Source organism: Blautia sp. LMAG:89, assembly GCF_008679485.1.
GTDB lineage: Bacteria > Bacillota > Clostridia > Lachnospirales > Lachnospiraceae > Blautia_A > Blautia_A fusiformis.
The window spans coordinates 57,672-115,342 of record NZ_NANC01000009.1; the positions used below are offsets into that span (position 1 = coordinate 57,672).

General features: G+C 44.9%; 56 protein-coding genes and 1 other RNA gene (2 of these 57 cut by a window edge). 9 read left to right on the forward strand and 48 right to left on the reverse strand.

What is annotated here, in order from left to right:
• Together CCC70_RS11900 and CCC70_RS11905 are read right to left on the reverse strand one after the other, a co-directional pair.
• Positions 1-718 carry the start of an adenine deaminase C-terminal domain-containing protein gene (locus CCC70_RS11900; RefSeq protein ID WP_092070388.1) on the reverse strand. 1,019 nt of this gene lie to the left of the window's left edge, so 718 of the gene's 1,737 nt are visible here — the first part of the coding sequence; it begins with the start codon at positions 716-718; the stop codon falls past the left edge of the window.
• A 15-nt stretch (positions 719-733) separates the two neighbouring features.
• Entirely contained in the window at positions 734-2,038 is a 1,305-nt protein-coding gene (locus tag CCC70_RS11905) for an NCS2 family permease (protein WP_287084928.1), read from the reverse strand.
• Between the two features lie 114 nt (positions 2,039-2,152).
• On the opposite strand from CCC70_RS11905, the gene CCC70_RS11910 reads away from it, so the two are divergent.
• A complete protein-coding gene (locus CCC70_RS11910; RefSeq protein WP_186582186.1) occupies positions 2,153-3,061 on the forward strand; it encodes a LysR family transcriptional regulator in 909 nt (302 codons plus the stop codon).
• Positions 3,062-3,276: 215 nt separating this feature from the next.
• Entirely contained in the window at positions 3,277-4,659 is a 1,383-nt protein-coding gene (locus tag CCC70_RS11915; RefSeq protein WP_021650672.1) for an alanine/glycine:cation symporter family protein, read from the forward strand.
• A 107-nt stretch (positions 4,660-4,766) separates the two neighbouring features.
• On the opposite strand, the gene CCC70_RS11920 is transcribed toward CCC70_RS11915, so the two are convergent.
• The 3 genes from CCC70_RS11920 to CCC70_RS11930 all read right to left on the reverse strand — a co-directional run bounded on the left by CCC70_RS11920 (position 4,767) and on the right by CCC70_RS11930 (position 8,118).
• Positions 4,767-5,270, reverse strand: coding sequence for a gamma carbonic anhydrase family protein (locus CCC70_RS11920; RefSeq protein ID WP_138277317.1), 504 nt, complete (start codon positions 5,268-5,270; stop codon positions 4,767-4,769).
• A 100-nt stretch (positions 5,271-5,370) separates the two neighbouring features.
• On the reverse strand, positions 5,371-6,402 hold the full coding sequence (locus CCC70_RS11925; protein ID WP_287084929.1) for a LacI family DNA-binding transcriptional regulator: 1,032 nt from the start codon (positions 6,400-6,402) through the stop codon (positions 5,371-5,373).
• Positions 6,403-6,627: 225 nt separating this feature from the next.
• Positions 6,628-8,118 (reverse strand): AAA family ATPase, encoded by a 1,491-nt coding sequence (locus CCC70_RS11930; RefSeq protein ID WP_287084930.1) that lies wholly within the window; start codon positions 8,116-8,118, stop codon positions 6,628-6,630.
• Between the two features lie 278 nt (positions 8,119-8,396).
• On the opposite strand from CCC70_RS11930, the gene CCC70_RS11935 reads away from it, so the two are divergent.
• Positions 8,397-9,770: an MATE family efflux transporter gene (locus CCC70_RS11935; protein WP_287084931.1), complete on the forward strand. Its 1,374-nt coding sequence runs from the start codon at positions 8,397-8,399 to the stop codon at positions 9,768-9,770.
• A 122-nt stretch (positions 9,771-9,892) separates the two neighbouring features.
• Here the strand turns inward: CCC70_RS11935 and CCC70_RS11940 are convergent, their stop codons facing one another.
• From CCC70_RS11940 to CCC70_RS11950, 3 genes are read right to left on the reverse strand one after another with little or no spacing between them, the layout of a single operon-like run.
• A complete protein-coding gene (locus CCC70_RS11940) occupies positions 9,893-10,273 on the reverse strand; it encodes a hypothetical protein (protein ID WP_287084932.1) in 381 nt (126 codons plus the stop codon).
• On the reverse strand, positions 10,258-10,827 hold the full coding sequence (locus tag CCC70_RS11945; RefSeq protein WP_044960990.1) for a UbiX family flavin prenyltransferase: 570 nt from the start codon (positions 10,825-10,827) through the stop codon (positions 10,258-10,260). The genes CCC70_RS11940 and CCC70_RS11945 overlap by 16 nt, the downstream gene beginning before the upstream one ends.
• Positions 10,824-12,290 (reverse strand): UbiD family decarboxylase, encoded by a 1,467-nt coding sequence (locus CCC70_RS11950; protein ID WP_287084933.1) that lies wholly within the window; start codon positions 12,288-12,290, stop codon positions 10,824-10,826. The genes CCC70_RS11945 and CCC70_RS11950 overlap by 4 nt, the downstream gene beginning before the upstream one ends.
• 171 nt (positions 12,291-12,461) lie before the next feature.
• Between CCC70_RS11950 and CCC70_RS11955 the strand changes: the two genes are divergently transcribed.
• Entirely contained in the window at positions 12,462-13,337 is an 876-nt protein-coding gene (locus tag CCC70_RS11955) for a LysR family transcriptional regulator (protein WP_287084934.1), read from the forward strand.
• 10 nt (positions 13,338-13,347) lie between these two features.
• Here CCC70_RS11955 and feoB read toward each other — a convergent pair whose 3' ends face one another.
• From feoB to CCC70_RS12130, 35 genes are all read right to left on the reverse strand, one after another.
• Entirely contained in the window at positions 13,348-15,726 is a 2,379-nt protein-coding gene (gene feoB, locus CCC70_RS11960) for a ferrous iron transport protein B (protein ID WP_173733885.1), read from the reverse strand.
• Between the two features lie 409 nt (positions 15,727-16,135).
• The gene (gene glgA / locus CCC70_RS11965; protein WP_015524465.1) at positions 16,136-17,581 is read right to left on the reverse strand and encodes a glycogen synthase GlgA; all 1,446 of its coding nucleotides are present in this window, start codon (positions 17,579-17,581) and stop codon (positions 16,136-16,138) included.
• Positions 17,582-17,639: 58 nt separating this feature from the next.
• Positions 17,640-18,446: a sporulation transcription factor Spo0A gene (gene spo0A, locus CCC70_RS11970; protein ID WP_015524464.1), complete on the reverse strand. Its 807-nt coding sequence runs from the start codon at positions 18,444-18,446 to the stop codon at positions 17,640-17,642.
• Positions 18,447-18,770: 324 nt separating this feature from the next.
• Positions 18,771-19,976 carry a SpoIVB peptidase gene (gene spoIVB / locus CCC70_RS11975; protein ID WP_110102998.1) on the reverse strand — a complete coding sequence of 402 codons (1,206 nt, stop codon included), beginning with the start codon at positions 19,974-19,976 and terminating at the stop codon, positions 18,771-18,773.
• 150 nt (positions 19,977-20,126) lie between these two features.
• Positions 20,127-21,812 carry a DNA repair protein RecN gene (gene recN / locus CCC70_RS11980; protein ID WP_092070415.1) on the reverse strand — a complete coding sequence of 562 codons (1,686 nt, stop codon included), beginning with the start codon at positions 21,810-21,812 and terminating at the stop codon, positions 20,127-20,129.
• Positions 21,813-21,854: 42 nt separating this feature from the next.
• Positions 21,855-22,316, reverse strand: coding sequence for an arginine repressor (gene argR / locus CCC70_RS11985; RefSeq protein WP_021650687.1), 462 nt, complete (start codon positions 22,314-22,316; stop codon positions 21,855-21,857).
• 16 nt (positions 22,317-22,332) lie between these two features.
• Entirely contained in the window at positions 22,333-23,193 is an 861-nt protein-coding gene (locus tag CCC70_RS11990; protein WP_015524460.1) for an NAD(+)/NADH kinase, read from the reverse strand.
• A gap of 23 nt (positions 23,194-23,216) precedes the next feature.
• Complete coding sequence (locus CCC70_RS11995; protein WP_021650688.1) at positions 23,217-24,026, reverse strand: TlyA family RNA methyltransferase; 810 nt, start codon at positions 24,024-24,026, stop codon at positions 23,217-23,219.
• A gap of 84 nt (positions 24,027-24,110) precedes the next feature.
• Positions 24,111-25,997 (reverse strand): 1-deoxy-D-xylulose-5-phosphate synthase, encoded by a 1,887-nt coding sequence (dxs, locus tag CCC70_RS12000; protein WP_173741010.1) that lies wholly within the window; start codon positions 25,995-25,997, stop codon positions 24,111-24,113.
• Between the two features lie 22 nt (positions 25,998-26,019).
• The gene (locus tag CCC70_RS12005) at positions 26,020-26,907 is read right to left on the reverse strand and encodes a polyprenyl synthetase family protein (protein ID WP_287084935.1); all 888 of its coding nucleotides are present in this window, start codon (positions 26,905-26,907) and stop codon (positions 26,020-26,022) included.
• Complete coding sequence (xseB, locus tag CCC70_RS12010; RefSeq protein WP_021650691.1) at positions 26,897-27,115, reverse strand: exodeoxyribonuclease VII small subunit; 219 nt, start codon at positions 27,113-27,115, stop codon at positions 26,897-26,899. Before xseB ends, CCC70_RS12005 begins: the two co-directional genes overlap by 11 nt.
• Positions 27,115-28,320 carry an exodeoxyribonuclease VII large subunit gene (gene xseA / locus CCC70_RS12015; protein ID WP_022426367.1) on the reverse strand — a complete coding sequence of 402 codons (1,206 nt, stop codon included), beginning with the start codon at positions 28,318-28,320 and terminating at the stop codon, positions 27,115-27,117. Before xseA ends, xseB begins: the two co-directional genes overlap by 1 nt.
• A complete protein-coding gene (gene nusB / locus CCC70_RS12020) occupies positions 28,317-28,793 on the reverse strand; it encodes a transcription antitermination factor NusB (protein ID WP_015524454.1) in 477 nt (158 codons plus the stop codon). The genes xseA and nusB overlap by 4 nt, the downstream gene beginning before the upstream one ends.
• 32 nt (positions 28,794-28,825) lie before the next feature.
• Positions 28,826-29,212, reverse strand: coding sequence for an Asp23/Gls24 family envelope stress response protein (locus CCC70_RS12025; protein WP_015524453.1), 387 nt, complete (start codon positions 29,210-29,212; stop codon positions 28,826-28,828).
• A gap of 80 nt (positions 29,213-29,292) precedes the next feature.
• Complete coding sequence (locus CCC70_RS12030) at positions 29,293-30,882, reverse strand: peptide chain release factor 3 (RefSeq protein WP_022426368.1); 1,590 nt, start codon at positions 30,880-30,882, stop codon at positions 29,293-29,295.
• Positions 30,883-30,969: 87 nt separating this feature from the next.
• Positions 30,970-31,794 (reverse strand): SpoIIIAH-like family protein, encoded by an 825-nt coding sequence (locus CCC70_RS12035; protein WP_129974434.1) that lies wholly within the window; start codon positions 31,792-31,794, stop codon positions 30,970-30,972.
• Positions 31,795-31,805: 11 nt separating this feature from the next.
• The gene (locus CCC70_RS12040; RefSeq protein ID WP_287084936.1) at positions 31,806-32,120 is read right to left on the reverse strand and encodes a hypothetical protein; all 315 of its coding nucleotides are present in this window, start codon (positions 32,118-32,120) and stop codon (positions 31,806-31,808) included.
• Positions 32,089-32,658, reverse strand: coding sequence for a stage III sporulation protein AF (locus CCC70_RS12045; RefSeq protein WP_173741007.1), 570 nt, complete (start codon positions 32,656-32,658; stop codon positions 32,089-32,091). Before CCC70_RS12045 ends, CCC70_RS12040 begins: the two co-directional genes overlap by 32 nt.
• On the reverse strand, positions 32,655-33,797 hold the full coding sequence (locus CCC70_RS12050; protein WP_092070435.1) for a stage III sporulation protein AE: 1,143 nt from the start codon (positions 33,795-33,797) through the stop codon (positions 32,655-32,657). Before CCC70_RS12050 ends, CCC70_RS12045 begins: the two co-directional genes overlap by 4 nt.
• On the reverse strand, positions 33,794-34,180 hold the full coding sequence (locus CCC70_RS12055; protein WP_021650699.1) for a SpoIIIAC/SpoIIIAD family protein: 387 nt from the start codon (positions 34,178-34,180) through the stop codon (positions 33,794-33,796). The genes CCC70_RS12050 and CCC70_RS12055 overlap by 4 nt, the downstream gene beginning before the upstream one ends.
• A 15-nt stretch (positions 34,181-34,195) precedes the next feature.
• Positions 34,196-34,390 (reverse strand): stage III sporulation protein AC, encoded by a 195-nt coding sequence (gene spoIIIAC, locus CCC70_RS12060; RefSeq protein WP_021650700.1) that lies wholly within the window; start codon positions 34,388-34,390, stop codon positions 34,196-34,198.
• A 58-nt stretch (positions 34,391-34,448) separates the two neighbouring features.
• Positions 34,449-34,967 (reverse strand): stage III sporulation protein AB, encoded by a 519-nt coding sequence (locus CCC70_RS12065; RefSeq protein WP_287084938.1) that lies wholly within the window; start codon positions 34,965-34,967, stop codon positions 34,449-34,451.
• Positions 34,952-35,884 carry a stage III sporulation protein AA gene (gene spoIIIAA / locus CCC70_RS12070; RefSeq protein WP_015524435.1) on the reverse strand — a complete coding sequence of 311 codons (933 nt, stop codon included), beginning with the start codon at positions 35,882-35,884 and terminating at the stop codon, positions 34,952-34,954. Before spoIIIAA ends, CCC70_RS12065 begins: the two co-directional genes overlap by 16 nt.
• Positions 35,885-35,968: 84 nt before the next feature.
• Complete coding sequence (locus tag CCC70_RS12075) at positions 35,969-37,117, reverse strand: YncE family protein (protein ID WP_092070438.1); 1,149 nt, start codon at positions 37,115-37,117, stop codon at positions 35,969-35,971.
• A gap of 17 nt (positions 37,118-37,134) precedes the next feature.
• Positions 37,135-37,683, reverse strand: coding sequence for a 4'-phosphopantetheinyl transferase family protein (locus CCC70_RS12080; RefSeq protein ID WP_092070440.1), 549 nt, complete (start codon positions 37,681-37,683; stop codon positions 37,135-37,137).
• Entirely contained in the window at positions 37,680-39,506 is a 1,827-nt protein-coding gene (locus tag CCC70_RS12085; protein WP_059086858.1) for an ATP-dependent helicase, read from the reverse strand. Before CCC70_RS12085 ends, CCC70_RS12080 begins: the two co-directional genes overlap by 4 nt.
• 22 nt (positions 39,507-39,528) lie before the next feature.
• A complete protein-coding gene (gene gltX / locus CCC70_RS12090; RefSeq protein WP_015524432.1) occupies positions 39,529-40,983 on the reverse strand; it encodes a glutamate--tRNA ligase in 1,455 nt (484 codons plus the stop codon).
• A gap of 174 nt (positions 40,984-41,157) precedes the next feature.
• Positions 41,158-41,391 (reverse strand): acyl carrier protein, encoded by a 234-nt coding sequence (gene acpP / locus CCC70_RS12095; RefSeq protein ID WP_015524431.1) that lies wholly within the window; start codon positions 41,389-41,391, stop codon positions 41,158-41,160.
• Between the two features lie 141 nt (positions 41,392-41,532).
• Positions 41,533-42,693 (reverse strand): FtsW/RodA/SpoVE family cell cycle protein, encoded by a 1,161-nt coding sequence (locus CCC70_RS12100; protein ID WP_092070471.1) that lies wholly within the window; start codon positions 42,691-42,693, stop codon positions 41,533-41,535.
• Between the two features lie 116 nt (positions 42,694-42,809).
• Positions 42,810-43,155, reverse strand: a transfer-messenger RNA (tmRNA) gene (ssrA, locus tag CCC70_RS12105).
• Between the two features lie 261 nt (positions 43,156-43,416).
• Complete coding sequence (gene efp / locus CCC70_RS12110) at positions 43,417-43,974, reverse strand: elongation factor P (RefSeq protein ID WP_015524430.1); 558 nt, start codon at positions 43,972-43,974, stop codon at positions 43,417-43,419.
• A gap of 86 nt (positions 43,975-44,060) precedes the next feature.
• A complete protein-coding gene (locus CCC70_RS12115; RefSeq protein WP_015524429.1) occupies positions 44,061-44,570 on the reverse strand; it encodes a shikimate kinase in 510 nt (169 codons plus the stop codon).
• On the reverse strand, positions 44,567-45,073 hold the full coding sequence (locus CCC70_RS12120) for a YqeG family HAD IIIA-type phosphatase (protein WP_173739531.1): 507 nt from the start codon (positions 45,071-45,073) through the stop codon (positions 44,567-44,569). Before CCC70_RS12120 ends, CCC70_RS12115 begins: the two co-directional genes overlap by 4 nt.
• Positions 45,074-45,094: 21 nt before the next feature.
• Positions 45,095-46,456 (reverse strand): citrate/2-methylcitrate synthase, encoded by a 1,362-nt coding sequence (locus tag CCC70_RS12125; RefSeq protein WP_114001757.1) that lies wholly within the window; start codon positions 46,454-46,456, stop codon positions 45,095-45,097.
• Between the two features lie 247 nt (positions 46,457-46,703).
• On the reverse strand, positions 46,704-47,921 hold the full coding sequence (locus tag CCC70_RS12130) for an aminotransferase class I/II-fold pyridoxal phosphate-dependent enzyme (protein ID WP_015524426.1): 1,218 nt from the start codon (positions 47,919-47,921) through the stop codon (positions 46,704-46,706).
• A 220-nt stretch (positions 47,922-48,141) separates the two neighbouring features.
• Here CCC70_RS12130 and gdhA point away from each other — a divergent pair, with 220 nt between their 5' ends.
• Positions 48,142-49,476 carry an NADP-specific glutamate dehydrogenase gene (gene gdhA / locus CCC70_RS12135; RefSeq protein ID WP_015524425.1) on the forward strand — a complete coding sequence of 445 codons (1,335 nt, stop codon included), beginning with the start codon at positions 48,142-48,144 and terminating at the stop codon, positions 49,474-49,476.
• A gap of 190 nt (positions 49,477-49,666) precedes the next feature.
• Here gdhA and nrdR read toward each other — a convergent pair whose 3' ends face one another.
• Positions 49,667-50,116: a transcriptional regulator NrdR gene (gene nrdR / locus CCC70_RS12140; protein ID WP_021976805.1), complete on the reverse strand. Its 450-nt coding sequence runs from the start codon at positions 50,114-50,116 to the stop codon at positions 49,667-49,669.
• A 138-nt stretch (positions 50,117-50,254) separates the two neighbouring features.
• Here nrdR and CCC70_RS12145 point away from each other — a divergent pair, with 138 nt between their 5' ends.
• The gene (locus CCC70_RS12145; RefSeq protein WP_287084939.1) at positions 50,255-50,509 is read left to right on the forward strand and encodes a YlmC/YmxH family sporulation protein; all 255 of its coding nucleotides are present in this window, start codon (positions 50,255-50,257) and stop codon (positions 50,507-50,509) included.
• 113 nt (positions 50,510-50,622) lie between these two features.
• Positions 50,623-51,402: an RNA polymerase sporulation sigma factor SigG gene (gene sigG / locus CCC70_RS12150; RefSeq protein ID WP_287084940.1), complete on the forward strand. Its 780-nt coding sequence runs from the start codon at positions 50,623-50,625 to the stop codon at positions 51,400-51,402.
• Between the two features lie 64 nt (positions 51,403-51,466).
• Here the strand turns inward: sigG and pap are convergent, their stop codons facing one another.
• On the reverse strand, positions 51,467-52,939 hold the full coding sequence (pap, locus tag CCC70_RS12155) for a polyphosphate:AMP phosphotransferase (protein WP_287085009.1): 1,473 nt from the start codon (positions 52,937-52,939) through the stop codon (positions 51,467-51,469).
• A gap of 269 nt (positions 52,940-53,208) precedes the next feature.
• Here pap and CCC70_RS12160 point away from each other — a divergent pair, with 269 nt between their 5' ends.
• Positions 53,209-53,577 carry a hypothetical protein gene (locus CCC70_RS12160; protein ID WP_015524421.1) on the forward strand — a complete coding sequence of 123 codons (369 nt, stop codon included), beginning with the start codon at positions 53,209-53,211 and terminating at the stop codon, positions 53,575-53,577.
• A 20-nt stretch (positions 53,578-53,597) separates the two neighbouring features.
• Here the strand turns inward: CCC70_RS12160 and CCC70_RS12165 are convergent, their stop codons facing one another.
• From CCC70_RS12165 to CCC70_RS12175, 3 genes are all read right to left on the reverse strand, one after another.
• Complete coding sequence (locus CCC70_RS12165) at positions 53,598-54,779, reverse strand: ATP-binding protein (protein ID WP_278603330.1); 1,182 nt, start codon at positions 54,777-54,779, stop codon at positions 53,598-53,600.
• 19 nt (positions 54,780-54,798) lie between these two features.
• A complete protein-coding gene (locus CCC70_RS12170) occupies positions 54,799-55,542 on the reverse strand; it encodes an ATP-binding protein (RefSeq protein WP_287084941.1) in 744 nt (247 codons plus the stop codon).
• Positions 55,543-55,640: 98 nt separating this feature from the next.
• Positions 55,641-56,330, reverse strand: coding sequence for a Crp/Fnr family transcriptional regulator (locus CCC70_RS12175; RefSeq protein WP_287084942.1), 690 nt, complete (start codon positions 56,328-56,330; stop codon positions 55,641-55,643).
• A 153-nt stretch (positions 56,331-56,483) separates the two neighbouring features.
• Here CCC70_RS12175 and CCC70_RS12180 point away from each other — a divergent pair, with 153 nt between their 5' ends.
• Positions 56,484-57,671: the 5' portion of a glycogen debranching protein gene (locus CCC70_RS12180; protein WP_287084943.1), read on the forward strand. It continues 945 nt past the right edge of the window; 1,188 of the gene's 2,133 nt are visible here — the first part of the coding sequence; the start codon lies at positions 56,484-56,486; the stop codon falls past the right edge of the window.

Consider the following 57,671-nt stretch of genomic DNA (forward strand, 5'->3'; position numbering starts at 1 on the left):
TTTTATCCTGGATCTCAAAAAACATTCCGTTTTCGATCCGCTGCTTTACTTCCTCAAGAGTATGTTCTGTATGATCACCATTAATACCCAGATAAAGAAACTTTGCAAGATCCAGATCCAGTAATGACGGACAGTGTCCCTCGATCACATATCCCGGATGGTCTTTTTTCAGATATTCCAGAAACCGGCTGATCTCCAGATCATTTTCCCGGATGATCTGCCGGTAATTCATGATTTCGCCTACACATACCACATCTTTTTCTTCCAGCAGATGCTTCATTGCACTGCAGTCAATGATCCCGCCTGTTGTTTCCAGCTTTTCACTGGTTGACGGAACGCTGCTTGGAATCCCGTAAAAAATATCGATAGGTGCATTCTTTGCCGCAGAGATCATTTCCAGAATCCCTCGGATCCCTTTGACATTGGCCATTTCGTGAGGCTCTGAAACCACCGTCGTCACACCATTTTCTCCTGCACATTTTCCAAAAAAAGCCGGTGTGGCCATAGAACTCTCAATATGCATGTGAATATCTGTCAGTCCTGGAATCATGTATGATCCCTTTGCATCGATCACATTGTCAGTCTGAAGATCCGTATCCTGTTTTCTGTCTATGTAATAAAATTTTCCATCTTTCACCGCAACATTGGCAGATATGAATTTCTTAAGATAGGAATTAAATACCTTTGCGTTTTTGATCAGCAGATGAACCTGCTCCATACCATTTCACCATCCTTAGATAATTGAATAAAAATACAACAGACAGACTGCTACCAGTACATACATAACCGGTTCAACCTTTTTGATCTTTCCTGCTGCGATCTTCATAACGAGATAAGCCGGAAGCGCCACGCAGATACCATTTGCGATATTATTTGCAAAAATCGTAAAGGTTACACATAAAAATGCCGGAATATACTCTGTAATATCCGAATAATCAATATTTCTCATAGCACCAAGCATATTGATGCCGATATAGATCAGCACCGGACCGGTTGCCGCAGATGGGATCACAAGAGCCAGTGGTGCCAGAAACAGCGAAAGTCCGAAGAAAATGCTTGTAAAAATAACCGTAAGTCCCGTTTTTCCTCCTGCTTCTACGCCTGCAGATGACTCCAGATAAGTAGTAAGACTCGGCATTCCAAACAATGCTCCAAAGCTTGTTGCAATCGCATCTACCTTAAAGCATTTATCAATACCCGGAAGATTTCCATCCTTATCCAGATAGCCTGCCTTTGCTCCCACTCCCAGAACTGTTCCGAATGTAGAAAAGAAATCCGGTACAAACAGAGCGATCAGAAATGGAATATAAGCAAAATTCAGCGCTCCCATAAAATCAACTTTCAGGAACTGATGGCCGATACCTGCCGGAAATGCAAAAATGGATTCCGGAGCATGTGTAACACCGAAAGGAATTCCTGCCAGAGTGGTTAGCAGGATCGCAAGAATCATACCACCCGGAATATTTCGTACCTTGATCACCAGAAGAATCAGAAATCCGATCACTGCTACGATCACAGATGGAGATGAAAGATCTCCAAAGGAAAGACAGTTTTTTGCATCATTTGCCACGATCAGTCCACAGTTTTTTGCACCAAGAAGTGCGATAAACAGACCAATACCGGCACTAACCGCTTGTTTCAGGCTTACCGGGATCACACGTACCACGGCTTCTCTCAGACCAAAGAATGAAATTATGATAAAAAGAACACCACTCCAGAATATCACACCTGCTGCGATCGGCATACTTACGCCTTCATTGGTAATCATAGACGCAATAATTCCAACGCTTCCAAGTCCCGGAGCCAGAGCAAACGGTCGATTGGTAACCAATGCCATTGCACAGCTGGTCACAATGATCAGAATGATCATAGCTGTCAGAGTCGTGTGTTTATCATAACCGGCGCCTGCCAGAATATTTGGGATCGTGGCAAGCACATACGCCATAGTTACAAAAGTTGTCAGTCCTGCCAGAAGTTCTGTTTTTATATTTGTATTGAACTCAGACAGTCTGAACTGTTTTTCCAGCCAGTTTTTCATTTATTTTTTCCCCCTTGATATGATGATAGGATGTATTGTAAAATATGCATATCAGGAAGTCAAATTCATATTATACATAAAAATTATGCCAAAACGGAATAGTTGGAGGAAAACATGAACTATCATGAACTGGAGTACATTCTCTGCATTGCCAAATATCAGAATCTTACAAAAGCCGCACAGGAGCTTTATATTTCCCAGCCAACCCTGACCAAGCATCTCCAGAAACTGGAACGAGAAATGGGGACCAAGCTGTTCAGCCGCAGCGGAAACAGCTATACTCCTACCTTTGCGGGCCGCAAATATATGGGGTATGCCCGAAAGATCCTGCAGATACGACAGGACTGGGAAAAAGAGCTGAAAGATCTTACAGAAAATAATGAAGGAGAACTGAACGTTGCTTTCCCACTGATGAGGAGTACCTGTATGGTTCCTCAGATCATGACCTCTTTTTTTCAAAAATATCCTAAAGTAAAAGTCAATATCCTGGAAGAGGCATATTCTATCCAGGAAAAACTTCTGCTCAATGATCAGCTTGATTTTGGCATTTTCAATGAAGTACATAAACACCCCAAGCTGGAATACGAACTGCTGAAAAAAGAAGAAATCCTTCTGATCATGCCTCCGGAGCACCCATTGGCTGCTGCCGGCAGTGTATCCACTCACGGCATATACCCGAAGCTTGATCTCTCACTTCTGGCAGAAGAACCTTTTATCCTGCATTTTCCGGAACAGACTACCGGACAGCTTTCGCTGGAAGCATTGAAAGCTGCCCATATCAAGCCTTATGTGCCAATTCAGAGCCGCAACACAGAAACCTGTGTCAAACTCTGCATGCAAGGACTTGGTATGTGTTTCACCCCGGAAACCTATGTCCAAAATATGGACCTCCCTGTAAAACCAGCCTGTTTTTCCATTGGTGAAGATGGCGTCTTCAGCACACTGACAATTGCATACCGAAGAGGTACCTATCTCCCACAGTACGCCCGGGATTTTATATGTACTGCGAGGAAGGTGCTGTAGAGTTTTGATCAACATATATTGAAGCAAAAAATCTTCTGTTCAGAGGGAATATTTTTGTTGCATTATTCTGAATATTCCTGTATAATTAGCACAATAATCAAAACTTAAGAGCGTAACGTACAAGGGCGTACAGCACATATTTCCTGTGTCTGTACGCCCTTGTGCTATTTCTGCAGTCCTGCGATATTTCGCTTTGAGAAAGGGAGGAGATTTCTATGATGAATGCAATCGGAAGTGTGATAAACCAGATCGACAGTCTGGTGTGGGGCTGGTGGATGATCATTTTACTTCTGGGCACCCATATTTTCATGACCATCCGTACTGGTGTGATCCAGCGTAAGATCGGTACCGCCATTCGCCTGTCTGTCACCAAAGATACCAATGCGGAAGGTGAAGTCAGCCAGTTTGGCGCCCTGACAACAGCCCTTGCTTCCACTATTGGAACTGGAAATATCATCGGAGTCGGTACTGCCATTGCTCTTGGCGGTCCCGGTGCAGTCCTCTGGTGCTGGCTTACCGGTGTCTTCGGAATTGCCACCAAATACAGTGAGTCTCTCATCGCTGTAAAATACCGCGTCAAAACCAAAGACGGCCGTATGCAGGGTGGTGCTATGTATGCCCTGGAGCGCGGATTAAATATGCGCTGGCTTGGTCTGATCTTTGCCTTTTTCGGTGGCTTTGCTTCCTTTGGAATCGGATGTGCTACCCAGGTCAATGCCATTGCAACGGTATGTAATGAGAACCTTCATATTTCGCCGGCAGCGATCGGCATTGCTGTGGCAGTTCTTACTGCCCTTGTTATTTTCGGCGGGATCAAATCCATCGCCAATGTATGTGAACGTCTTGTTCCGTTTATGGCATTTTTCTATGTGATCGGATGTATCATCATCCTGGGGATCAATTTCGATTTTATCATTCCCGCAGTAAAAACCATCTGCAAATTTGCTTTTACCCCTGGTGCTGCTGCAGGAGGTCTTGTAGGACGTGGTATCATGATGGCCATGCAGTATGGAATCGCAAGAGGACTTTTTTCCAATGAATCCGGTATGGGTTCTGCCCCCATCGCCGCTGCTGCCGCACAGACAAGAAATCCGGTTCGTCAGGCTCTCGTTTCCAGCACCGGTACATTCTGGGATACCGTTGTGGTATGTCTGATGACCGGTCTTGTTCTGGTAACCAGTATTATGAAAAATCCTTCGATCGACATGGGAAATATCACTGATGGCGGTGTTCTTACTACACTGGCTTTTCAGCAGATCCCGGTTCTTGGTCCTGTGATCCTTGTAGTGGGTATCATTTCCTTCGCATATTCTACAGTCCTTGGATGGGCATATTATGGCGAGCGGTGCGTAGAGTATTTTTCCGGTAAAAAGGGTCTCATCCCCTATCGTGTGCTGTACATTGCGGTAGCTGCCATCTCCCCTGTTATTTCTCTGAACCTGGTATGGACCGTAGCGGATATCCTGAATGCACTGATGGCTATTCCAAACCTAATCGCAGTACTACTGCTTTCCAATGTGATCGTAAAAGAGACCAAAAAATATATCAACGATCTGGATGCACGGGATGACACACCGGTGGAAGTGATCGATAAATAAAAAAACGATAAATATAAGCATTTTATATAACAAAGTTACAGCTCCGACTGCTTCTCATATTACAAAGCAGTCGGAGCTGTCCGTTTACAAATGTCTTCTTCACTTTTTTATAATACATCCTGCGCTTTCATCTCTTCGGACACAGTAAGATATTCTTTGCTGTTTTCCACGATACCAAGCTTCTCTTCCCAGGTAAGGTTTCGTTTGATCCTGGCCGGACTTCCCATTACCAGGGAGCCATCCGGGATCACCGTATTTTTAGTCACAAGGCTTCCGGCTCCTATGATACAGTCGTTTCCGATCTTTGCACCATCCAGGATCACGGCTCCCATTCCGATCAGTGTCCGGTCTCCGATGGTACATCCATGGATCACCGCATTATGTCCCACAGTAACGTTGTTTCCGATATGGACCGGCATGTTGTGGCTCACATGAATGGTACAGTTTTCCTGGATATTGGTTTCTTCTCCGATCACTACCGGCGCATCATCTCCGCGGATCACCGCATAATATAATACACAGCTGTCACGGCCGATCGTTACATTTCCAAGGATCACAGATTGCTTTGCGATCCTGGCACCTTCTGCGATCTTTACATTTTTATAATTCATTTTTCCTCCTGAATCTGCTTTTTTTCTGTACAGAACCCTGGTATATAATCTGACTATAGACTCCGTGCACAACAGCAATTTTAATATTTATACTGACTTTTTAACCCATATTATATTTCGTCCGGATCACAATATCTGTATACTGGTATTCCTTTTCCGGTGCCTTGCTGTCAAAGAGAAGCTGGAACAAAATAATCACCGGAGAATGTCCCTGTACAGCCGCATCCTGACCGATAAGGAAATTGATCGTCCCCTCTTTCAGCCATTTCAGATTTTCTTCCAGGAAATCATTGGCGATCACATGCATGGTTTTATCCTTTCCAAGCTTCTGCAAGGTCTGGCAGACACCCTTTACACCATGACCCGTAATATAGATCCCGGTCAGCTCCGGATAAAGCTCCAGAAGTTCTTCCACGATCTTGGATGCCACCCATTCGTCATCATAAGAATACCTTATATCCACGATCTCGATTCCCGGAAAGCTTTCTTTAATCTCTGTCGTAAATCCTTTCTGCCTGCTGATCAGACCAGGATTGGCAACCTGTCCGGAAATTATGGCAACCTGCCCGTTTCCGCCTGTCATCTCCCACATCAGGCCTGCTGCCGTACGACCGGCCTGAAAGGTATCCTGTCCCACAAAGCATAACCTTTTTGTATCTTCCAGATCCGCATTAAAGGTAACTATCGGAATTCCATACTCTTCCTGATACTGATCGATCCTCGCTCTCAAAAGCTGATCCTCTGATGGAGTCAGCGCGATTCCATTAAACCCCTTTTCCCGGAGTTCTTCCATTGCAGCCATTACTTTTTCCGGTTCCACGCCTTCAATCTCATAGATCTTTACTGTTCCGCCAAAGCTCTCCACTTCTTCTTTTGCTTCCAGGACTCCCTTTAAAACCTGCTGCATAAAAGGAGTCTCCATATACTGAAGGATCACACCGATACGGATTTTCCTCTTTGCCATGGCAAGGGCACGACCGGCACGGCTGGGCTGATATCCCATCTCCCGGGCGATCCTTTTGATCCTTTCCTCTACTTCCGAGCGGATACGGCCTCTGTTGTTCAGTGCCCTGTCCACAGTGCCTCTTGAAACTCCTGCTGCTTCCGCAATCTGTTGTAATGTTACTGCCATATTTTACCCTCCAAAACCTCTCCTGTGTGCTTTGTGTTCACGCGCACGCTCTTTTATCTCATTATACACATTTACACTTTCTCAGGCAATCCCTGATTTCATTATTTTTATAATTTTCCTTTACGATCAGACAGGCCCGGCATAAACAGGTGCATTCCCTCAGCCAAAAATGCTTCCGAAAAAATCTCCGGAAGCATTTTTATCATTGCAAAACAGATCCCTTTGTCAGTCCAAAAGCTCCTGTACCATCTCGGGGGTAAAGGTTACAGCCTTCACATGATCCACCTCAATCTGATACAGGGCATTGGCCGCAATATGCTCCGCAGCCTGCTCCAGATCACGGATTCCTGTAGTATCTTCAAATTTCTTAATTACTGCGTCCAGCGCCTCATCCGTTACGATACATTCTTCCTGTTTCAGGCTCATACGTTTCAGAACCTTGGGAAGCGCAAATCTGGAAAAGATGATCTTCTTTTCCTCCGGTGTGTAATCAGGAATATCGATCACTGCAAAACGTGACATCAGAGGTGCACTGATCTGTGCCTTATCATTGGCTGTGGCAATAGGATAGACACCAACTGTCGGAACCATACATTCCATATAGTTATCTGTAAAACCAAGGTTATCCAGCAGTGTCAGAAGCACGTCTGCCGGATTTCCGTTTCCTTTACCTGATGCAGCCTTGTCAAGCTCATTGATGATAAATACCAGATTGGATTCTCCTGCCATGGAAAAAGCCTCCATGATGATTCCAGGCTTGGCATTTGCATAAACACGAGAGCTTCCTGTAAGCTGTTCCGGATCATTGATCGAACTCATATCCAAGGTTGTCCACGGCATTTTCAGGATTCTTGCAACTGCATAAGCGATCTGAGATTTACCGGTACCTGCCGGTCCTACAAGAAGCAGTCCGTAAGCAGGAAGTGTATGAGTACGGTTGATCTGAATGATCGTCTCAATGATCCTCTGTTTTACACGCTCCATTCCATAAAGCTCCTCATCCAGGATACGGCGTGCTTCCTTCGGATCAATAGACTCAAAATAATTATGCTTCCACTGAATATTCATCATGATGGAAAGTGCTCTCTGGGCATGGCGTCTTTCCTCCTGAGAAACCTCATGAGAACGGGCAACTGCCAGATTTCTTCTTGCCCAGAGACGGATATTATCCGGCATAGTCTTTCCGGCACAGTTCATAAAGTCGGTGATACTCTGAATACTGGTAAGCTTCATATCGTCACCGTCTTCTTCCTCCTCATCGTTCTCATTTTCTTCTGCCGGCGCACTGCTTGCAAACAGACGCTCGATCATAAACTGAAGAAATCCGTCCTCAGCAGAAAGCTTGGTGCCTCCGCCAAAAGCGATCTCACGGATTTTGTAAACAGCATATCCTTCTTCTGTATTCTGTCCGGAAAGACGGATGTTGATATGATTTTCTCCGAGCCATTTGATCAGGCTTGTAAAACGGGAATCGATCTTCAGGATGTCTGCCGGAAAAACACCGTCCTCTTCCTTAAACTCAAATGCAATCTGCTTCGCAGGATTGGAAAAATATCCGCAGGAATGATGTTTCCACTCTCTTTTGCTGTTATCCAGGATCAGCACCGGTTTCTCCGGTGTGGCTTTTGTTTCATTAGAACGAAATGTTGTATATGTGCACTGGCTTTTTGTCTCTTTTTTATCTGCCGGCGCTGCGCTGAAATCAAAAACTGGCATATTTTTTACTCCTCTTTCTCTGAAAAATATCTCCATTCAGTTTATCATGGATTGGAAATCTCAACAACTGCTGATATAATTTTTTATGCATTTTTTGTATTCGTCATTTTTCCGTAAGTTGTTTAAACAATTTTGCAGTTTGCCGATTGACACTGCCTGCAAACTATGTTATCGTGCAATCATGTCTGCTTTCATTTTTTACAAAAGCTGACACAGTTACCATGTATGTGATTTACTGTTTTTCACGTCATTGTAATTGTATTTTTTTGGAGGAGGAAATGAGAAATCAACTTTCACAGCGGGATGATTTTTATCCACAGATCGTTAAGCTTGTCATCCCCATCATCATTCAGAACCTGCTAAGTGCAGCGGTCAATTCTGCCGATGTTATCATGCTGAACTTTGTAGGTCAGTCATCCATCTCCGCAGTATCCCTGGCAGCGAATTATTCCAATGTCCTGTTTATGGTTTATTACGGTCTTGGTACGGGAGCCACCCTGCTTTGTGCCCAGTATTATGGAAAGGGAGATTACAAAGCCATTCAGATCATCGAGGGAATCGCTCTTCGTTTTTCCATGATCATCTCTATTCTCGTGGCGCTCGTTGCATTTACCATGCCGCAGATGATGATGAAACTGTTCACCAATGATCCGAAGCTTCTGGCCATTGGTTCTTCCTATATCCGCATTATGGGTATCACCTATATCTGCTGGGGTATGACGGAGGTTTATCTGGCTGTTCTTCGAAGCATTGGCCGGGTAACTACCAGCATGGCGATGAATATGCTGGCATTTGGACTGAATATCCTTTTGAATGCGACTTTTATCTTCGGATTGTTCGGAGCACCCAAGCTTGGTGCTACCGGTGTGGCTATTGCTACTGCACTTTCCAGAATGATCGAGCTGATCGCCTGTTTTATTGTTTCTGCTTTCAGCAAAAATGTCCGACTGGATCTTCGATGTATGTTCACAAAAAACAAACTTCTGTTCAATGATTTCGTGCGGCTTTCCCTGCCGGCTCTTGGTAATGATATTTCCTGGAGCATTGGTTTTTCCATGTACTCTGTGATCCTGGGGCACCTTGGTACGGATGCGGTTGCTGCCAATTCTCTGGTTGTAGTAGTCCGTAATATCGGCTCTGTTTTCTGTTTCGGTATTGCCAGTGCAGGAGGTATCCTTCTAGGCAATGTTATGGGGCAGGGTGATCTGGAACGTTCCAGGCGTTATGCTTCCAAAACACTGAAGCTTACTGTTATTGCAGGTTTTTTTGGCGGACTTATCGTTCTTGCCATCACACCGTTCGTAATGAGATTTGCGTCCCTGACACCCACTGCCATGCATTACCTGAAATATATGCTTCTGATCAACAGCTACTATATTATGGGGTCTGCCGTAAATACAACCCTGATCGCCGGTGTGTTCCGGGCAGGTGGTGATACAAAGTTTGGTCTGATCTGTGATACCATTGATATGTGGGTATATGCAGTACCCCTTGGATTTTTCGCTGCTTTTGTACTGAAGTTGCCGGTTATGTGGGTGTATTTTCTGCTCTGTACGGATGAATTTGTGAAGTGGCCATGGGTGATCAAAAGGTATCTTAGTGGGAAGTGGGCTAAGAATATTACCCGCGAGAATATATTTGAAAATAAATAGAATACAGAAACATTTTAGACGGCTGGAATCTGCGTTATTTTTCAAAAATTCGCTGTTTGAGCGAAGCAAGTCTCAGACTTTTGGAAAATAACTTTAGCAGATTCCAGCCGTTCGTTACTCAACTACCGCTGCAATCCTTCTATCACCTTCTCTGTCAGACGCACAACACTTTCCTGTACCTCCCGGATCTCCTTCTCCGAAATACCATCCTTATGAAATCCCCCGGTGCAAACCACTCTCTTTCCCAGCTCTTTCGAAACCTTCTCCGCCATCCACCGGCAGATCACCTCGTCCTTATGTCCCGGAAAATTCAAAACTGAAGAAGTCGCACTCACAGAATCATCCCCTGTCAGAGACACTCTCGGTTCCGTCTGCACCACACATCCCAGATGAGGTCTCTCTCCGCCTTTCAGACAGATAAGCACATCCTCTCCGATAAATGCAGCACTGACCTCCAGCTCACAGCCTGCAGTCTCCACACACTCTTTTACAATCCATTCCATCTGCGATACTCCTTTGCTTCGATCCCAAACGGTTCCAAAAGCTTTGCCGCAATATGATACACCATATCATCAATGCTCTCCGGTTTATGATAAAACGTCAGCATCGGCGGAATGATCCGTACTCCCGGAAGCATGGATAGCTCATAAAGATTTCGGAGATGAATCCCGCTTAACGGTGTTTCTCTGGCTGCCAGCACCAGTGTTCTCTGTTCCTTGACCGTCACATCTGCCGCACGCAGAATAAGATTATCCGCATAGCCACTGTGGATCCCCGCGATCGTCTTCATGCTGCAGGGCACGATCAGCATCCCTTCTGTTTTGAAAGAACCACTGGCCGGTTTTGCCCCAATTTCTCCCGGTGCACATACATGATCTGCCAATCGTTTCACATCCTCCGGTTCCAGCTCCGTCTCCTGGCGAAGAGTCAGCTCTGCACTGGAACTCATGATCAGATAAGACTCAAAATCCGGATTCTCCCGGATGATCTCCAGACATTTTACAAGGAGCGGCAGGCCGCTTGCACCTGTCGCACCAACTATAATTCTCTTTTTCATTTTTTCAGCCATTTCTCCGGATCCAGTTCCATAAAACGGGCTCTGTGAAAATCTTCCTTCAGATCATAAGGCACCGTACAGTCAAAAATAGTCTTGCATGCAATTCCATGATCACGAATACTTGGAGAAAATGCAGGATCATTGGATGGATCAAGAGGATGACAACGGACACCCGGAATGGTGATCATATCCACATCCCCCTGGAATCTCGTATTCATCGCCCAAAGTACGTCATTCATATCAAAGCAGTCCACATCTTCATCTACCAGAAATACATTTTTCAGCTCACTGAAGGCGGAAAATGCAAGAAGTGCAGCCTGACGCTGTCTTCCCTCATCACTTTGAGAAAGCTTTTTAAACTGAAGGACAGCCATATACTTTCCACCTCCGGCACTGCTGCAGTATACGTTCTGAAGTCTTCCAGGCATTGCTTTTTCCACCATGCCATAGATGCTGGCTTCTGTAGGGATTCCCGCCATGGATACGTGCTCCTCACTTGGCCCGATACAGGTCTGCATGATCGGATTTTCACGATGTGTCACTGCTGTAACCTTGATCAGCCAACACTGATCACTTGCAGGCCCTGTATATCCCGGAAACTCCGGCATGGCGTATCCGGTATTGCTGTTCTGATCTTCCTTTACACGCACACCCGGGATCACTTCTCCCTCGATCACGTATTCCGCATTGGCGATGGCACGCTCGTTAACGGTTAAACATTTACAGAGTTCCACCGGCTCTTTGCGCAGTGCACCGGCTACAGACAGCTCATCATACCCCAGTGGTGTTGTAGGCGGCTCAAAACAGGAACCGATCTCAATAGCAGGATCAACTCCGATACTGATAGAAATCGGCAGCCTTTGTCCCAGCTCCTCAGCACGCTCTGCCATTGCTCCGATATGTCTGGCACCAGGTGTAAAGAAAATGGAAAGCTCATCTTTTCCCTGAATGCAAAGACGATGAATGGTCACATCGTGAACTCCAGTATCCGGGTGTGTGGCGTAGCACATGCCAAGTGTGATATACGGGCCCGCATCATCCGGTGTGTTCGTTGGCGCAGGAACCAGCTTATAGAGGTCAAAATCCGGATCTGCTGCCTTATGCACCACCTGCTGACACGGTGCATCACTTTCAAGATCGACCGGTGGAATTGGATTCTCCACGCTTTTGCAGAGCATCTTTCCAAGATTTTCCGGCTGAGTGTCAAGTAAAGCAGCAACTCTTTTTCTGCTTGCCAGAAGACCGATAGCTACTCTTGCATCCGGGTGTCCTTTTATACGATTAAAGATCATGGCAGGTCCTTCCTTTGTGGGACGCTTCACCGTTCCACCGGCTCCTACATAACGATATACCCCTGCAAGCTCTGCCATCGGATCAACTTCCACCTCTGTTTCGATCAGCTGATCTGGCATCTGCTCCAGAAGTGCCAGAGCACTTCTCAGATCTCTTACTTTTTCTGCCATAAAAAACCTCCTGCGTTATCTTTATATTACTGTTCACTCCGTTCTCAGTAACATCTTTATTTTCTTATGTTATTTTATCTCTTTTTTACATGGTGAATCAATTCTTTCTATGATATAATTGTTTCCAATATGGAATGATTTGTCACTATTTTCTAAAAGGCAGGTGTTACCATGACTCTTGAACAGATCGACTATTTTATCTGTGCAGCTCAATCCCGGACTTTTTTTGATGCTGCAGAAGCTATGCATATCTCCCAGTCCTCCCTTTCCAAGCAGATCATGAAACTGGAAAAAGAACTGGAGCTTACCTTATGGGACCGCAGCAAGCGTACTGCTGTGCTTACTCCTGAAGGAGAGTTTTTTTACAAAGAAGCACTTAAGATTTCCAGACAGTATCATCGTTCTCTGGAAGCAGTGTACCATTTTAAGGACAGTAAGCTCCAGGCACTTCATATTGGAACACTTCCTTTTCTTTCTCAGTACCATCTTACTTCTGTGATACACAGTTTTTGTGATACACACCCGGAGCTTTCTTTTTCTCTGAAGGAGGTAGAAGACGAAGAACTTCTTTCCGGTCTTGAAAAAGACTTTTTTAATCTGATCTTTGTACGAAAACACATGATAGACCCGGAGCTCTATACTTTTCATGCTCTCACAGCAGACCGTCTGGTTGCTGTTTTTCCTGAAGCTCATCCCTCTGCGTCCAAAAAATCGGTCTCTCTTTCCGAACTGAAAAAAGAATCTTTTATCCTGATGCCTCCGCACACTTCCATTTACTGTTTCTGTATGCAAAGTTTTCATAATGCAGGGATCCACCCTCAGCTTCTGCGTACTGCCCGTGCAGAATCTATTGTCAGCGCAGTGGAAATTGGCGAAGGGATCAGTCTTCTTACAGAAAGCAGCTTTCAGTTCTTTCGTCAGCCTTCGCTTGTTGCTGTCCCGGTTAATGGACTGGAAAAGCTATCTGTTGGAATTGCCCATAAAAAAAATATGGCTCTCACAACCTCTGCAGAATGTTTTCTGCAGTTTGTGAAAAGCCATATGTAAGGTATTTTTTCTATAATCCAAGCATCATTCCCACACCATGTACCGCAAACGCAACGATCCATGCAGTGGCACACTGTACTGCTACAATACCAGCGGCAGCTCTTACAGTTCCCATCTCCCGACGCACAGTTGCAATAGCTGCAACACAGGGTGTATAGAGCAAAGTAAAGATCAAAAATACGTAAGCAGTAAACGGTGTAAATAAAGTCTGAAGCAACGCCGTATTTCCACCCAGAAGGACTGTCAGCGTAGACACAACACTCTCTTTTGCCATAAAGCCCGTGATCAATGCGGTGGATACTCTCCAGTCACCAAAGCCCAGCGGAGCAAAAAGTGGTGCCACGATGCTTCCGATCCTTGCCAGAAGGCTCTGATCTGTGCTGGTAACAAGGTTAAGACCTGCATCAAAGTTCTGCAGGAACCACACGATCAGCGTTGCCGCAAAAATAATTGTAAACGCTTTCTGGATAAAGTCCTTCGCCTTTTCCCAGATCAGCTGTCCTACACTTTTTGCAGAAGGAAGCCGGTAATTGGGAAGCTCCATAACAAACGGAACCGGCTCTCCCTTATATTTCGTCTTTTTCAGGATCAGCGCATACAGGATCCCGCAGAGAATTCCTGCAAAATAAAGGCTGATCATCACAACTCCTCTCCACTGCTTCGGGAAAAATGCACTGGTGAGAAGTCCGTAGATCGGAAGCTTGGCACTGCAGCTCATAAACGGAGTAATCAGGATCGTCATTTTCCGGTCACGTTCACTGGATAATGTTCTGGTTGCCATAATGGCCGGCACCGAACAGCCGAATCCGATCAGCATCGGCACAAAGCTTCTTCCGGAAAGTCCGATCTTTCGAAGGAGCTTGTCCATAACAAAGGCTACACGAGCCATATATCCGGTATCTTCCAGGATTGACAGGAAGAAAAACAAAGTAACGATCGTAGGAAGAAATCCGATCACGCTTCCGATACCGCTTAAAATTCCATCCACAACCAGTGACTGCAGTACTGAGCTGACACCTGCCACCTCCAGTCCCCTGCCAATAAGTGCAATTACCCAGTTCACGACCATAGTCATTCCGTCTGAAAGCCAGGCTCCCAGATAATTAAACGTCATCACAAATACAATTGCCATAATTCCCACAAAACAGGGAATTGCTGTATATTTTCCGGTAAGGATACGATCTATGGCGACACTTCGTTTATGTTCACGGCTTTCTGCCGGTTTTACCACAGTTTTCTCACAAAGCTTTTCAATAAAATTGAAGCGCATGTTCGCAAGAGCTGCCTCACGGTCCAGACCGCCATCCTTCTCCATAACATGTACCAGCCCATCAAGAACCTTTTTTTCACCTTCAGGCAAAGCCAGACGTTTTTCGATCAGAGAATCTTTCTCTACGATCTTCGTAGCTGCAAAACGTACAGGAAGTCCTGCTTTTTTTGCATAGGGTTCGATCAGATGAACGGCTGCATGGATACATCTGTGAAGTGCGCCTACCGGATCCTTCGGTGACTGATTGTCAGTACAGAAATCAATTCTTCCTGGTGCTTCTCTGTATCTTGCAACATGAACTGCATGATCGATCAGCTCATCAATTCCTTCATTCTTCGCTGCTGAAATAGGTACAACCGGAATTCCTAAAATCTCCTCCAGTTCATTGATCCGAACAGAGCCTCCATTTGCCCTTACCTCATCCATCATATTTAAGGCCAGCACCATTGGGATTCCAAGCTCCATCAGCTGCATGGTAAGATAAAGATTTCTCTCAATATTGGAAGCATCTACAATATTAATGATTCCTGTCGGCTTCTCATTCAGCAGAAAATCTCTTGTTACGATCTCCTCGCTGGAATACGGGGAAAGTGAATAGATTCCAGGAAGATCCGTTACCGTTGCCTCCGGATGCCTCCGGATGCTTCCTTCTTTCTTGTCAACAGTTACACCCGGAAAGTTACCAACATGCTGATTGGAACCTGTCAGCTGATTAAAAAGAGTTGTCTTTCCACAGTTCTGATTACCTGCCAGTGCAAACGTGATCGGTTCCCCTTTGGGAATCGTATCACCGATCCGGTTCTTACGATAATCTCGAGCCTTTCCAAGTTCTCCCACACCAGGATGTGCAATCGGCTGATGCCGTTCATTTTCTTTCTTCGTTTCCGTCATGGATTCGATCGATACGATCTCAATCTTTGCAGCTTCCGCCAGCCGCAATGTCAGCTCATATCCGCGCAGCACAAGCTGTACCGGATCTCCCATAGGAGCTGTTTTACGAAGAGACACTTCTGTCCCCGGTGTAAGCCCCATATCCAGAAGATGATGTCTCAGCTCCCCCTCGCCACGAACACTGATGATTCTGCCACATTCTCCAGTCTTTAATTTGTCCAGTGTCATATTGTCACCTCATCATAAGTACAATTTACATGGTCAATACATATATCTGTATTATCCACTGGTACATCGTTTCGTAAATAACTATATCAATCGGATTCACAGACAAGTGAATGGTATAGTTATTTCAAAAACGATGTACTAATATAAATGTAACACAATTTAAGTTATTTGACAATAACTGATTAATCTGATAAGTTTCGTACAAATAATACCAATTCAAAAGTTATTTATCATTAACATTTATATTTTTTCTCACTTTAGCACAATTTCTGTTTGATAAACAAACACCTTCATATTTTTTTTGCAGACATACAATAACATCCATGTATATTCCCGCAATAAAAAAGCGCAAACGACATATTATCTGTCGTCTGCGCCTTTTTATTGCGAGAACCGCTTCGGTGAATCCTTACTCACCAATTAACCAATTGTACATTTCCTCATACTGACGTGCGGAATTGTTCCAGGAAAAATCTGCAGCCATCGCGCGATCTACCATTTTATTCCATTCACGTTTCTTGTCATAATATACACTCTCTGCATAACGGATCGTAGCAAGCATTTCATGTGCATTGTAATTTACGAAGGAGAATCCTGTTCCTGTTCCCTCGAATTCATTGTACGGGACAACTGTATCCTTCAGACCACCGGTCTCTCTGACGATCGGAAGAGTTCCATAACGAAGGCTCATCAGCTGGCTTAAGCCACATGGCTCAAACAGTGACGGCATCAGAAATGCGTCAGATGCTGCATAAATTCTGTGAGACATTGCCTCATCATAGTAGATCTGTGCAGATACCTTGCCATGATACTTCCAGTCAAAATGACGGAACATATTCTCATAACGTTCCTCACCGGTACCAAGAGCAACGATCTGAACCGCATCCTGACACAGTTCGTCCATGATATAAGCGATCAGATCAAATCCCTTCTGATCTGTCAGGCGGGATACAATACCGATCATCATAGCTTTCGGATCCTGCTCAAGTCCAAGATCTTTCTGAAGCTGGATCTTGTTCTTGATCTTCTCCTTGCGGAAGTTCTTTGCATTGTAGTTCTTGGTGATATTCGGATCTGTCTCCGGATTGAATTCATTGTAATCAATACCATTTACAATACCACGCAGGCTGTTGGCTCTCGCATTGAGAAGTCCGTCCAGCTTCTCACCATAAAACGGTGTCTTGATCTCTTCTGCATAGGTATTACTTACTGTGGTAATGGCATCTGCAAATACCATACCGCCCTTCAAGAAGTTTGCGTCCTTGTATGCTTCCAGTTTATCCGGCGCAAAGTAGTAATCGGAAAGGCCTGTGATATCCTTAACAGTCTTAACATCCCATACACCCTGAAATTTCAGGTTATGTATTGTCATAACAGTCTTGATTCCACGGAAGAATTCATTCTCCTGGAAAGAATCGTGAAGGTAAACCGGAACAAGTCCTGTCTGCCAGTCATGACAGTGGATGATATCCGGTCTGAATCCGATCACCGGAAGAACCGATAACACAGCTTTGGAAAAGAAAGCAAATTTCTCAAGATCCCATGGTGCGCTGTCATAAGGTTTCGGTCCGCTGAAATAATATTCATTGTCAATGAAGTAAAACTGGATCCCGTCATACTGCATCTGCATAATGCCTACATAGCAGTTCTTAAATCCCAGATCCATATAAAAATGGGTCACATACTCCATTTTGTCTTTCCATTCCTGTTTCATGCAGGCATATTTCGGTAAGATCACGCGTATATCAAAATATTTTTTGTCAAAGCACTTAGGCAGTGAGCCGGCAACATCAGCGAGTCCTCCTGTTTTGATAAAAGGTACTGCTTCTGATGTAGCAAACAGAATTTTTTTCATCTGTATTCCCCTCCCTGGGTACACCCGTTTTTATTTATGATTATACTCCAAAATTCATCTAATTTAAAGACCGATTTTTATATTCTAGTCTGATTTTATCTGCGATCAGTGCTATAAATTCAGAATTCGTGGGTTTCCCTTTTCCGGTGCTTACAGTATATCCAAACAATTCATCAATGGTATCCATCTTTCCCCGGCTCCATGCCACCTCGATCGCATGTCGGATCGCCCGCTCCACTCTGCTCGGTGTTGTCTGATGACGTTTCGCAATGGTTGGATATAATACCTTGGTAATGGAATTGAGCATTTCCATGTCATTGACAGACAAAATGATCGCATCCCTTAAATACTGATACCCCTTGATGTGTGCCGGAACTCCGATCTCATGAATGATATTCGTCACATCGGTTTCCAAATTCCTCTCCGGCTGAGGCTTTTTGGTTTCTGTGATACCTGGCCTTGCAATCTCCCGCACTCTTCTGTCCCCAATCTTCCGAATATGTTTGATCCGGTTTAAAAGTGTGGTGTTGTCAAAAGGCTTCAAAACATAATAGTCTGCTCCAAGACTGAATGCATCCTCTGTAATCCTCTCCTGTCCAATTGCAGATAATACGATAAACACTGGAACTTTTTTGACATTTGCGTTATGGGAAAATTTCTCCATAACGGAAAGGCCGTCCATCTTCGGCATAATGATGTCGAGAATCACCACATCCGGCTCCTTATCTTTAATTATGTTACAGATTTCTTCTCCGTTGTGTGCTTTTCCGACCAGTTCAAGGTCTTTATCTTCTTCGATCATCTGACCGAGCATGTCTGTCATTTTCGCGTTATCATCAGCAATTGCAACATTTAATTTGTCCATGAGGACCCTCCTAACTTCTATCTCCTTGGGTTTCCAGACATACCCCCTGTCACCACGGCAGTAACCGACACTGTTAGCTGCCTGCGCTTTCCCCTTGCTGGCGACAAAATTATTATAGTGGAAATCCTGTAGTAAAATCAAGATAAAAGTAGTTATTTTATCACACTTTCGTACGATATTTTTCGACATTTTTTCTCTTATATATCACAAAATTCACCAAAATGCAGGTATTTCCATCTGTATCCGGCATTTTTCCCCATATAAAAAAGAGGCACTTTTCCCGGACTTTTTCCATGTTTTTGTGCCTCTTTCCTCAACTGCAGATTATGCATTGCCTGTCATATTTTCAATAAAAATCCCATATCCGCCGGTAGAATCCTGCACAAATACATGAGTCACAGCACCAAAGAGTTTTCCGTTCTGAAGCACAGGACTTCCAGACATTCCCTGAACGATCCCACCTGTTTTTTCCAGGAGTTCTTTATCTGTGATCTGGATCACGAAGCTCTTATTAGAATCCTCATGGTTCATATCGATCCTGGTGATCTCTGCGGCATATTCTTTTACTTCGCCGTCTGTGCAGCAGAGAACAGATGCGGGTCCAATTTTCAGATCCTGTTTGTAACCTACAGGAATCTTCTTCAGATCCAGATTTTTCACCTGATCAGCATCCACAGTTCCAAAAATGCCGTTTTTACTGTTTTCGGAAATCTCACCCAGGATATTGTCGGCTTCGTATCGGATCAGACCAGATAGTTCTCCGGGATTTCCTTTTTCTCCTTTCCGGATCCCCAGGATCTGGGCGTTGTAAAGATTTCCATCTGCGATACTTAAAAGTTCGCCGGTATCCACATCGCTGATCCCGTGACCAAGAGCACCGAACCCTCCATTTTCGTCCACATAAGTCAGGGTTCCGATTCCCTGTGTATCGTCCCTCACCCAGATGCCAAGCTTGTATTTTCCTTTTTCATCTTTCACCGGCGTCAGGGACAGGGGAATCGTCTCTTTTCCCCGGCGAACCTTCAGTGTTACAGATTCTCCGCAAAGATCTGCAAGATCCTCCAGAAGATCCTGCTTGCACTGGATCCGGTTCTGATCAAAAGCCACAATATAATCTCCCGGCTTTACAATGTCCCGGGCCGGTTCTTCCATCTCACCACTTTCCGAAAGGATCTCGCCTGTATCAATGATCAGAACTCCTTTCGTCTGCATATAAATACCTACTGCATCTCCGCTTGCATATACTTCTTTTGCAGTTATATTTTTTACCTTCACATCCTTAAAAGGGATCACTCCCAAGAGTCTGCAGTGCAACTTATAGCTGTCTTTTCCTGAAACGGTGATCGCATCATCAAAGCTGATAAAAGGGCGTTTAAGAAGATTGGCTACTTCCCGGCTGTCCTCATGATCCACCAGGATCTGATCCGGGATCTTTCTGTCCAAAAGCCGGTAGCCCAGCCATCCCATCAGAATCAGATCCAGCGCAAGAAATACAAGGAGCCAACATCGGTATTTTCTTTTTCTGTTCATCTTACGTCACATCCTTTGTAATTTTCTGATACAAGCAAATCCCCACCCACTGCTTATTGCTTTTCGCAACTGAAGCAGGAAACTGACTTGATTCGGTTAAAAAAGAGGACCGACCTTTCGGCCGTCCTCTCTTAGTATGTAACGTATAAATTATTTCAGTCTTGTATTTTTTTGTTGCTGTGCCAATTCCTTCATCTCTCTTGCATTTCCAAGAACAGCCGGCGTGATCTGGGCACCTCCCAGAAGTCTGGCAAGCTCACGAACAGATTCCTCTCCTTCCAAAGGATGGATCTGGGTGATAGTTTCTGTTCCTTCTACATGTTTCTCAATCTCAAAATGGGTATCTGCCATTGCTGCGATCTGTGGAAGATGTGTGATACAAAGCACCTGCCTGTGCTGTCCGATCACTGCCATTTTTTCAGAGACCTTCTGTGCAGTACGCCCACTGATCCCTGTATCGATCTCATCAAAGATCAGTGTATCGATCTGATCTTTATCTGCAAGGATCGCTTTGATGGCAAGCATGATCCTGGAAAGCTCACCACCGGATACGATCTGTCCCAGCGGTTTTCTGCTCTCACCTGGATTTGTGGAAATCTCATATTCCACCGCATCATAACCATTATCTGTATAATTTTTTCTGCGGTCAAAACGGATAGAAAAATCCACATCCTCAAAATTCAGTTCCTTCAATCCTTCGATAATCTTTTCATCCAGCTGTTTACTGTATTTTTTCCGGATCTCTGAAAGTTCATGCGAAGCTTCCTCAAGAATCTTTTCTGCCTGCATAAGTTTTTCTTTCAGTAACCGGAAATTTTCTTCGAATCTTTGAAGTTTTTCTAATTTTTCCTGCTGTTCCTTCTGATAAGACAAAATTTCATGGATCGTCTGTCCATACTTTGCCTTCAAACTATTGATCAGATCCAGTCTTTTTTCTGTTTCAAAAAAAGTTTCTTCGTCAAAAGTCAAACTATCCATATAAGAGGACAGATCACGGCAGAAGTCACTGAGAAGTGAATCGATTTCCACAAGAGCTTCCTGTAAAGGTGCAAGATCCTTATCGTAATCTGCAATTCTTGAAAACTCTTTCAGGGCATTTCCGGTCATATCTGCGGCGCCCTGTTCATATCCGGTCATCCCACGGACCATTTGTGCTGTTTCCATGATTCTTCTGGCATTGCTCAGCTTCCGGTAGCGATCCTCCAGTGTTTCGTCCTCTCCCGGAATAAGAGCTGCCTCCTCGATCTCATTGATCTCAAATTCCAGAAAGGCTTTTTCACGGTTGCGCTGTTCCTCATCCATATCCAGTGCTTTCAGCTGATCCACACAGTCCCGATACTCCTGATAAGCTTTCCGGACCTTCTCCCTGGCAGGAAGGATCTGTTCCTTTCCATATACATCCAAAATAGCCAGCTGGCGGTCTCCATAAAGAAGTGACTGATGCTCATGCTGTCCGTGAATGTCCAGAAGACAGGCTGCTGCTGCTTTCATCTGGCTGACAGTACTTGTCTCTCCGTTGATCTTGTTGATACTTCTGCCGTCCATGATCTTGCGGGACATCAGCACCTGTCCGTCTTCCGGATAGATGTCAAGCGCCGCAAGGGACTCTCTGGCTTTCGTGTTTTCAACCTGAAACAGCAACTCTACCAGGGCATAGGAAGCATTTTCACGAATCATGCTTCTGGAAGTTTTTCCACCCAGGATAAGCTGTATGGATCCTAACAGAATGGATTTTCCGGCTCCGGTCTCACCAGTTAAGATATTTAAGCCTGGTCCGAATTCCACCTCTGATTCCTCTATCAGTGCAAGATTTTTTACATGCAGATGTACTAACATTGATTTCCTTTCTGGTATAAAGCATTTACATATTCTGTCATTTTATTTTCCTCTGGATAAGATCCCGCCAAGCTTCTGAACTACACCCGGTGCCTGTTCAGAGGTTTTCACCACACACATAATGGTATCATCTCCGGCAATACATCCCAGGATTTCCGGCCATTTCATAGCATCAAGAGCTGCTGCTGCCGCCATGGCCATTCCCGGAATTGTTTTTACCACTACGATATTCTGTCCGATGTTCATAGCGATCACTGCATCTTTCAAAACTCTGGAATATTTATCACTTAACACATCCGGTGTATGTTCTTCCAGGATCGCATATCTGGACTTTCCGTTGCTGCCTGCAACCTTTGTCATTTTCAGAGCACGGATATCTCTGGATACGGTAGCCTGCGTAACCTTAAAACCGGCCTCATTCAGTCTTGCTGCAAGTTCTTCCTGTGTATCGATCTCGTACTGACGGATCAGTTCGATAATTTTTTCATGTCTTGCTACTTTCAAAATTGAACCTCCTGCATCAGCTGTTACTCATTTTCTGTCTCAGAACCTCCACAAAGCTCAGATGGTTCAGCTTGAGGATTTTTGTCCTGACTGTGGCTTTCCGGATCACGATCCGGTCACCGGTGACCATGGATATCTGGGTATCCCCGTCGAAAGAGGCCACCGCTTTCTCAATGGTATTATGTCTTCCCTCACCGATCTCTACTGTAACTGCCTCTTCCCCGGAAAGAATGATACTTCGGGTGTTCATAGTATGGGGAGCGATGGGGGTCATGATCATCATACTGGCACTGGGAGAAACCACAGGACCTCCCGCTGACAGACTATATCCGGTAGAACCGGTCGGAGTGGAAATGATGATACCATCTGCATTGTATGAATTCATATATGCATCATTAACATAATTCTTGAAACGGATCACACGGAGATGTCCTTCTCTTCCGATCACAATATCATTTAATGCGATATCTTTTCCAATAAGTTCTTCTCCACGATAGATCTTTCCTTCCAGCATCATACGATCTTCCAGCTCATAGTCATCTGACAGAAGCCGATCCAGAGCCGGATACACGGAATTTTTATCCACCTCGGCAAGAAATCCCAGAGTTCCCAGATTGATTCCAAGAAGAGGGATATCCAGATGCACCACATCCCTTGCAGCCTGCAGAAGTGTTCCATCTCCACCCAGTACAATAATGCACTGTGTATCCTGCGGAATCCCATCCGGGTCCGTATAATGATACGGTCCTTCCATTTTTTCGGTGATCTTCTGCACATGACACCTGGCACCATGCTTCTCCAGATAGGCAATGATCCTATTAGAAAATGTCAGTTCCGGATCCTTGGCACTGTTTGGAATTATATAAAATCTGTCCATATTGCTTCAGTCCTTTCCAAACATCAGTCCAGCTGTCCGTGGGCTTCCTTTACCACATCCTCTACGGATACGTCAAGACTCACAGGTACTTCTGTTCCTTCCGGATGTTTTTTCAGATGAAGGAGATATTCAATATTTCCTTCAGGTCCCTTGATGGGAGAAAAGGAAAGATGACAGGGCTCCATAAAAATGCTCATGGCATAATCTCTGACTTTCTCAATGACTTCTTCATGGACTTTCGGATCACGGACAACGCCTTTTTTTCCGACTTTTTCTCTGCCGGCCTCAAACTGAGGTTTGATGAGACATACGATCTCTCCGTCCTCTGTGAGAAGGTTTCTTACAGGAAGAAGCACTTTTGTAAGGGAGATAAAAGAAACATCGATCGAAGAAAATGCTGCCGGACCTTCAAGATCTTCCGGTACCACATAGCGGATATTTGTTTTTTCCATGCATACAACTCTTGGATCATTCCTGAGTTTCCAGTCCAGCTGTCCATATCCCACATCAATGGAATAGACTTTGACCGCTCCGTTCTGAAGCATACAATCTGTGAAACCGCCGGTGGATGCGCCTACATCCATGCACACCTTATCCTTCAGCGTCACGCCAAAATTTTTCATGGCTTTTTCCAGCTTCAGTCCGCCTCTGCTGACATAAGGAAGAGTCTTTCCTCTTACCTCCAGCTTGACAGTCTCAGCAAACATGGAGCCAGCCTTGTCTTCCTTCTGACCGTTGACATATACTTCCCCGGCCATGATATACGCTTTTGCTTTTTCGCGTGACGGTGCAAGTCCCTGTTCCACCATCATGATATCCAGTCTTTTTTTCATATTATCCTCCAACAGCCCGGCTCTTTATGTGCCGGGCTGTAAAACGCCTCACAGCTTCGTATTCTTCTGCAAAGGCTATGTCCTTTATTTTCTGTTATTCACAAGATTTTCCCAGCTCTGTTCTACCGCATCCAGGATTCCCTGTACATTTAAACCTATTTTCATTCGCTGACGGTCCACCGTTCCATGCTCAATAAAATGATCCGGTATTGCCAGTGGAAGAACTCTTACTTCCGGATGACAGGCTTCCATATAAGCAGATACATGTTCTCCGAACCCACCGCTTTTTACATTCTCCTCCACAGTGACCAAAAGACTGTGGTTCTGCGAAAGCCGATCAAGAAGCTCTGTATCCAGAGGCTTTACAAAACGGACATTGACAAACGTAGCTCCTGCTATTTTGTGATCTCTTATCTCTTCACAGACCTTCTGACAGACAGAAACCATGCTGCCAACCCCGAGAACTGCAATCTCACTGCCTGGAGTGATCACTTCACTTCTTCCCTTCTTAAGTGGCTCATGACATTCTTCCATATCGGTACATGCCGATCCTTTCGGATATCGGATCGCACAGGGACCATCCAGCTCTTCTACTGCAAATTTCAACATCTCCTCAAGCTCTTTTCCATTCTTGGGAGCCATAACTGTCATATTGGGAATCATGGACAGATAGGATAAATCAAAGCATCCATGATGTGTTTCACCATCTGCTCCGACAAATCCTGCCCTGTCAATGGCAAAGATCACATGAAGATCCTGCATACATACATCGTGAAGGATCTGATCGATCCCTCTCTGCAGGAACGAAGAATATACCGCAAAAACCGGGATCATTCCCCCAAGTGCCATGCCTGCCGCAAAGGTTACTGCATGTTCTTCCGCAATACCCACATCAAAAAAACGCTCCGGGAATTTCTTCCGGAATCGGTTCAGTCCGGTTCCATCTGGCATAGCAGCTGTAATAGCAACTACTTTTTTGTTCTTCTCTGCCAAAGAACATATTGCACCGGAAAAATGATCCGTATATGTCGGCGCTGTTTTTGCTGCAAGAGGTCTGCCACTCTGGATGTCAAAAGGACCTGTTCCGTGAAAACGCTCCGGATGGGAAGATGCCGGTCCATAGCCTCTGCCTTTTTCTGTAAGGACATGGACAACAACCGGTCCCTCCACTCTCTTTGCCTCATTAAAAAGCTTCATCATCTGGCGCATATTATGACCATCTACCGGTCCCAGATAAGTCAGCCCCATATTTTCAAAAAGCATTCCGGGAATGATCAGCTGCTTGATGCTGCTCTTGGTCTTTCGGACCGTATCTACCACGGCGGTTCCAACATGGGGAATCTTTTTGAGTGTTTTTGTCACGCCGATCTTCATTCCTGTATAAGTCTCAGCTGTACGCAGAGCGCTTAAATAGGTGGACATTCCTCCTACGTTCTTGGAAATAGACATGTTATTATCATTGATGATAATAATAAAATTAGTCTTCAGCTCAGCCGCATTGTTCAATGCTTCATAAGCCATCCCACCGGTAAGCGCACCATCTCCGATCACGGAAACCACATGGTATTTCTCTCCCATCAGGTCTCTGGCACGGACATAGCCAAGTCCTGCGGAAATGGAATTGGAACTGTGTCCGGTATCAAACGAATCACAGTCACTTTCATTCCTTTTTGGAAAACCGCTTAAACCTCCTTCTTTACGAAGATCCTTAAAGCCGTCTTTTCTTCCTGTAAGGATTTTATGTGTATAAGCCTGATGTCCCACATCCCAGATCAGCTTATCCTGTGGAAGATCAAGCACATTATGCAGAGCAAGAGTCAGCTCCACCACACCCAGATTGGATGCCAGATGGCCACCTGTCTCACTTACACTCTGGATCAAAAAGCTCCTGATTTCCTCGGCAAGGCGCGGAAAATCCTCCAATGAAACTTTATGAATATCATTTGGCTTTTTAATTTTTTCCAGAATCATTTGTACCCTTCCTTTGTTCTTTCTATTTCCTGCGGCTGATAAGACTTTCCACAAGAAGATCCAGAAATCCGTTCTTCCTGTCAAGGTCGTCTAAAAGTTCTACCGCATGGTCAGAAAGTTCTTTAACCCTGCTGGCTGCTGCCGGGGCTCCAACAAGGCTTACATAGGTAACCTTGTTGTTTTTTTCATCACTGTGGATCGGTTTTCCCAGTTCCTCCTGGGTACTGGTCACATCAAGGATATCATCCTGGATCTGAAAAGCCAGCCCGATGTTTTCTGCAGCCTGCTCCACAATCTCAAGTTCTTTCTCAGATGCCCCTGCCAGCACAGCACCGGTCATCATGGAAGCCTCGATCAATGCGGAGGTCTTGTTTTTGTAAATATAATCCAGCATCTTGTGTTCCAGAGGTTTCCCATCATTCTCCACATCAACACTCTGTCCACCAAGCATACCGTTGATGCCGGTCTTATCTGCAATGATCCGCATGGCGGCTATCACACGGTCTTTATCCTCGGTCAGATCAAAGGCGGAAAGCATCACTTCATAAGCTCTGTTAAGGAGTGCCACACCGCTTAAAACGCCCATGGCCTCTCCGTATACTTTATGTGTGGTCAGCCTTCCCCTTCGGTAATCATCGTTATCCAGTGCAGGGAGATCATCATGGATCAACGAATGTGTATGGATCATCTCCATAGCCGCCATAAAAGGCTCACAAAGCTTATCCTTTCCTCCAAACAGCTCGTAGGTTTCCCTGATCAGGATCGGGCGGAGTCTCTTTCCACCTGCCGTCATACTGTAATTCATGGCCTCTGCCATGGTTTTTGCAAAACCGGATTCTTCCGGAAGATATTCCCGGATCACATGTTCTGCTTCTTCTGTTCTTCTTTTCAGTTCTTCTTTAAAATTCACGAAATGTCCCATCCTCATTCATCTGAAGCATCTTTTTTTCTACAGTATCCAGTCTTCCGTTCAGATCCTTTAGGAGCTCCATTCCCTGTCTGTAGAGGCGGAAAGACTCCTCAAGAGGTGTTTCTTTATCCTCCAGCTTCCGGGCAAGCAGATCAAGCTCCCCAAAAGTATCTTCTATGGATTTCTCTTCTTTCTTTGCTTCTGCCATTATCGCTCTTCCTTCCTGATGCGATCCGCAACTGCTTCTATGACTCCATCGGTTACTGCAATGGAGATCCTGTCACCTTTTTTTATCTGACTGATCTCTGTCACCGCATGTCCGTCTGAGTCGGACACAAATGCATATCCTCCATTTAGCTTTCTTAATGGAGAAAGTCCCTCAAACCGCTGGATCCATATTGCCAGTTCATGTCTTTTCTCTGTAAGCTTTTGTTCCATGGAAGAACGCAGGCATTCCTCCAGCTCCGATGCATACTGACGTTTTTCACGTAACATGGACTCCGGGCTCAGATACTGGAATCTGTTCTCATAGGCCTTAAGTTTTGCGGCAAAAAGTTCTGTCTTACTGTTCATGGCACGCTGCAGACGGTCTCCGTACATATGAAAGCTCTCCAGAACACTGCGAAAATCATCCACTGCCAGCTCTGCTGCAGCAGATGGTGTAGGTGCCCGCAGATCTGCTACAAAATCCGCAATGGTAAAATCCGTCTCATGTCCCACTGCCGAGATCACCGGTGTCCTGCACTCAAAAATAGCACGGGCAACGCTCTCCTCGTTAAAGGCCCAGAGATCTTCAATAGAGCCACCTCCACGGCCGACGATGATCACGTCCACCCCTGCTTTATCCAGCATCCGGATTCCCTTTACGATACTCTGCGCCGCTCCCTCTCCCTGCACAAGTGCCGGATAAAGGATCACCTGCAGATATGGATTCCTTCTGCCTGCAATATTGCGGATATCCTGTACTGCTGCACCAGTAGGTGCTGTCACCACGCCAAGGGTATGAATAAAATGAGGAATGGGCTGCTTATATTCCTGTGCAAACATCCCCATATCCTCAAGTTCCTGTTTCAGTGCCAGATATCGTTCATAGAGGGCACCAGCACCTTCCAGTGTGATCTCTTTTGCATAAAGCTGATAACGCCCGTCTCTCTCATATACGTCTACAATTCCGCCTGCAACTACCTTATCCCCGTCCTTCATGCGAAAAGCAAGACCTCTGCGGTGTCCCGCAAACATCACACAGCTTAATGTGCCTGTTTCATCCTTCAGGGAAAAATAAATATGTCCGCTGGTATGGTATTTACAGTTGGATACTTCTCCCTTTACATAGACTTTTCGGAGGAAGTAATCCTGGGTAAACATATTTTTGACATAATGGTTTACCTGACCGACAGAATAGACGTTTCTCATGCGTTCTCTTCCGGGGCTTCTGCTGCCTTCTCTTCTGTGTCAGCAGTCTCCTCCTCGTTTTTCTTTTCATCCTTCTCAGATGCGATCTTACCCAGTACTCCATTTACAAAGGAGCCGGAAGCATCTCCGCCAAATCTTTTGGCAAGTTCTACCGCTTCGTTGATAGCTACTCCTGTCGGTACGTCTGCATCATATTCCATCTCATATACTGCCAGACGAAGTGCCGCAAGATCCACACGGCTCATACGCTTTGTCTTCCATCCACGGCTTGCACTGTTCAGCTGTGCATCGATCTCTTCCAGATGTTCTTTCACATGTGCGTACTTCTTCTTCATATATTCCTGGTCCTGTTCTGAAAGTTCTCCAAGACCTTCAAAATAAAGAGAGAGCTGTTCTGTCATCTCTTCTTCTGAATTAAACTCTGTCATAAACATAAGTTTAAATACATGTTCTCTCTGTTCTCTTCTTCTCATAATTTCCTCCTAAGACGGAAAAAAGGAAAGGTTTACTTTCCTTTTTCGTTCTCCATATCCACGCTGGCAATATGAATATTTACATCTGCAACCTCAAGTCCTGTCATATTCTCAATAGCGGATTTAACCTTCTCCTGAACCTTCTTGCTTGTCTCAAGAATGTTTCTGCCATACTCGATATTCAGTGACAGATCCACGGTAACGACTCCTTCCAGAATGGTTACTCTCACGCCCTTGGACAGATTCTTCTTTCCAAGTTTACTTACCAGCTCATTGGTGATATTTCCTGCCATGGAAGCAACTCCATCCACATCTGTTGCTGCAAGTCCTGCAACGATCGCAACAACTTCATCTGCAATGTGAACTTCACCGATTCCGCCCAGATCCTGTATCTTATACGTTGTTCTTTTTTCTGCCATGGGAAACCCTCCTACGGATATAATATTTTTGTTCGTAATTTTATACTATTATATCAAAAAAAGTTATGAAATAAAAGGGCTTATTTACTGAATTCTGTCAGTACCAGATCAGGGTTTCTGTCCTCAACCATGCCAACACTCCATGCATTGACAAAGAGCAGCAACGGATTTCCCTTAAGGTCTGTGACTTTCTTCATATCAGAAGTTCCCACGATCTTGTCTACTTTTACAGTCTCCTTGTTGGCGATCCAGCGGATATGCTCATATGGAAGCGTTTCCAGACGGATATCTACATTATACTCATTCTCCAGACGGTATTTCAGGACATCAAACTGCAGGATACCGACAACACCCACAATGATCTCTTCCATACCGGTGTTAAACTCCTGGAATATCTGGATCGCACCCTCCTGAGCGATCTGGTTGATACCTTTTACAAACTGTTTTCTCTTCATGGTATCGATCTGACGCACACGTGCGAAATGCTCCGGCGCGAAGGTCGGGATTCCCTCAAAGGCAAATTTCTTTCCAGGTGCGCAGATGGTATCTCCAATAGAAAAAATACCCGGGTCAAAGACACCGATGATATCACCTGCATAAGCCTCCTCCACAACATGACGGGATTCTGCCATCATCTGCTGCGGCTGAAGAAGTCGCATCTTCTTGTCTCCCTGCACATGATAAACCTCTTTGGTCGCATCAAACTTGCCTGAACAGATCCTCATAAATGCGATACGGTCTCTGTGAGCCTTGTTCATATTCGCCTGGATCTTAAATACAAAGGCTGAAAAATCATCACTCATAGGATCTACCGGTCCGCAGTCTGCAGTTCTCGGAAGCGGAGAAGTGGTCATCTTCAGGAAATGCTCCAGAAATGTTTCCACACCAAAGTTGGTAAGAGCAGAACCGAAAAATACCGGTGTCAGCTGTCCTTTGCTGACCTCTTCCTGAGAAAACTCCGCACTTGCGCCATCCAGAAGCTCGATTTCTTCCATCAGCTGCTCTTTCTGCTCAGGATCCATGACCTCATCTGCACGGGGATCATTAATATCAATCTCTTCTATCACACCTTCCTTGGTGCCCTTCTGTGTATCGGAGAAGGTAAGGATCTTCTTTGTATTACGATCAAACACACCCCGGAATTTCTTACCGGAACCGATTGGCCAGTTGATCGGACAGGTTGCAATACCAAGCTCTTTTTCGATCTCATCCAGAAGATCAAAAGTATCGTTGGCATCTCTGTCCATCTTATTGATAAAAGTAAAGATCGGAATGTGTCTCATAACACAGACCTTGAAAAGCTTACGGGTCTGTGCCTCAACACCCTTGGATCCATCGATGACCATAACTGCTGAATCCGCAGCCATCAATGTACGGTAGGTATCCTCGGAGAAATCCTGATGTCCAGGTGTATCCAGAATGTTTATACAATATCCGTCATAATGGAACTGAAGAACGGATGAAGTAACGGAAATACCTCTTTCCTTCTCGATCTCCATCCAGTCTGATACTGCATGGCGGGCCGTAGCCTTACCCTTTACACTTCCGGCCAGATTGATGGCCCCTCCATACAGCAGAAATTTTTCTGTTAATGTTGTTTTACCAGCATCCGGATGAGAGATGATGGCAAATGTTCTTCTTTTTTCTATTTCTTTCGTATACTTCGACACGTGAGCCTCCTGTATATTCTCTGATATCTCTATTTTACTATAACCTTTCCTATTCTAGTATAGACAAGGCTTTGCTGTCAAGGCAATTCAGTCGTAAATTCCCTCTGTATCAATAGTCTGATCGTTCTGGATATCTGCAGCCGTCTCTGCGTCCTCAGATGTTTGATCCGCCGGATCGCTTTCCACAGATGCAGCGGTATCCTGCACCTCATCACCTGTACTTTCCGCATTATCCTCTGCACCTCCCGTATTTTTTTCAGCTTCATCTGCAGTATTTATGACATCCGATGCATTTTTACTTTGACTCAGAGGCGTGATCACAATGCTCTCTGCTGCCACACCGGTTTTCCTCTTTACAATATCCTCGATCTGTGCACGTTTTGCATCCTCCAGATCTGCATCCGGCACCACAACATCCGCAGTTTCACCCGTCAGATTTACGATCACATTTTCAAAGCCCTTCGCCTCCAGAAGAAGCTCTGCAGCCGCCTCTTTTTCTGTAAGATCTGTCATGGAAACCATTGTGTTAATGGCATTCTGTTTTTCCTCATCGCTGATGTCTTTATTACTGATGATCGCCTGCAGGTCCGCTTTGTTCTGGGAACGCACCTGCTCCCTGCTGACTTTTGCCTGTGCTGCAAAATCCGAAGCACCGGTAAGTACGGCCTCGCCCGGGGATGCGGTATCCATCACCTCCGACTGGGTTGTGCCATCTGCCCCGTTCTCATCCAGAAGGGCTGTTTCATCGGTCAGATCATAATCCACATCGTCCAGGATACTGCTGCTGTCTGTACTCGTCTCCTTATCCTTAAATCCCAGATCCACATCTGCGAAATTCAGATATCCGGCCACAGCAATGAGAATGGCCAGCGAGGTGATGATTACCTGATTTTTCTTCATGATCTTTTTCACTTCTACTCTCCTCATTTCATTTTCATTATTCTAATTTTATTAGCGTCGATCTGAAATAATGCCATAATTGCCTGCTGAATATTCTGGACTGTCACTGCGCTACCTGCTCCCTGAGCCGCCACCAGCACACCGGTAACTTCATTTTTGCTGCTTATGGAAAAGTTTTCCATATTTCCCTCATCCCCGGTCATAATGATCACTTCCACTTCTCCGACTCCTTCCACATTGGAAAGCAGTTCCTCAAGGCGGCTCTCCAGGCGGGTTTTCTCCGCATTCTGATCCTCTGCTGTTTTACTATTCTTTCGGGTTACCGGAAGTCCTGCCACCAGAAGAAGGATTCCCAGAAGAAGGAAAACTCCCCACTCCTTCCATCCCATCCTCAGAAGCCAGGATCTGATACTGTCCTTTCCTGAGTCCACAGATTCTTTCGAGCTCATTTTTCACCGCCTCCCTCTGTTTTTCTGTGACTGTTCCATAAAGTGTTATGGTCAGCTGAAGCTCTTTCTCCATATCTACTTCTGTTTTTGCCGAAAAAATCCCTTCTTTCCTGAGGATACCCTGAACCTGATCCTTCAGTTCCTGTTCATATGCTCCTTTAAGAAATGTTTCCCTTATTCCTTCTGCTTCTGTCTCCATACGTACCTGTTCTTCTCTCCCATAATTATTGCTGAATCCGGACAGAAGTTCTTCACTTTTTCCCACTACGGCAAATATAGGTGTACAGATCAAAAGCACCAACAGAAGCCCCATAAACAGCCGTATATACTGCTCATAACGCTTATCAGGTAGAATATGCAGAAGTGCTGTAGTAAGTACATGAAAAAAAGCCAGGCTTTTCATCCACTGATAAAGTTCTGTTCTCATCCCAAGCCTCCTCCTGCCATCAGGATCAGAAATGTAAGCATACATAAAATTTCCGCAGTAAACAGGATTCTCATCAGAAGTGCACATCCCTCTGCCATGGTGCCAAAGGCTTCTACCAGCCGTTTGTCTGATACAGGCTGCGCCGCAGCCGCCAGAAAGCGATAGGTCAGTGACAAAAGTCCATATCGGACCAATGGCCCCGCCCCCACCGCCAGGATCACCAGTAAAAGCGCAATGCCCAGACTGTTTCTTACAAGAACAGCTGTGGTAAGGACCAGTTCCGTAACTGCATTTACCGCGCTCCCGATCCCAGGAAGAGCACCTGCAGTTTTTCCCACAGCACTCCGCTTCAGAGAATCCATTACCGGAGCTACAAGCCCACGCACCACCTGCAGTCCTGCTGCCACTCCAAGTAATGTCCGAAGCCCCCAGGAGATCACCGTCTCGATCAGCTCAGCCATTTTTCCCAGCATTTCTTCCCTGGAAAGATGATTTACAAATTTCAGAAGAATATATAAACTCACTCCGGGAAGCAGTACTCGTTCCAGGATCCATTGAAAAAGCCACACCAGAAGCAGTACTCCCTGATAAAAAGCAGCTGCACTGGATGCACCTGACGCTGCTGCCACTGCCATAAAATACACCGGTGAAAGTTCCTTCATAAACTCCGTGATCCACGCAAGCATTGAAAGCAGTGATGCACTCAAACCGGAAAAACTGTTCATCAGAAGAGTAAAAACAAGAAGATACACCACATAAAAACTGATCTCTCCCACCTGCCCGTTATCAAAGGCACCGGCAAACCCGGAAAAAACGGCAGCAAACAATAACAGAAGCAACAACTTCACGATCAGCTCTTTTTCTCTTTCAATACCATAAAAAAGGAGACTGTGCAAAAATTCCCGCACACTCTCCTCCGAAAGCACCTCTTCCCCTGACAGCAGTCTGTGAAACGCTTCTGTAACAGAAAATGTTTTTTCTCCAAGCATCTCATCTACCATGGACTGCAGGTCGGTAAGCTCCATCTGATCTGTGATCTGTTGTTCCGCCGAAGAAGCATAAACGATCACACCGCCAAAACAGTTTATAACTACAGCCAGAAACAGGGCTGCACAAATCTCTGACCAATATCTTTTCATGCAAGAAATCCCTGTATGGTATCCAACAGGGCCAGAAGAACCGGCATACTTAAGACCATTACAGATAACCGGCAGAACAGTTCGATCTGTGCACCAGTGGAGGAATATCCTGCATCTCTGCATATGCCGGATGAAAATTGTCCGATATAGGTGATCCCGATCATCTTCAGCAAAGTAGTGATATAGCTTCCATCAATCGGAAGACTCTGTTTCAGTCTCTCCAGGGACTGGAACAGATAGCTGATCTTCCCTACCGCTAATCCCAGTATCACAAGACCTATTCCCATCGTAACAAGGCTTACATACTCCGGTGCGCGGTCTTTCAGAAGAATCCCCAGAAGAACCCCTGCCGCTCCCAGAACAGAAATCTTCAGAATATCCACGGTTCTTTCCCTCCCCTACAGTACAAAAAGCTGCTGGATATTTTTAAAAAGTTCATAAATATACGGCACGATCCAGAACAGTACTAAAAGAAGTCCTGAAAAACTCACCAGAAAAGCCTGTTCCTCCCTTCCGCTATGTTTCAGGATCTGAGAAAGAACAGAGACCAGGATCCCTACTGCACCGATCTTAAATATGATACTGACCTCCAAATGATCCCTCCTTTTCTTCTGAAAGCCTGTCCTTCTTACTACTGTCTGATAAACAATACTATACCAGGAGAACCGCAAGCAGCAGGCCTCCAAGAATCCCAATTCCCTGGTACAGTTTTTTCTTTCCGGAAACCTCCGCTTTCCGCTTCAATATCTCTGCTTCCAGATTATTTTCATACATGGAAAGCTGCCGCATCTGCATTTCCAGATCCATATAGCCCAGATATTCTCCGAAAGAAAAAAAAGCGTCCTTTTCCCCATGGGTAAGGCAGCTTTTTTTCAGGGCGCTTTCCGCACATTCCCTGCATATCTGTGAAAGTTTTTCTCCTGTTCCCGCTTTCATCCTGTCCGCGGCACTGATGAGAAACTCTCTGTATTTTCCATTCATTCTTCCTGCTGCTCCATAAAAAGCATCCGGCAGTGATGCATTCCCGCAGCGGATCTCGCCTTTCAGGCAGATCACCATCTGAAGCAGTTTTTCCAGTATACGAATCTGCTCCGAAAGTCTCATACTTCCGGAAATTCCCATTCCGGCTCCTGCCGCCACTACCAGAATACATCCTACAATCCGGTACATAGGCATTTCCCATTTTCATCATAGATTCCTTCCACGATTCCTGCACGTTCATGCTTTCCCAGAAAAATATATCTCTGGAAAACCCGCGCTTCCCACAATTTCCGGAAAAACGGCTGGGATAATGTTTCTTCCATGGAAGCTCCATGTGCAGTTGCAATCAGACGACATCCACAGTGGATAACTGATTCCACAGCCTTGAAATCTTCTTCTTTTCCAAGTTCATCCACAGCAACCACAACCGGCGACATTGACCGAATCAGCATCTGCATCCCTTCTGCTTTCGGACAGCCGTCCAGGATATCCGTACGCATTCCAAGGTCATTCTGAGGGATCCCCTGATAGCATCCGGCCAGCTCACTGCGCTCATCGACTACTCCTACCGTAACACCAGAAATATTTCCCCATCCATTACTCATCTGCCGGATGATATCCCGAAGAAGCGTGGTCTTCCCACATCTGGGCGGAGAAACGATCAAGGTATGCATGATCTGCTCTCTTGTCTGGATATATGGCAGCACTTCTTCTGCACATCCCTGGATCTCATGTGCCAGACGGACATTGATGCAGGAAATATATTTCATCCCACGGATACGGTTTCCGTCCAGGATCACCTTTCCGGTAACTCCTACACGGTGCCCACCCTGTACACTCAAAAACCCCTGGCGAATCTCATCTTCATAAGCATACAGGGAATAGCCGCTGACATACTCTAGTGTTTCCTTAAGATCCTCCCGCGTAACCAGATAAGGTTCTGTATCTTTTTGCCGGAGGAAACATTCTCCCCCATCATAAGTGAGGAACAGAGGTCTTCCCACGCGGAGACGTATCTCATATAATTTATCATAATCAAGGTCTGCATCCACCAGAAGCTGGCGGACATTACTGGCAAACAGGTTCTGGATCTGGTTTGCGTCCATGTTTTCACCTCTTACACTTAAATATATTGCGGACATGCCGGATTTAGTACCTGTTGTCTTTTTTGATGCTCTCTCGTTTTTTCTTTATTCCGACAGAAAAAAAAGACTTTCTTCTTCGTCATAGGTCTCCATCTTCGAAAGATTCAGCTTCAGGACCCGATCCACAATATTTACGGAGGACGCACGGTATGCATAGGCACAGGATTCAAACATCACATAAAGACTGTCACCCTCCACCACGATCTGTTCCAGTCGTTCCGGAAAACGATAAGTTCTGGCAGAATTCTCGTTTACATACAAACGCTTATCGGATTGTTCATAAAACACCAGCCTGGATGGCAGGATTCCAAAAGAATGAGAGATCAAAAGCTTATCATTATAAAAAGCAATTCCCTGAACCTGCTCCGATATGGTGGAATAATCCAACGGAACTGCCATTTCAAAATCCATGCCCAGTTTCTCGTCCATGGTATTGATCAGTTTTCCCTCTTCGTCAACTCCGTATCGTGCAATTACACTTTCGTTATATTTTTCAAAGCAGCCTACATACAGACATCCCTTATAAAAGGTCATAAAAGAATCTCTCACGATCCCATAAAGACTGACTATCTGGAAAGTATCCACCGGCAGATGGCTGTCATCATAATCGTAGGCTTCTATTGTATCCATCTTTATACTCACTGCCTGTGCGATCCCGTTGATATTGGAGGAACACCATAATAACTTATGCTCCGGGTCATAGGCAAGTCCTCCCACATGAGGCTGTCCAGGCAGTATCACTTCTTTAATAAAATTATGATTTTCCTTATCGATCACATAAATGACCGAATTATGTTTCTGTGTGCTGCAGTAAGCGCTGACCAGCACATAATCCTCTGTAACCGCCAGTCCCTGAGGCGTCATGGACGTACACATGGCAGGAGTGGCACCCTTTTTTGTGAGCAGCGTCCTGGTATTCTTCAGCCCGGGAATGACATATGTTCCATATTCCTTCTCTTTTTCTCTCCCATCAAAGGCAAAATAAGAGAAATCCTCTTTCTGGGAAAGCATCTGTTTCTGTCCCCGCAGTGTATACACTGCAGCACCTCGGTTTGTCACCACAGCTTTTGTGGGCAGCTCTGTTTTTGCACGGTAAACAAATGCATATAAAAAATAACATATGCACAGCACAAAAACAACTGCCAGGATCTTCAGAATGAAAATCCTGAAGCTGCGTTTCATCTCTTTGTTCATTTCATCGTCTCTATTTGCTATTTCAAAATGATGTCTTCGTATTCAAATCGTAATTCCAGGCTGTCCCTGGCCCAGATTGCACCACTGTATCCCGGTTCCAGCTCCAGCATTATGTAATTTCCCTTATCCATGGAAATCGTACGCAGATCCCTGGACAGTCCCTCTCCGGTCCATTTGATATATGCCTCTCTCAAAACCCACTGGGCAAAAAAGGCTTTCTCCATATCATCTGCATCCAGGATTTCCCGTATCATATCTGCCGGCACCATTCTTTCAAGGAGCCGTTCGTAATTTACCTTCTTGTGGATCTGCACATCAATGCCCACCTCTTCTCCGGCAAACAGACACATCACATATTTTCCGGAATGTGTGATATTATAATGAATTCTTGGAAGCAGGGTAAAAAACGGTTTCCCATGTTCCCCCTTTGACCGAGGCTCAAAAGCAAGCTTCCGTCCAAATTCCCGCTCAAGTCCGATTTCCAGAAGCTTTTCCCCGATCATATGCTCCATGTTCTTGCCGTTATATTCATCTCTGATCTTCGTATAATAAATAATCCCATTCATAATCCGGCCTCCTCAAGAAAACGGGACGGTTCCCGTTCCTTCTCATACTGCTGTCTTACATAATACAGGCAGAGTTTCTTCTTTGCCCGTGTCATACCAACGTAGAAAAGCCTCCGTTCTTCCTCCAGATGTGCCTCCAGGACTGCCTTCCGATAAGGCATGCTGCCTTCATTTACATTCATGATATATACATTGTCATATTCCAGACCTTTGACCGCATGAAGAGTGGATATCACCACTCCTTCCCGTTTCACATCCTGTTTCTTCGCCTGTTCTTCAAGCTTTCTGGTATACTCGTCCATATAGGCCATCCATTCTTCCAATGTTTTCATTCCTCTGGCACTTTCATGGATTCGGTTCAAGGTTTCCATAAGCTCTTCCGGTTTTATTTTACGATACCTTGCATATTCCTGCAAGTATTCTTCGTATCCCATGCCATTCCGGATAAAATTAATAGCTGCATAAGGGGCCATAGTCTTTAAGATCCGAAGATGTGTCTCCATCGTTGTGATCCTGTCACACATCCAGTCTTTGTCTTTGTAAAACTCTCCCAATGCTTTAAAATCAACGTTTTTTTCTGTCAGAGCGTCTCTGGCTATGTATCGGTTTGGCCGGTTCATGATCTCCAGAAATGTACTGCGGCTCCGGTCTCCTTCTGCCATTTTCAAATAAGCGATCATATTCCGGCAGATCCAGTGTCGGAACAGGTTGGGCAGTTTTTCCTTCATAGTGAAAGGAACCCCATACTCCATCAACGCAGCGACCAGTCCTTCGGTTTCCTGATTAGTCCTGAAAAGCAGCGCTGTATCTTCAATATTATCCCCTTCTTCCATCCGGTTCCGCAACAGGCTTGCAACTGCCATATATTCGTCTCTGGGATTTCGAAATTCTTTTATCTGCACCGGCTCTCCCGGTTCATTTGGTGTGGAAAGTTTTTTTGCATAACGGTTTTCATTGTAATTGATCACCTTCATAGCTGTATCCAGGATATTTCCACTGCACCGGTAATTGATATTCAGGATCACCGTCTCCGCATTTTTAAAATCTTCCGGAAAATTCAGCATGATCTCCGGGCGAGCGCCACGGAAATGATAGATAGACTGATCATCGTCTCCCACCACAAACAGATTGTTCTCCGGTGCTGCCAGCATCTTCACGATATCATACTGAAGATGATTGATATCCTGAAACTCATCCACCAGAATATAGTGAAACTTTTTCTGCCATGCAGACAGGATATCTTTTCGTTTTTTCAGAAGTTCATAACAGCTCAACAGCATATCATCAAAGTCAAGTTTTCTTCTTTCATTCAGGACTTTTCGATATCCCTGAAAGATCTGTCGGAACACTTCATCCGGGCAGCAGGAAGAATAATAATGCTCCAGAGCGATCCTTCCACCCTTTACAACACTGATCTCCTTGGCAATATCTTCCACAAAATCCCCTTCCTGGGACTGTTCTGCAGCACAGTTTACCACCAGTTCTCTTAAAATCGCATATTTTTCTTCTTCTGACAGGATATTTCCTCCATTCAGACCATAAGCCTGTTTGAGGATCCCGTAAAACACTCCGTGAAAAGTCCCGAAAGTAACGCCGGTTCGCTGAACACCGGTAAATTTCAGAAACCGTTCTTTCATTTCCACTGCTGCTGCCCTGGAAAAAGTCACAACAAGAACAGAGGAAGCCGGTATCTTCCCTTCCTGGATCATATGTGCTGTTCTTTCTACTATGACGGAAGTTTTCCCCGAACCGGGGCCTGCCAGAACCATCATAGGTCCTGACAGGTGGGCGATCGCCCTTTTCTGAGATGGATTTCGTTTCATAACTGGATTATCGATCACACTCTTATTTATTTTCAAGCTTTTCGATTGCTGCATGTACACGTTTCAGTGTCTCTTCCTTGCCAATGATCTCCATGATCTCTGTTGCACCGGCCGGTGTCATCTGCTTGCCGGATACTGCTGTACGAAGCGGCCACATAACATAACCATTCTTATATCCGTGCTCCTTTACAAAAGCGCTTAAAGATGCATACAGCGGATCATTGGTATAATCCTCCTGTGCTTCCAGTACCGGAAGCACTTCCTTGAGAACTGCAAGAGAAGTCTCCTCTGTTGTTTTCATCTTTTTGTGGCGGTACATCGCACTGTCATACTCCGGAACTGCCTCAAAGAAATCTACAAGCTCCGGAATATCCGGGAATACTTCAATTCTGGTCTGAACCATTCCTGCGATCTTCTTAAGATCAAAGTCTTTTTTCAGAACTTCTTTCAGATACGGAAGTGCTCTCTCATAGAATGCCTCCGGATCCATCTTCTTGATATACTCACCATTCATCCATTTCAGCTTGGCAATGTCAAAAACTGCCGGTGATTTGTTGATATGATGATAATCAAATGCCTCCACAAGCTCCGGAAGAGAAAAGATCTCACGGTTGTCTGCCGGGCTCCATCCAAGGAGTGCAACATAGTTAATCACTGCCTCTGTCACAAATCCCTGATCGATCAGATCTTCATAGGAAGAATGTCCACATCTCTTGGAAAGCTTCTGATGTGTCTCGTCTGTGATCAGCGGACAGTGAACATAGGTCGGGATTTCCCATCCGAATGCCTCATAAATACGATTATACTTCGGTGAAGAGGAAAGGTATTCGTTACCTCTTACAACATGTGTGATTCCCATAAGGTGATCATCAATTACATTTGCGAAGTTGTAGGTCGGATAACCGTCAGATTTGATCAGGATCAAATCCTCCATCTCCTCATTGTTAACGGTGATATCTCCGTAAATAACATCATGGAATGTAGTGGTTCCCTCTGTTGGCATATTAAAGCGGATAACATGCGGCTCACCTGCATCCAGACGGCGCTGAACCTCTTCCTTGGAAAGATGGAGACATCTCTTGTCATAAATAGAGATCTCCTTACCTGCAACAGTACGTTTCATGCTTTCCAGTTCTTCCTTGCCGCAGAAGCAGTAATATGCATCTCCCTGCTCAATAAGCTGTTTGGCATATTTCAGATACATGCCTGTTGCCTGACGCTCGCTCTGTACATACGGGCCAAATCCGCCATCCTTGTCCGGTCCCTCATCATGGAGAAGTCCTGTTTTCTCAAGAGTACGGTAGATGATATCTACAGCTCCCTCCACATAACGTTCCTGGTCTGTATCTTCAATACGGAGGATAAAATCTCCGCCTTCATGTTTTGTGATCAAATAAGCATAAAGAGCTGTTCTTAAATTACCCACATGCATTCTTCCTGTAGGGCTCGGTGCAAATCTTGTTCTGATCTTTGTCATTTCTTTTCTCCTCGTTTTTGTTGTTTCTCTTTATAGGTGCTATTATATACCCAAATCCTTCAAAATGTCCATAGGTTTTCCGGCGGAATACCCTGCCATCCCTCTCATGTATCTTCGCATATACAAAAAAAATCCTCTGAGACACTGTCGTCCCAGAGGATCCTAGATTTCTGCTTATGCTTCTACGCCTTTGTTCTTAAGATAATCGATCACATCTCCAACTGTGTTCAGATCTGTAAGCTCCTCTGCCGGGATCTCAACATTGTACTCATCCTCAAGAGCCATGACCAGTTCAAACAGGTCAAGAGAATCTGCACCAAGATCATCCTTGAAAGATGTCTCCGGTGTGATTGTAGATGCCTCACAATTTAACTGCTCTGCAAGCATTTCTTTCATTTTTTCTAACATGTCTTATTCTCTCCTTTAATCGTTACAGATCGAATCTGTTTCCTCTTTTTGAGCAAAGTATATAGTCTGCAAAAACAGTTGTCAAGAGGATTTTCCCAAAAAATGGCTCCAGAGCAAAAATATTTTGATTTTAAAACTATTTTACTCTTGAAATTTTATCTGACGGGCCACGCTGAGAGCTATTGCCATCTCCAGCATCAGGAACACAATGGACGTTCCTCCGTAACTGATAAAGGGCAAGGTAACACCTGTATTGGGCATCAGATTCAGTACAACAGCAATGTTAAGGATCACCTGCAGCGCAATATGTATAAAAATCCCGGTAACGATCAGTGAGCCAAACAGATCCGGTGCATTCTGTGCAATAAAAAACAACCTGTACAAAAGATATCCGAACAGGATCAGTACAAAAATCCCTCCGAAAATTCCAAGCTCCTCACAGATAATGGAAAAGATCATATCATTTTGTGCTTCCGGAACACTTCCAAGCTTCTGGATACTATTTCCAAGCCCGCGGCCAAAAAGCCCTCCGGAGCCAATGGCATACAATGCCTGCAGCGTCTGATAACCGCCTTCATCGGAATATTTCTCAGGCTGAAGCCATACAAGTACTCGCATAACACGAAAGCTGTCACTATTCTTGGTCGTCGCAACCAGAAAAAGTACTCCGATCACAATAAGGATCACTCCTGCCGCTGCCACAGCAATAAACGGACGCATATCCGGATGTGCCACAAACACCATTCCAACTGTTATTCCCAAAATGATCATGGCTGTACTCAGATTATCTGTAAGTATATAAGCCGCAAGCGCAAGTCCTGCCCCCGGAAGTCCCAGGATCATACAGCTCTTTAAAGTTTTCACCTTTCGTCCCATTTTTCCGATCATGTAAGCCATCATGATAATAACCGCGATCTTTGCCAGCTCGGCAGGCTGAAAGTTGATCGGTCCGATATACAGCCATCTGGTAGCACCATGAGAGGAATGTCCCAGCGGAGTCCGCACAAGTCCCATAAGGATCAGCGAAGCCACATACAACGCAGTTGTAAAAGGAAGAAGGATATGATAATCCAGTATTTTTGAAATAAATAACGCTCCGATCAGACATGCTGCACTGATCAGTGCCTGTTTCTTAAAATAAAACATATCGTTGCCATAATTCACTTCTGCCATATATGAACTGGTGCTGTAAAGCATGACCAGTCCAAAGCACACCAGCAGTACAATAACAGCTACCAGATTATAATCATAATAATCAGATTTCTTATTCTGCTTTTTTCTGTTAAGCAGAGTTTTTTTCATTCTATCACCATCGCTTTCTGTATCTGCGAAGAATTTCCTGATATCCACGAGTAATAAAGAAAGTAAAAAAAATTCCCGGAAAGCCGCATAAATGCTGTCTTTCCGGGACGTTCCATAAATGGACCTGAGGGGAATCGAACCCCTGTCCGAAAGCCTATCCCTTAAGGCATCTCCCATCACAGTCGCTGATTTAACATTCCCTTGGCAGTACGCCCACCGACAGGCTTACTGCTTCAGTAGCTTCATGATACATCTACCGGGGCAAAGCTTACCCGGCAAGGTTTCTCACATGGTCGACGCCAGATTCCCGATGTGTGAGTGCAACGGGGCTGACGAGCAGCTTAGGCTGCTAACGCTAACTTTTCGTCTGCGTTTATATTTAGTTCCCGGTTGGTACGCAGTCCAGGAGTCTGCGGATGGCTTCCCTAACTTCAAAGCCCCCGTCGAAACCAGTACAAGCCCTTAAAAGACTTCTGTGACCGGATCATTTCCGGTCATCTCTGGTGGACAGACGAACTTCTTAGTCAGTTTTTTGACTGGGTTTAATTATACCAGAATGATTTTTCGTGTCAAGGATATTTCAAAAAAAGTCCAGACTGTACCGTTTTTTCTTACCTGTACAGTCTGGAATATGCATTCAAACTTTGGTATTTTAAATACTGTCAAAATGATCTTTTAATTTTATGGCACAAAAAAACCCGCTTACGCGGGTTTTTTGCTGCATTATACACGTGAGAGATACTCTCCTGTTCTTGTATCGATCTTCAGTTTGTCGCCCTGGTTTACGAACAGAGGAACCTGAACCTGTGCACCTGTCTCAACAGTTGCCGGTTTGGTAGCACCCTGTGCTGTATTTCCTGCGAATCCTGGCTCTGTCTCAATAACCTCAAGCTCTACAAAAAGAGGTGGCTCGATTGCGAATACCTCTCCGTTATGAGAGCAAACCTTAACCATCTCATTATCCTTAACAAATTTCAGAGAATCGCCAACCTGCTCCTCTGTAAGACCAACCTGATCATATGTCTCTGTATTCATGAAGTAGTATAAACCACCATCCTGATACAGATACTGCATATCTACACGCTCAATACGTGCTGCCGGGAATTTCTCTGTAGGACGGAAGGATTTCTCTACTACAGAGCCTGTGATAATGTTCTTGTATTTTGTTCTTACAAAGGCTGCGCCTTTTCCTGGTTTTACATGCTGGAATTCAACGATCTGACATACGTTTCCATCAATTTCAAGTGTGATACCATTTTTGAAATCACCTGCTGAAATCATAAATATTTCCTCCTTAATATATGCGGTTCTTTTTCGCTATGGATTATTCTATAATACCTTTTGCCATTTTTCAACTGTTTTTTTGTTTAAGCCTTCAATTTTTCTTCAATTTCTGCGATCAGCTCATCAAAAGGCTTCACTCCTGTGACAACTTTAATGTCCGCAAACTTCTCATAAACCGGATCTCTCTGTTTCAGAAGTTTCTTGATCTTCTCTTCTTTATTCTCAGTTCCTTCCAATGTGGGATTGTTACTTCCTTCCAGACGTTTGATCAACGTTGCAGCAGATCCCTTCAGATAGATGATCGTTCCCATACTCTGGAGATATTTCTGGTTCTGCTCCTGAAGAGGCAATCCCGCACTTACAGAGATTACCTTCCGTTCGCTGTCTGTGGACAGTTCCTTGACTGCCATAGTCTCCAGCGCACGGTAAAATGCTTCTCCAAAGCGTTCAAATACCTCCTTTACTGACATGTTCATTTTTTTCACGATCAGTCTGTCCACGTCAATAAACGGAAGCCCCAGGTCCTTCGCCAGTCTCTTTCCAACTCGTGTCTTTCCTGAACCCATAAAGCCGATGATTACAATATGGTTCATGAATTCTTTCCCTCCTCTTTTTGGTAAAAATGTAATACTATTTTTTCCAGATATCGCTTCAGTACGATCTGGATCTCCTCTTTTGGATGAATCGGTTTCACAAGGATCGTCCGGATCCCTGCTCTCTTTGCTCCATAAATATCCGTAAACAACTGATCTCCTATAAAGATCGTCCTGTCAAGATCGATTCCGATCACCTGGCAGGCTTTTTTATAATTTTTCACAGCCGGTTTATGAGCATTTTCTATAAAATCCCCCTCTACTGCTTTGGCAAAGGGCTCCACACGAGGTTTCTGGTTATTGGATACAAAACAGTATCGAAACCCGAGAGCCCTCAGCTTTTCAAACAGTTTCTTTGCCCGGTCATCTGCCGGTGCCCCGTGGGGAACAATGGTATTATCGATATCGAAGAGCAGCCCTCTGTATCCTTCTTTGTACAGCTTCTCATAATCGATCCCATACGCAGAATCCAGATATTCATCCGGAAAAAAACATCTGAACATCTATTCCACCTCAGTCCTTTCCTATCGCTCGCAAAGAGGAATATACTCTGCTTCCGGAAGGACATTCTTATATGCGGGACGGATGATCTTATCCACATTGATAAGCTCTTCCATACGATGTGCGCTCCAGCCTACGATACGTGCAATAGCAAACATCGGTGTGTAAAGCTCCAGCGGCAGATCCAGCATGCTGTAAACAAATCCGCTGTAAAAATCTACATTGGCACTGACACCCTTATAGATCTTACGCTCCTCTGCGATAACCTTTGGTGCAAGACGCTCTACTGCAGCATACAGCTGATAATCCTTCATTCTGCCCTTTTCTCTTGCAAGCTGTTCCACATAGCCTTTAAATACTTCTGCACGTGGATCTGAAACAGAATAGATCGCATGCCCCATACCATAGATCAGTCCACGTTTATCAAAGGCCTCTTTATGAAGAAGCTTCTTAAGGTATGCACTGATCTCCTCTTCATCACTGTAGTCATGTACATGTTTACGCATATCGTTAAACATTTTTACGACTTTGATGTTGGCACCGCCGTGTTTCGGGCCTTTCAGAGAACCTAGTGCTGCCGCGATCGCAGAATACGTATCTGTCCCGGAAGAGGAAACCACATGTGTAGTAAAAGTAGAGTTATTACCACCGCCATGCTCCATATGAAGGATCAGAGCAATATCAAGGATCTCTGCCTCAAGTGCCGTATACTTCTTATCCGGTCTTAACAGACGCAGGATATTCTCAGCTGTGGAAAGCTCCTTTTTAGGCTGATGGATATAAAGACTCTTGCCTTTCTCATAGTGGTTATAGGCCTGATATGCATAAACAGATAACAGCGGGAAAACGCTGATCAGGTTGATACACTGACGGAGCACATTCTCCAGTTCAATATTATCCGGGTCTTTGTCGTAGGAATAAAGTGTCAGCACGCTTCTTGACAGAGCGTTCATAATATCTCTGGATGGTGCCTTCATAATGACATCCCTTACAAAATTCCGCGGAAGCATACGCTGGTTCGCAAGAATCCCGGAAAATCCATTCAGCTCTTCCTGATCCGGAAGCTTTCCGAAAAGAAGCAGATAGGTTACTTCCTCAAAGCCAAAGCGCCGGTCATTGATAAATCCATTTGTCAGATCCTTAATATCATACCCACGATAAGAAAGCTTACCTGCGCAGGGAACCTCTTTTCCGTCCACGATCTTCGTTGCCTGGACATTGGAGATCTGGGTCAGTCCTGCAAGGACACCCTTTCCATTCAGGTCACGCAAGCCTCGCTTGACATCATATTTGCCATATAAAGACAGATCCAGTTTGTCATTCTCACGACAGATCTGGGTAAGTTTCTCAATCTCAGGTGTCACTTTCATGTTGAATTTGCTCATCAGTTATTTCCCCTTTCGATTTCTGTTTTATTGCTGTTCGATAACGGTCCCTCCTCATTCCCCTCTCAAGCAATTCTGGTCTTATTTGTATATCCCGGCGTAGCTGGCCGGGATATTTCAGATATATTATAACATTTTTTTCGGTTCCGGTCTATGCCGAAAATATAACCGAATATCTGCTTTACAGTTTATCAGTTATGAGCAGGCAGCGAATGCGGATCGCAAATCTCTTCTTGTCTATCTGCGATCAGCCCTGCTTATATGTAGCAAAGAACTCTTTCATCTTCTTCATTGCCTTGTCAAGCTGGCGGATATCCGGCAGATAAACAATACGGAAGTGATCCGGCTGGTTCCAGTTGAATCCCTTGCCCGGAACAACAAGCACCTGTTTCTCATGAAGAAAATCCAAAGCAAACTGTTCATCATTGAAAATATTGAATTTCTCAGTATCGATCTTCGGGAATATATAAAATGCCGCATGTGGTTTTACAACAGAAATTCCCGGAATATCATTCAGTGCCTTGTAAATAAAGTCTCTCTGCTCATAAACACGTCCGCCCGGCTGCGTATATTCATTGACACTCTGATATCCGCCAAGTGCGGTCTGTACAATGGACTGTGCCGGAACATTTGAACAGAGACGCATGGAAGAGAGCATATTGATTCCCTCTATATAACCCTTCGCCTTACTTTTTGCACCACTTAAGATCATCCATCCGATGCGGAAACCTGCGATCATATGAGACTTGGACAATCCTGAAAATGTTACACAGAACACATCGGGTGCAAGGGATGCAATCGAAGTATGTTTATATCCATCCATAACAAGACGGTCATAGATCTCATCAGAAAAGATGATCAGCTCATTTTCTCTTGCAATGTCTGCGATCTGTTCCAGGATCTCCTTCGGATATACTGCACCTGTAGGGTTATTGGGATTGATGATAACGATCGCCTTGGTCCTTGGTGTGATCTTGCTCTTGATATCCTCAATATCCGGATACCAGTCAGACTGTTCGTCACAGATATAATGAACTACATTTCCGCCTGCCAGTGTTGCAGTAGCTGTCCACAACGGATAATCCGGAGCCGGGATCAGGATCTCATCCCCGTTATCAAGCAGCGCCTGCATACAGAGGTTGATCAGTTCACTGACACCATTTCCCGTATAAATATCATTAATGGTAACTCCCGGGATCCCGCGAAGCTGTGCATACTGCATGATCGCTTTTCTTGCAGAAAAAATACCCTTGGAATCGGAATATCCCTGGGAAGTACGAACATTACTCAGCATATCCAGGATCACTTCCTGAGGTGCTGAAAACCCAAACGGATACGGATTACCAATATTCAGCTTCAGAATCTCCATTCCATCTTCTTCCATTCTGGCAGCTTCATCCACAACCGGTCCGCGCACATCGTACAGCACGTTGTCAAGCTTTGATGATTTCCCGAATGTTCTCATAAAAACCACTCCTCTTCTAATTTTCACTATTATTTAACCATTTTAATTTCATAGTCAAAAAATATTTATTCTATATCATCTCACATTTAGGCTTTCAACGCAAGAAATAAAAATTTAAAAAAATTAAATTTAGCACTTCCCTTTTTTAGCATGTTAATGTATAATAGCACTCGAATTTAGTTTTCAACGCAATTTAATATGTGATGAGGAGGAAACAACAATGTCTTACACAGAAGAAGTTTATGAAAGAGTTGTAGCACAGAATCCTGGCGAGCCAGAATTCCATCAGGCAGTTAAGGAAGTTCTCGATTCCCTTAAAGTCGTAATTGACAAAAATGAGGAAGAGTATCGTAAACTTTCCATCCTTGAGCGTCTTGTAGAGCCAGAGAGGATCATCTCCTTCAAAGTACCGTGGATCGATGATAACGGAACTGTACAGGTTAACAAAGGATATCGTGTTCAGTTCAACAGCGCCATCGGACCATACAAAGGCGGCTTAAGATTCCATCCTTCTGTAAATCAGGGTATCCTGAAATTCCTTGGTTTTGAGCAGACCTTTAAAAACTCTCTTACAGGCCTTCCGATCGGCGGTGGAAAAGGTGGCTCCAACTTCGATCCTAAGGGTAAATCTGACAGAGAGGTTATGGCATTCTGCCAGAGCTTTATGACAGAGCTTTGCAAATATATCGGCGCAGATACAGATGTTCCGGCTGGTGACATCGGTGTCGGCGGACGTGAGATCGGTTATCTCTTCGGACAGTATAAGAGAATCCGTGGCCTTTATGAGGGTGTCCTTACAGGAAAGGGTCTTTCCTTCGGAGGTTCCCTGATCCGTACAGAGGCTACCGGTTACGGTGTTGTATACATGCTCAACGAGATCGCCAAAGCTCACAATGATTCCGTAGAAGGAAAAACAATCGTTGTAACAGGTTCCGGTAATGTAGCTATTTACGCTGTTGAGAAAGCTACTCAGCTTGGTGCCAAGGTTGTTGCAATGAACGACTCCAACGGATATGTCTACGATCCGAACGGAATCAACCTTGACGTCGTAAAGGATATCAAAGAAGTAAAACGTGGACGTATCAAAGAATATGCAGACCGTGTTGAGGGTGCTACCTACACTGAGGGACTTGGCATCTGGAATATCAAATGTGATATCTACCTTCCATGCGCTACTCAGAACGAGCTTGGTCTTGACGGAGCTAAAACACTGGTTGCAAATGGCTGCAAATACGTCGTTGAAGGTGCAAACATGCCTACTACTCTTGATGCAACAACATACCTTCAGGAGAACGGTGTTCTCTTCATGCCTGGTAAAGCTGCAAACGCTGGCGGTGTTGCCACATCTGCACTTGAGATGAGCCAGAACTCCATGAGACTTTCCTGGACAAGAGAAGAGGTTGATGAGAAACTCCACAACATCATGATCGATATCTTCCACAAAGCTGATGACGCTGCTAAACGTTACGGTATGGAAGACAACTATGTTGTAGGTGCAAACATCGCCGGCTTCGAAAAAGTTGTTGACGCTATGAAAGCTCAGGGTATTGTTTAATTAAGTTTCCTGAATCATTAATGTATATTTATAGCAGGGACCGCAGAGGATTTTTCCCAGGCGGTTCCTGTTTTTTATATCCACTTTTACGATCTTTGAAAAATCGAACATTCGTGTTTCAAAAAAGGCCGACTGTCTTTTGACAATCGGCCTGGAATTTCCTGTACTTGCGGTCTGTTCATTTAATCTCTTAATTGATCAGTTTCTTCAGCTCATCCATAAAGGTACTGACATCTTTAAACTCTCTGTATACAGACGCAAAGCGTACATACGCTACCGCATCCAGATCCTTCAGATGTTCCATAACGATCTCTCCGATCTTGGTACTGCTGATCTCACGGTCTTCTGACCGGAAAATATCTCCTTCTATGGAATCGATCATCTCTTCCACTCTCTCAATGGGAATAGGGCGCTTATAACAGGCACGAAGAACACCATCCTGGATTTTGGAACGTTTATAGCTTTCCCGGTTCTGGTCCTTCTTGATCACAGTCAGTGGAATCGTTTCCACCTTCTCATAAGTTGTAAAACGCTTTCCGCAGGCATCACAGAGACGGCGGCGGCGGATGGAATTGGTATCCTCTACAGGTCTGGAATCTACAACTCTTGTATTATCCTGGTTACAGAACGGACATCTCACAGAACTCTCCCCCTTTCCGGATCAGTAAATCATTACTAAATTCGTTTTTATTATAAAATAAATGCACATAATGTGTCAATAATCGGACTTGCATAAATTTTACAGATTTTCCATAAAATCATACCAGGTGATGAATTTATGCGCATCTGTGAGCTGAAACAAAAAGAAGTGATCAATATCCATACCTGCCGTAGTCTTGGCTACCCTCTTGATGTGGAATTCTGCTGTGAAACCGCACGCCTGAAAGCCCTGATCATGCCAGAACCGGGGAAATTTTGCTGGTGTTTTTCCAAAGAAAATGAATATTCCATTCCATGGGACTGCATCCGCCAGATCGGCGAAGATATCATCCTTGTTGATTTCCGTGATGAAAAACGGCTGGGAGGAGACTGAACCGACTACATTTGTCAAGGCCCTTTATTTTTTATATTTTTCCCGAAAAAGTATATTTCAACCGCCCTCTGAGAATCATCTTAATGTACTGACAAGACAAGGAGGATTCTAAGATGGCACTGAATAAAGTTGAAATCTGCGGAGTAAATACCTCAACCCTTCCTGTTCTCAACCAGGAAGAAAAGGAGGAACTCTTCAAAAGAATCAAAGCTGGCGATGAAGAAGCCAGAGAATTGTACATCAAAGGCAATCTGCGGCTTGTTTTAAGCGTGATCCGCCGTTTTCAGAACAGCAGTGAAAATCCAGATGACCTTTTTCAGATCGGCTGTATCGGCCTGATCAAAGCAATCGATAATTTTGATACCACCCTTCAGGTAAAGTTTTCTACCTATGCAGTTCCGATGATCATAGGAGAGATCCGAAGATATCTCCGTGACAACAACAGCATACGAGTCAGCCGCTCTCTGCGGGATATCGCCTACAAAACCATCTACACCAGGGAAAATTACATGCGGCAGCATCTCAAAGAGCCTACCATTGCGGAGATTGCTGATGAGATCGGCATTGACAAGGAAATGATCGTCTATGCCATGGATGCGATCCAGAGCCCGGTAAGCCTTTTTGAGCCCGTGTATTCCGAAGGCGGAGATACCCTATATGTTATGGATCAGATCAGTGATAAAAAGAACCTGGAAGAAAACTGGGTGGAGGATATTTCTCTTCGAGATGCCATGAACCGGCTTGGAGAGCGTGAACGTCACATTATCGATCTCCGCTTCTACGAGGGAAAAACCCAAATGGAGGTAGCTGATGAGATTGGTATCTCCCAGGCTCAGGTCAGCCGACTGGAAAAACATGCTCTTCGCAGTATGCGAAACTATCTCCGGAATTGATTCATCTCTCTTCAGACAAAAAGCTGCAGCAGAATATCTGTTATCCTGCCGCAGCTTTTATCTCTTATTTCAGCGCTTTCTCAATTTCTTCGATCACGATCCGAAGCGCCTTCAGCCTTGCATATTTCTTATCTACGGATTCCAGAATGTGCCATGGTGCATAAGCAGTACTGGTTTTCTGAAGCATCTCATCTACTGCTGTTTCATACTGATCCCATTTTTCACGGTTTCTCCAGTCCTCATCCGTGATCTTCCACTGTTTTTCCGGATTGCTCTGGCGGTCGTTGAATCTGGCAAGCTGGGTGTCCTTATCAATGTGGACCCAGAATTTCACGATCACAGCGCCCCAGTCAGAAAGCTCCTTCTCAAATTCATTGATCTCATTGTAGGCACGTCTCCAGTCATTCTCGCTGCAGAAGCCCTCCAGACGTTCTACCATCACTCTTCCGTACCACGTCCGGTCAAAGATGGCAATGTGACCATCCTTGGGAAGCCTTGTCCAGAAACGCCACAGATAATGACGGGCTTTTTCATGAGGCTCCGGACTTGCGATAGGATGTACCTCAAATCCACGGGGATCAAGAGCCTCCGTGATCCTCTTGATATTTCCTCCCTTTCCGGCAGCATCCCAGCCTTCATAGGTGATGATCACAGGCACTCTTTTTCGGTAAAGACGGTTATGCAGGCTTCCAAGTTTTGCCTGCAGTTCCTTAAGCTCTGCCTTGTACGCTTCATCCCCCACTTCTTTTCCCTCCAGAGGAATCTCGCTTAATCTGGGCATCTCCACCAGAGGAAAAACATTCTGTAGGATCGGCACGGCATGTTTGCTGTTTTCCATGGCAACCTCTATATTGCTGATCATGGTTTCCAGTACCTGCAGTTCTGCCCACTTCCGGTCACCGGCATCGACAATATACCATGGAGCCGCAGATGTATTGGTATCCTGCATATACTGGTCGAAAATCTTTCTGCACTTCTTATAATGATCATTCTGCCAGAGATCATATTCATTGACTCTCCATCTGGTATCTTTGCTTTCCAGAAGGATGCCCATACGTTTCTCCTGGTCTTTCCGGTCAATCTGCATAAAAAATTTCAAGAGTACATATCCATTATCCGTCAGCTGACGTTCAAATCTCCGGATACTGTCAATCCGTTTTGAATAATTGTCACCCTTCAGCTTTTTATCCATACGTTCACGACAGGTCTGATCCATCCATCCTGAATCCAGGAATGTAAACTTGCCCGCTTCCGGGATTTCCCTGAAATATCGGTAAAGAAATGGTTTCCGAAGTTCTTCCTCTGTAGGTGCTGACATAGTCGCAACTTTGAAGAAACGAGGATCGATATTCTTGATCACCTTACTTATGGTACTTCCTTTTCCGGAAGCTCCCCAACCTTCAAACAGCACGATCACCGGAATCTTATGCTCTTTCAGAGCCATCTGCAATTCATATAATCTGGTTCTTGCAGCGCTTAAACGCACTTTGATATCCTCTTTTTCCGGAATCTGTTCCGGGTTCCAGTTTTTTAACATCTGCATCGTCCTTCCTTGAATTTTTTGAATATTCATATTATACCACGGAAGATCTTATTTTACGATAATTTTTACATAATTTTAACCTTTAATCCTCACAAAAACAAACACATTGCACAACCAAATTCATTCATAAGCATCGAAAATCTTTTTAACCTCTTGACATTTTTGTCACCGCTTCATACAATAGACGCTGATTGTTATTTTTTTAACTTCATAAAAAAGCAGTGCCTGAAAACTGTTGAATAATAAAGATCAAGGAGCCGATCATGAAACTCACAGAAAAACTTCTGCAGAAAATGGAACAGAAAAAAGAACTCTATGGCGATGGCATCATCATGCCGGACGGGGATTACCGTCTGATCCAGGATGGACACTTAAAAACTCTCATGTCCCTTCTTCCATATACAGAAAACGAAATCTGGAAAATGATCCCCGATGATGATTCCGCACTTTTCTGGCTGGTAGAAAAAACAAGCTGCGTACTGACCGATGTCAATTCCACGATCGGAATGAAGATGACCCCCGCACAGCAGAAAACCTACGAAGCACTTTCCAGTCGCGGGATCATCTCTGATGAATATTATGATCTTACCAAACAACGGGAAAAAGTAAAAGCTGCCCGGGCTAATGCCTGAGCAGCTTTTGTTTTTGTATATCAGTCGTCATATCCTTCCAGAAAAGAATGTTTCACGCCGTCTTTCTTATAGGCAATGACTGTATGAAGATTCACATTTTCCACACTTCGGAAAATATTACTTTCAATATGAGGATTTACCTTCTTAAGCTCTGCAATGAGATTTTTGATCTCCATTCGCTTGGAAACACTGGTGCCGTCTGTACGACAGGTAGTACAGGTATCGGTAAACTTGCAGGCACACTGGATAAAATGCAGATCATTATAATCTCTCCAGTGCTTGATATCTGCCTCCCGGATCAGATACATCGGGCGGATCAGCTGCATCCCTTCGAAGTTTGTGCTGTGGAGTTTCGGCATCATGGTCTGTACCTGTGCTCCATAAAGCATTCCCATCAGGATAGTCTCGATCACATCGTCATAGTGATGACCAAGGGCGATCTTGTTGCATCCAAGTTCCTTTGCCTTACTGTAGAGATATCCTCTCCGCATACGGGCACAGAGATAACACGGAGATTTCTCTACATTATAAACTGCATCAAAGATCTCCGTCTCAAACACTGTGATCGGAATTCCGAGAAGTTTGGCGTTGTGTTCGATCACCGCACGGTTGGCCTCATTATATCCCGGATCCATCACAAGAAATACCAGTTCAAAAGGAAACTTGTTATGACGTTTCAGTTCCTGGAACAGTTTGGCCATCAACATGGAATCCTTACCGCCGGAAATACAGACCGCGATCTTATCTCCCGGTTTCACCAGTTCATAGTCATTGATCCCTCTGGCGAATCTGGAAAACAGCTGCTTGTGGAATTTCTTGCGGATGCTCAGCTCGATATCTTTCCGGCGCTGTTCCATTGCCTCATTTTCCGTTTCTTCACTGTCCCCTTTCTTGGACTCTTTCTGCATCTGCTGAAAAAGCCATCCTGTATATCCGCCTTTCAGACTCCGTGCGGGAATTCCCTTTTCCCGGAGCATCCCTGCCCCTTCCTGGCTGAAAAGTCCTCTGGTACAGTAAAGAACCGGGATTTTATCCCCTTTCAGTTCTTCTGCCCGTTCTTCCAGTTCCTGTTCCGGAACAGAAATCGCTCCCGGGATCATTCCATATTCCACAGTTACTTTATCACGGGTATCTACCAGAAGATATTTTTCCCGTTTCTTCTCTATTTCATCAAAAGAAATCTCCAGTGTTTCCTCACTCATGCTGTTTTTATTCCTTTCCTTACAGCTCCTCCCTGATCGTGCCGTCACAGGCAATGGTCACTACCTGCCATGGGATCATCTTTCCGCTTCGCTCCATGGCACGGATCACTGCATTCTCGATGCCTCCGCAGCAGGGAACTTCCATGCGGACGATACGGATACTCCGGATGGAATTATTTCCTATGATCTCTGCAAGCTTATCTGCATAATCTCCCTCATCCAGTTTGGGGCATCCGATCAGCGTCACATGATCTTTCATGAATTTCTCATGAAAACCTGCATAAGCGTAGGCAGTACAGTCTGCCGCGATCAGAAGCTGTGCATTTTCAAAATATGGTGCATTGACAGGAACCAGTTTGATCTGTACGGGCCACTGGGCAAGACGGCTTGTCTGTTCCCCTGCATTTTGGGGAACTTCTTTCTGCTCTGCCTGCACCGGCGGTTCCTGCTTTTTATTAAGGCTTCTTGCCATACTTCCGGGGCACACGTGCGGCTTCCCTGCTGGCATCGAGGCCTCTGTTTTCTTAAGCTTCATTCTTTTTTCCACTGCCTCCGCGTCATAATCTGCGGCTTCCCGCTCTATAATGCGGATCGCATCGGCAGGGCAGGCCGGAAGACAGTCTCCCAGTCCGTCACAGTAATCATCCCGGATCAGTTTCGCCTTGCCACTAGCCATGACAATAGCTCCTTCGTGGCAGGCAGCTGTGCAGGCACCACAGCCGTTGCATTTCTCTTCCTCAATGTGTACGATCTTTCTTATCATGATATCATCTCTCCCTGATTTTTATATTTCTGCAAATGTTTTTGTTTTCACTGACATCATACAAAAATCCCGGAGATTCTTCGGTAACATATGTTACCTTACAGATATAACTCCATTTTTTCCTGATCTTTCACAAGGATCTGACGCCTGTCAAGTTCCAGGATTCCTTCTTCCTGCATCTTTCCCAGTTCTCTGGAAAGAGACGGCCTGGTAATGTTTAAATAATCCGCCATCTCTTCTCTGGACAGGTTCATATGGATCTTCCCTTCACTGTCCTGGCATTCCACAAGGAAACGAACGATCCGCTCCCGGAGACTGCCGCTTCCAAGGATCCGAAGCTTCCGGTTCATATTGTAAGCCTTCCCGGCAAAAACCTCAAGAAGATTTTCCCGAAGTTTCCGGCTTAAACTATTTTCTTCCCTGTCTGTAAAGATCCGGCTGCTCATGATCAGAACGGAAACCTGCGTCAGCGCTTCCACATACATATCATAGGAAGCTTTCTCCATAAAGGCATAAACCTCCCCGAACAGAGCCCCTGGATTTTCCAGCTGCGCCAGAAGGATCCTTTTTCCGGAAAATGTCTCTTTTGCGATGATCACGCTTCCGTTAAGAAGCATGTAAACCGAATCCGGCTGGTCTGTTTCCTGAAAGATCCGCTCCCCTCTGGAATAAGTCCGTACCGTTCCTTCCTGCTCCATGAGGTTTAGGAGTTCTTTTTCTTCCAGGTTTCTGCAGAGCCGGCTTTGTCTTAAAATGGCCACCCATTCTTCTCTTCTTTTTTCTTCCACTTTTTCACCTCATCTCTGTACAGGTTTTTATCACATTTCTGCAATCTCTGTCAACTCCCGTGAACTTCATAGGTTACCAGCCTGTACTTTTTTCTGAAAATCAGTTATAATATTTTTTGTTTGTAAAAAATTCTACCAAGGAGGATACCGGAAATGAAAACACAGAATCAGACTATGCTTTCTGAGAATACACTGACATCCCGGCCCACAGATATTATCGCGGGATTTCCTGTACGTCCCGGTTTTTTTGAATTAAATGGCGCTACTCCCCTTTCCAACGGAGTCAACTTTACCACACATACCCGTCACGGTACATCCTGCGAGCTTCTTCTTTTCCACTCCGGAGAAGAGGAGCCTTTCGCAGTTCTTCCTTTTCCCAATGCCTGTCGTATCGGTGATGTCTATTCCATGATCGTCATGGGACTGGACATCGAAGACCTGGAATACGGCTACCGCATCGACGGTCCTTATGAACCGGAAAAAGGCCATATCTTCGATAAGACAAAAATTCTTCTTGATCCTTATGCCAAAGCCGTTGCCGGTCAGCGCGAATGGGGACAGCAGAAGATTGGAAGCTATCACGCCCGTGTGGTACGCGATTCTTTCGACTGGGAAGACATGCCTCAGTCCACCCGTAAGATCAGTGACCTGATCATCTACGAACTTCATGTCCGCGGATTTACACAGGACGCTTCTTCCGGTGTCACACACCCGGGAACTTTTGCCGGTCTTCGTGAAAAGATTCCTTACCTCAAAGAACTGGGAATCAATGCGGTGGAGCTGATGCCTATCTTCGAGTTCGACGAGAACATGAATGCCCGTACCGTAAACGGCAAGCGTCTTCTGGAATACTGGGGATACAATTCCGTTAACTTCTTTTCCCCAAACACCAGCTATGCTTCCAAGGCAGAACATAACTGTGAGGGAACCGAACTGAAAGAACTGATCCGTGAGCTCCACGAAAATGGAATCGAAGTAATTCTTGATGTCGTATTCAACCACACTGCCGAAGGAAATGAACTTGGAAAAACTTTCTGCTTTAAAGGATTTGACAATAAAGTTTATTATATGCTGACTCCGGAAGGAAATTACTACAATTTCAGCGGATGTGGAAACACTCTGAACTGTAATCATCCGATCGTGCGTCAGATGATCCTGGAGTGTTTACGTTACTGGACCATCAACTACCGCGTGGATGGTTTCCGTTTCGACCTTGCAAGTATCCTGGGACGTCATGAGGACGGTTCCCCTCTTAACAACCCGCCACTTCTGGAACTTCTTGCTTACGATCCGGTTCTTCGAAATGTCAAGCTGATCGCAGAGGCCTGGGATGCCGGCGGA

Excerpts from the sequence above, each read along its gene's own strand:
- CCC70_RS11905 (WP_287084928.1), bottom strand. The coding sequence starts at position 2,038 with ATGAAAAACTGGCTGGAAAAACAGTTCAGACTGTCTGAGTTCAATACA.
- CCC70_RS11910 (WP_186582186.1), top strand. The coding sequence starts at position 2,153 with ATGAACTATCATGAACTGGAGTACATTCTCTGCATTGCCAAATATCAG.
- CCC70_RS11915 (WP_021650672.1), top strand. The coding sequence starts at position 3,277 with ATGATGAATGCAATCGGAAGTGTGATAAACCAGATCGACAGTCTGGTG.
- CCC70_RS11920 (WP_138277317.1), bottom strand. The coding sequence starts at position 5,270 with ATGAATTATAAAAATGTAAAGATCGCAGAAGGTGCCAGGATCGCAAAG.
- CCC70_RS11925 (WP_287084929.1), bottom strand. The coding sequence starts at position 6,402 with ATGGCAGTAACATTACAACAGATTGCGGAAGCAGCAGGAGTTTCAAGA.
- CCC70_RS11930 (WP_287084930.1), bottom strand. The coding sequence starts at position 8,118 with ATGCCAGTTTTTGATTTCAGCGCAGCGCCGGCAGATAAAAAAGAGACA.
- CCC70_RS11935 (WP_287084931.1), top strand. The coding sequence starts at position 8,397 with ATGAGAAATCAACTTTCACAGCGGGATGATTTTTATCCACAGATCGTT.
- CCC70_RS11940 (WP_287084932.1), bottom strand. The coding sequence starts at position 10,273 with ATGGAATGGATTGTAAAAGAGTGTGTGGAGACTGCAGGCTGTGAGCTG.
- CCC70_RS11945 (WP_044960990.1), bottom strand. The coding sequence starts at position 10,827 with ATGAAAAAGAGAATTATAGTTGGTGCGACAGGTGCAAGCGGCCTGCCG.
- CCC70_RS11950 (WP_287084933.1), bottom strand. The coding sequence starts at position 12,290 with ATGGCAGAAAAAGTAAGAGATCTGAGAAGTGCTCTGGCACTTCTGGAG.
- CCC70_RS11955 (WP_287084934.1), top strand. The coding sequence starts at position 12,462 with ATGACTCTTGAACAGATCGACTATTTTATCTGTGCAGCTCAATCCCGG.
- feoB (WP_173733885.1), bottom strand. The coding sequence starts at position 15,726 with ATGACACTGGACAAATTAAAGACTGGAGAATGTGGCAGAATCATCAGT.
- glgA (WP_015524465.1), bottom strand. The coding sequence starts at position 17,581 with ATGAAAAAAATTCTGTTTGCTACATCAGAAGCAGTACCTTTTATCAAA.
- spo0A (WP_015524464.1), bottom strand. The coding sequence starts at position 18,446 with ATGGACAAATTAAATGTTGCAATTGCTGATGATAACGCGAAAATGACA.
- spoIVB (WP_110102998.1), bottom strand. The coding sequence starts at position 19,976 with ATGAACAGAAAAAGAAAATACCGATGTTGGCTCCTTGTATTTCTTGCG.
- recN (WP_092070415.1), bottom strand. The coding sequence starts at position 21,812 with ATGTTAGTACATCTGCATGTAAAAAATCTTGCACTGATAGAGGAATCA.
- CCC70_RS11990 (WP_015524460.1), bottom strand. The coding sequence starts at position 23,193 with ATGGACAGATTTTATATAATTCCAAACAGTGCCAAGGATCCGGAACTG.
- CCC70_RS11995 (WP_021650688.1), bottom strand. The coding sequence starts at position 24,026 with ATGAAAAAAAGACTGGATATCATGATGGTGGAACAGGGACTTGCACCG.
- dxs (WP_173741010.1), bottom strand. The coding sequence starts at position 25,997 with ATGATTCTGGAAAAAATTAAAAAGCCAAATGATATTCATAAAGTTTCA.
- xseB (WP_021650691.1), bottom strand. The coding sequence starts at position 27,115 with ATGGCAGAAGCAAAGAAAGAAGAGAAATCCATAGAAGATACTTTTGGG.
- xseA (WP_022426367.1), bottom strand. The coding sequence starts at position 28,320 with ATGAGAAACGTCTATTCTGTCGGTCAGGTAAACCATTATGTCAAAAAT.
- nusB (WP_015524454.1), bottom strand. The coding sequence starts at position 28,793 with ATGAGAAGAAGAGAACAGAGAGAACATGTATTTAAACTTATGTTTATG.
- CCC70_RS12025 (WP_015524453.1), bottom strand. The coding sequence starts at position 29,212 with ATGGCAGAAAAAAGAACAACGTATAAGATACAGGATCTGGGCGGAATC.
- CCC70_RS12045 (WP_173741007.1), bottom strand. The coding sequence starts at position 32,658 with ATGAGAACAGAACTTTATCAGTGGATGAAAAGCCTGGCTTTTTTTCAT.
- CCC70_RS12050 (WP_092070435.1), bottom strand. The coding sequence starts at position 33,797 with ATGAAAAGATATTGGTCAGAGATTTGTGCAGCCCTGTTTCTGGCTGTA.
- CCC70_RS12065 (WP_287084938.1), bottom strand. The coding sequence starts at position 34,967 with ATGTACCGGATTGTAGGATGTATTCTGGTAGTGGCGGCAGGAGCCGGA.
- spoIIIAA (WP_015524435.1), bottom strand. The coding sequence starts at position 35,884 with ATGGACGCAAACCAGATCCAGAACCTGTTTGCCAGTAATGTCCGCCAG.
- CCC70_RS12075 (WP_092070438.1), bottom strand. The coding sequence starts at position 37,117 with ATGAACAAAGAGATGAAACGCAGCTTCAGGATTTTCATTCTGAAGATC.
- CCC70_RS12080 (WP_092070440.1), bottom strand. The coding sequence starts at position 37,683 with ATGAATGGGATTATTTATTATACGAAGATCAGAGATGAATATAACGGC.
- CCC70_RS12085 (WP_059086858.1), bottom strand. The coding sequence starts at position 39,506 with ATGAAACGAAATCCATCTCAGAAAAGGGCGATCGCCCACCTGTCAGGA.
- gltX (WP_015524432.1), bottom strand. The coding sequence starts at position 40,983 with ATGACAAAGATCAGAACAAGATTTGCACCGAGCCCTACAGGAAGAATG.
- acpP (WP_015524431.1), bottom strand. The coding sequence starts at position 41,391 with ATGTTAGAAAAAATGAAAGAAATGCTTGCAGAGCAGTTAAATTGTGAG.
- CCC70_RS12100 (WP_092070471.1), bottom strand. The coding sequence starts at position 42,693 with ATGAAAAAAACTCTGCTTAACAGAAAAAAGCAGAATAAGAAATCTGAT.
- efp (WP_015524430.1), bottom strand. The coding sequence starts at position 43,974 with ATGATTTCAGCAGGTGATTTCAAAAATGGTATCACACTTGAAATTGAT.
- CCC70_RS12115 (WP_015524429.1), bottom strand. The coding sequence starts at position 44,570 with ATGAACCATATTGTAATCATCGGCTTTATGGGTTCAGGAAAGACACGA.
- CCC70_RS12120 (WP_173739531.1), bottom strand. The coding sequence starts at position 45,073 with ATGTTCAGATGTTTTTTTCCGGATGAATATCTGGATTCTGCGTATGGG.
- CCC70_RS12125 (WP_114001757.1), bottom strand. The coding sequence starts at position 46,456 with ATGAGCAAATTCAACATGAAAGTGACACCTGAGATTGAGAAACTTACC.
- CCC70_RS12130 (WP_015524426.1), bottom strand. The coding sequence starts at position 47,921 with ATGAGAACATTCGGGAAATCATCAAAGCTTGACAACGTGCTGTACGAT.
- gdhA (WP_015524425.1), top strand. The coding sequence starts at position 48,142 with ATGTCTTACACAGAAGAAGTTTATGAAAGAGTTGTAGCACAGAATCCT.
- CCC70_RS12145 (WP_287084939.1), top strand. The coding sequence starts at position 50,255 with ATGCGCATCTGTGAGCTGAAACAAAAAGAAGTGATCAATATCCATACC.
- sigG (WP_287084940.1), top strand. The coding sequence starts at position 50,623 with ATGGCACTGAATAAAGTTGAAATCTGCGGAGTAAATACCTCAACCCTT.
- pap (WP_287085009.1), bottom strand. The coding sequence starts at position 52,939 with ATGTTAAAAAACTGGAACCCGGAACAGATTCCGGAAAAAGAGGATATC.
- CCC70_RS12160 (WP_015524421.1), top strand. The coding sequence starts at position 53,209 with ATGAAACTCACAGAAAAACTTCTGCAGAAAATGGAACAGAAAAAAGAA.
- CCC70_RS12165 (WP_278603330.1), bottom strand. The coding sequence starts at position 54,779 with ATGAGTGAGGAAACACTGGAGATTTCTTTTGATGAAATAGAGAAGAAA.
- CCC70_RS12170 (WP_287084941.1), bottom strand. The coding sequence starts at position 55,542 with ATGATAAGAAAGATCGTACACATTGAGGAAGAGAAATGCAACGGCTGT.